Genomic DNA, 57,671 nt, shown 5'->3' with positions numbered 1-57,671 from the left:
ATTCCCCGACGCGCCTCACTAAGGCAACCAGCCTATGCGTGGTTGCGCCCCATAGGATCGTTTCCTGATACAAATGTGGTTTGGCCGCGCCACATGTATAACGGAGCGACGGATCTAATTTAATTCGTCACCGACCGTGTGCTCGTCGCCCGCTGCGCACATCCCCCTGGACTCTCCAAGATGATCTGCGGGAAACAGCAGAGTACTTTACCGCCCCTCGACTTTACACCGACGCGGCGAGATCCGTTATGACCCGGCACTCACCTGCCCAAACAGAATTGCCGCTTCAGACGGCCCGAGCCCGACGATGCCCACGAAAGCTGCGGAAGGCATCGGAATAACCTGACGTGTCGGCCTTCAGAGATGCAAGCAATAGCGACTATTGTTCACATACTGCGAACGAGGAGGATGCAGCTGCATCACGCATTCCTCCTGATCCCAAAACAGATCTTTGACGAGGCACATTTCGTCCCAATTTGGAGAACGCCGTGGCGTCGACACTGAGACATGCTCCCATCCCGGACGGACGAAGCCGATGATCTTGAGTTGACAGCCACAAGGCCCCTGCACGTAGAAGAGACCGGAAGGACCAGATCCCGGTGCGGTGGCGAATCGGCCATCGCGTACGCGCCCCGCCTCGAGTCTTTCCGCAATTTGTTTCCTCACGCGTTCTCCTTGTTTCGACAGACAGAGTTGACTCCGGCACCACACGTGTCGTCCGACACTTCCATCGTGCGGCTGCTACTCGGCATGGCCAGTCCCAGATACTCCTGATCACCCGCACCAACTTACCTGGATGAAGAACATCGGTTCTGTCCGGAATCGTCCACCGAAGATTTCTGTTGTGGTTGGTCTTTCGACCGTAATTATCATTTGTATTTTCACGTCATGCGTGACTTGCTGCGAACTTGCCTGACTCACACGATCCGCGCAGACAATCTACGCCCGGTTTGGCTACGCAAGCTGCCAGCAGGAGCTTCCGCTCGCCTCTTCGCCTTAGCAAGTCCGTAACGTTATGGCGTTGAGCTAACGGTGTTGGTGCAAGATGCCACAATTCGACTGAAACGCTTCATAGCCAAAATGGCGGCGGAAGCCAATTCGCGTGGCATGATCCGGCGATCCGCTAGTTTGTCACCCAAAGACACGTGGCCGGCTTCAGCAGATGATGCAAGGCGACGCCGATGCTTCGACAGTTCGTCGAGCGAGAGGCTTGCAATTTCGCTCTTGCGACGATCTGACGGTGGGCTTCATCTCATTCCTTCTCATGTCCAGGGTTAGCCAGCTTGTCGCCTGAGACACCGTCAATGCGTCATCTATGTGGCCGACCAACCTTACTCACAATTGATTCACGGCCAGAGGCTCGGACGCGCGGACCGCACTTTTGAACAGCCTCGCTCATCGGCGTTACCGTATGAGGGCGTTTCGCAGTTCAACCCGAGAGCCGTCCCACGAAGAGGCTTCCGCGCCGCGATCGCGACGCATTGACCTTCGATGCGACCGATCGCTCCGGCGGCGATCAGAACTGCCCGTCAACCCCATTTCTCTGCTGCCCCTCCGCGAGGCGGGCCAACTTATCATATTCCTCAGCGACCTTGAGGAGCCTGCATCTGGATGTGTCGTCCTCGAGCGACTCCGCTTTTACTCGCGTCGCTTCCGCACGCCCTCGCCAATGTTTGGCGTCGGAGAATGGCTTCTTCTGCTTCATGCAAAAGACGATGCAATATTTAGATCAAGAAAATGCGACACATGACCTACGTAAGATCCCGTAGGCTGGCTTTCGCAAAAGCACCTCATTCGCCTTCATCTACCGTCCGCTCTGTCGATGTCTGAGATGCGACCAAACCACTCGCAATAAGCCCAAGCGAGTCGAGTAATCTTCACTACGGTCTTCTCGGTTGAGAACGCCCACTTGAAAATATCGCGCCAGCGCAAAATGATAATGGAGATTGGATTCGCGTCAGGTCCCCGCGCCAAATGGGCGACTCTCAACATAAGGGCTTGAATCGGACGTAGCGTCAGATTGTAAGGTCTTCATGCCGCTGGCGAGCGCGCCTAGCCGTGCAACAGCTTCCGGGCGACAAAATGGGAATGTGTGATTTGGAGCTCAGATTTGAGAACGCCCGCGGTGGCCCCAAACGCCTCAGTTGAGGCGGCCTCGGCGACTCGTTGCAAGATCTCGGGATGAAACCGGCAGAACCGGTTTCTAACATCGAACAGCATCGCCGCGTGGCGATTGCCGATTTGAGATATTGCTCACGGCGGAGGTCGCCGTCCCGAGATCAGCGCCTTGCTGCTCAGAGTGGAATGGAAGTTGGAGAACGGCTTTTAGCAAGTGGCCGGATGAGCCGGCGCTTCGTGAAGCCGCGGTCAAGACTGCGACTGAGAGCCCTTTGCCGGATGCGCTCGACGATCGTCTCTCAGCGTTCATGTGCCGATGCTCGCCGTGATCCGTCCGACGTCGGTTCCAGAAGCGCACCGAGGCGGCGCGATCGAAGGCATCGTCGCCAGAGATGCGTCAACTGGTCGCTCACGCCGGAACCCCTTCGGGTGCCTGGGCAGCCTACGGGCCGGTCTCGATCGTGGTTTTCGTTTCTCGGACAGGCGACACGGCCTTCGGAGTATCAATGCTTCTGCAGCAATGGCTACCAAGTAGTCGTTCAAGTGATGACCACGTAGCGCGCGAGCTCTGACCTCAAGGGAACTCTCGATCTATGCTCTGCCCGAAATGTCATACAGAAAGCTGGTGCGAGGTCGCAATGCACGATCCCTGGACTGGCCGATCAGTGATCACCTGCAATGCTTGTGGTGAGCATGCCGAGTACGATTGCCTCCAGCGCAAAACGGCGCACGAGATCATCGCTGCTACGTTGGCCTGTAACGTGAGCGGAGAGGAGCAGCCCGACCCGCGGGCGGCGGCTGATAGGATTTTGGATGCGCTAGAGAATGCCGGCCTAACAATCGCTCGCGCCTCAAGATGAGTGGCAGGAACGCCGATCGGCACCCCCTACGAAGGCCTTGGCGGCCCATCAGAGAGGATGGCCAACTACGCTGCTCGTTCCATGAGATGTCTGATTGCCTCCAGAATCCTCTTCCCCCTCGGCCGATCGGGAGTTGCAGACCCAATAGCAACTCTTTGGTACCAATCGCGATTGTAGCAAACACGCCAATCTGGACCCAAGCCGCGATACTCAACGGGACCAGGGCTGAGCACCGCTTGGCGGCCTTTCCGAACGTATGACGGCAAGGCAGATCTTCCCACAGGTATCGAACCCGCAATGATCGTTGACCTGACGTGGCCTGGACCTGGTGGCGCCTTTCGAGCTCGATAGCTCAAAGTTGTCGAGAACGGCGAAGTCACTGTTGGTGCCCCAGAATTCGGCTCATTGACGAGAATAGCGCGCTCCCGTTTAATCTTGGTTCCTATTCCGCCCGGCCGCCGCGGCTCCACAAAGTCCCGGGAACAGCCCCATTAAGATCGTGAGAGCGGATAGCTCGGCTGGATAGGCGAAGCCAATTCGCACACACGCGAGAGAGGGCCTTCTGGGCATGGACGATTGATTCCGGCGGCGAGGCAGCTCCTATCCCATGGACGTTCCAAGAACTTCAGGGACTCGCTGGTCACTCGTCGTCTAGCGATGAGCAGCCTCACAGCTCGGCGTCGCTATGCGCGCACAACTCAGCGACCTGAGCTGCGCGATTCCGCAGACCACGAACAGCGAAAGCCAGCTGCTTTGGTAAAGCGCCTGCCGCCCTCCTCGCTTCGCGGCTGGCGAACAAATATTGACATATTCACGCGATTAGCCCGCAGGGGGATTGAACCGTACGTAGCGTCAGATTGTAGAGTGCGCAGCTAGGTAGCATCTTCGGCCGCTTCAGAATTCCCGTGGGCTAAAGCGGAGCGCGATCGCGTACGATGAGAGGTCTTCTGCCAAAGCGGCCGAGGGTCGCGCTGAGTGCGAAGGACGCTATTTCTGTTCTGTCCACGAAACTCGTCGAGCCGTATGAAGACACCATCGCTCACATGTAAGAAGGACCAATCCACCATTGGAGGCTTCGAAAGACGTTTGCGGGCACCGAGTGCCCAACGAGCCGCCGGGAGATTGATGCGCTATCCCGGAGCGGTAATGTGAGAAGACCCGATAAATCCAACAGGGTCTTGCTCGTCGATCACTGTGAGGGCCAATGCCGGGCCATTGTTGGCTTCAAGAATGGCGATCCTGGATCCGCGTATATGTGCGGCGAACCCGTTGTGAGGGGACCGCGCCAAAAGCTGTCATCATGGTGCGCTTATCACCATGCCCGAATGCACGTCATGCCATGGTCGGACGGACGCGGCGTCCTTGAAAGAAAGCAGACTAGATGACCAAGAGGAGCGCGCGCAGCTACTGGCCTTCGGCAGCGCCTATTGCGGCAGCAAGAGAGATGCCGGTACTCCGCGAGCTGGATCTGCTCCACATGCAGGCCCGACAATTGCCCCAAAGCCGAGCGCCGCTCCAGGCAATGAGACCTGACGAACGAGTGTTGAGAGCTCATGTGAGCGCCTCGGAAAGGAAATGATGTGCAAGTCTAGACCCGCGAGCGACCGAAGATTTGATCTCGGCCTTGATTGAGCGCAACGCGGCGTTCGAACTCAATAAGCGGGCGATCCACTTCGAGGGTGTGCCTCTAAGCTTACGCTGCTTTTGTCGCATTCGAGCAGGCGGCGCGTGGTTAAATGGCCCAGCTCGACGCCCTTCGCGCGCAGCTCATCCCAACTATTTCTCGGAGGGGCTGCAAATCAAGTGCGATAATTGAGATAGAACGCGATTGATCCGTCACTCCGGGTTGGTTTCCCCGAAAGCGGGCTCAAGAACCGGGACCTTGCCGCCGTATCGATAACAGAAGGGGCGCTCGGGATCAGCTAACCGTTTCAATGACACCGGCTGCGCTCAAGCCGGCTTGTTCACGCACATCCGGTCTTCGCCTGTCCATAGTACCGCCGTCGTCCGCGCGCTAGACGCACCATTATTGTCCACTCCGAGACGCACTCGCGCGCAATGAACCGCCAGATTGTTTCCGCAACTGAATTCGTCGTAAGGGGGCAGAGCACACGGCTAGTCGCGATAATCTCCCTTGAGGTTTGGTAAAGCAGGTGCACCTGCCTCATTCATGCATTTGCTATGAACTCAAACAGCACAGAGCCAATATGCGCGCCTTCACTTTTGCTTGCCCGATTGCCAACATGATTGTTCAGAAATGGATCGATAATGATAAGGACTGCGCGACAGAGAGCGAATTTCTAGGCTTTGTTGGCCCGGCTTGCTCGCAGTTGCACTGGATGAACAGCAAGACTGGTAAGCTCTCAGGTAAGGACAAGAAATGAGGGAAACTCCCTGGCTTGACGCGCGAGCTGAGCACCGAGAGACTGTGGGAGCTTCACGGCCAAACGGTCTGCTTACCCCTTAGCTGCGCCCCAATTCATTGGTCGCACCTAAACGATAGAGAGGCGCCTGACGAAGGCCAAACGAGATCTGCCGGACTACAAACTTTCGTATAGTCCTTCAAAACCCTTTCGCCGTGGAAGGTTTACCTCAGTACAGTTGAGCAATCGGCGCAATGCCTGTAGAGGGTCCACACTTCGGCAGATCGAGAGCGTGACGCTTCCGCATTGGAAGAGCCAAACGCGATTGACGCGTCGATCGGGGAACGACATTAACCTGCGCAGAGAAATGACTTGTTAAACCACGAGAGCAAACGGCGGGTCGCTCTGATCACCGGCGTGACCGGCCAGGACGGCGCCTATCTCGCCGAATACCTGCTGTCGCTCGGCTATGTCGTGCACGGCATCAAGCGGCGTTCGTCCTCGTTCAACACCGCGCGGGTCGATCATCTCTACCAGGACCCTCATGTCGGCAACGTGCCGTTCCTGATGCACTACGGCGACATGACGGACTCGAGCAATCTGATCCGCCTGGTGCAGCAGATCCGGCCGACCGAGATCTACAATCTCGCCGCCCAGAGCCACGTCGCCGTCAGCTTCGAGAGCCCGGAATACACGGCCAATGCCGACGGCATCGGCGTACTCCGCCTGCTGGAAGCGATCCGCATCCTCGGCATGGAGAAGGAGACGCGGTTTTACCAGGCGTCGACTTCGGAGCTCTACGGCCTCGTTCAGGAGATCCCGCAGAAGGAGACCACGCCGTTCTATCCGCGCTCGCCCTACGGCGTGGCAAAACTCTACGGCTACTGGATCACGGTGAACTACCGCGAAGCCTATGGCATGTTCGCGAGCAACGGCATCCTGTTCAATCACGAGAGCCCGATTCGCGGTGAGACGTTTGTGACCCGCAAGATCACGCGCGCTGTCGCCCGTATCGAGGTCGGGCTAGAGCAGACGCTCTATCTCGGCAATCTCGAAGCCAAGCGGGACTGGGGCCACGCGCGCGACTACGTCGAGGGCATGCACAAGATCCTGCAAGCGGACAAGCCCGACGATTTCGTGCTCGCCACCGGCGAGATACACTCGGTGCGCGAGATGGTCGAGCTATCGTTCGCCCAGCTCGGCCGCCGCATCGCATGGCGCGGGGCAGGCGTCGAGGAGACCGGCGTGGACGAGACGAGCGGCAAGACGGTGGTGAAGATCGATCCGACCTATTTCCGCCCCACCGAGGTCGATCTGCTCGTCGGCGACGCCAGCAAGGCACGCGAGGTGCTCGGCTGGAAGCCGAAGCGGAGCTTTGCGGAGCTCGTCGCGGAAATGATGGCGAGCGACCTGGCGGACGCCAAACGGGATGGGGCCGGTGGCAAACGCACGGTTTGAGCTGAAGGGCAAAAGCGTCTACGTCGCGGGTCATCGCGGCATGGTCGGCAGTGCGCTTGTGCGCCGGCTCGCACGGGAGGACGTGAATCTCGTGACGGTGGACCGGCGCGAGGTCGATCTCTGCAATCAAGCCGCCGTGTTCGACTGGTTTGCGCGCGTGCGGCCACAGGTGATTTTCCTAGCCGCTGCCAAGGTCGGCGGCATCGTCGCCAACGCCACGCTGCGCGCCGAATTCATCTATGACAACATCGCGATTGCGGCGAACGTGATCCATGCCGCGCATCTGAGTGGCGCCGAGAAGCTGATGTTTCTCGGCTCCTCCTGCATCTATCCGAAGCTGGCTCCGCAGCCCTTGCGCGAGGACTCGGTGATGTCCGGTCCGCTGGAGCCCACCAACGAGCCCTATGCGATCGCCAAGATTGCCGGCATCAAGATGATCGAGGCCTATCGCGCGCAGTATGGATCCGACTTCATCAGCGTGATGCCGACCAATCTCTATGGCCCTGGCGACAATTATCATCCCGAGTATAGCCACGTGGTCGCCGCCCTGATCCGCCGCTTCCACGAGGCCAAGGTTTCTGGCGCGAAGAATGTCGTCGTCTGGGGCACCGGCACGCCGCGGCGCGAGTTCCTTTATGTCGACGACATGGCGGATGCCTGCGTGCACCTGATGAAGACCTATTCGAGTGCCGAGCTGATCAACATCGGCACCGGTGAGGACATCACTATCACCGAATTCGCGCGTGTCGTTGCCGAAATCGTCGGCTACCAGGGCGAAATCAGTTTCGATACCTCGCGTCCCGACGGCACACCGCGCAAGCTGCTCGATGTCGGCCGTCTCGACAAACTCGGCTGGCGCGCGAAAACATGGCTTGCAGATGGAATGCGGCAGACCTACGAGACCTTCTTGTCGCTATCGGCTACATCGGGACAAACGGAGTAATCATGCGCTGCTAGCCGCTGACGGGGCTCATTGTCCGTCCAGAAAGTTGCTTTAGGATACTCCCGGAGAATTCGACAGGGCTCCACGCTTTGCTTGGAGCTCGCGCGCCTGCTGGTGACGCAGGCCCGATGGAGGGCAGGCACGGCTAGCTTGGCCGATACTAGCGAGTGAATTGGTCAGGCGCGCCTTCCGGCCCGCTCGGTGTTGAACTTGAGGTAAACTGATTAGCATGTGCGGAATTGTTGGCATCTTGGGGCGCGGTCCGGTCGCGGATCGACTCATCGATTCACTAAAACGACTGGAGTATCGCGGCTACGACTCAGCAGGCATCGGAACGCTCAAAGGAAATCATATCGAACTTCGACGCGCCGAGGGGAAGCTGCGGAACCTTGAGACGCGCGTTCGCTGCCATCCACTCTCAGGCCATGTCGGGATCGGGCACACGCGCTGGGCTACTCACGGCAAGCCGACCGAGCACAATGCTCATCCGCATGCAACGGACAATGTTGCGGTCGTCCATAACGGCATAATCGAGAATTTCCGCGAGCTGCGCGCGGAGCTGAAACAGCATGGCGCTTGTTTCGCCTCTGAAACAGACACGGAGGTGGTGGCACATCTCATCGACTCTTATCTTAAGAATGGCTGCTCGCCGCAGGAGGCAGTAAAAGCGTCGCTGCCACGGCTGGTGGGCGCGTTTGCGCTTGCAATCCTGTTCAAGGGTCGACACGACCTCATGATCGGTGCGCGCAAGGGCTCACCACTCGCGATCGGGCATGGCGAAGGCGAAATGTATCTCGGATCGGATGCTATCGCGCTCGCGCCCCTTACCGACTTGATCACCTACCTTGAGGATGGCGATTGGGCTGTGCTCAACCGCAACTTCAGCGTGGTCTACGACGCACAAGGCACAGTCGTCCGCCGGGATGTGGTGAGCTCTGGCGCGTCGTCGGCTCTCGTTGATAAAGCGAACTACCGCCACTTCATGGCGAAGGAAATCCACGAACAGCCAGAGGTGATCGGGCATACGCTTGCCCATTACGTCGATATTGCCACCGAGAGCGTGGTACTGCCGCAGGAGCTTCCGTTCGATTTCAATGAGATCGGACATATCTCGGTTACGGCTTGCGGTACGGCCGGCTACGCCGGCCACATCGCCAAATACTGGTTCGAGCGGCTGGCTCGTATTCCGGTCGAGCTCGATGTCGCCTCCGAATTTCGCTATCGTGAGGCGCCGATGCGCAAGGGAGATCTTGCTATCTTCATCTCGCAGTCCGGCGAGACGGCCGATACGCTGGCTGCGCTCCGCTATGCCAAATCGCAAGGTCTGCATACCCTCTCGATCGTGAACGTACTGAGTTCGACCATTGCGCGCGAAAGCGGGACAGTATTGCAGATACTCGCGGGGCCCGAAATTGGCGTTGCCTCGACCAAGGCGTTCACATGCCAGCTGGTCGTCCTGGCGGCGCTTGCGGTCGCTGCGGGTGAGGCGCGCGGTGAATTGTCGGAGAGCGCCAGCATCGATCTTGTACGCGAGCTGATCGAACTTCCTCGGCTAATTAGCGCGGCGCTTGCCAGCGAGCCACAGATCGAGAAGCTCGCACGCGACATCAGCAAATCGCGTGACGTGCTATATCTTGGTCGCGGCACGTCGTTTCCATTGGCCCTGGAAGGGGCACTCAAGCTTAAGGAGATTTCCTATATTCACGCCGAGGGCTATGCGGCCGGAGAGCTCAAGCACGGCCCGATCGCCTTGGTCGACGAGAGTGTTCCCGTAATCGTCATCGCTCCTTCCGACCGGGTGTTCGAAAAGACCCTCTCGAACATGCAGGAGGTCGCCGCACGCGGTGGCAAGATTATCTTGATAACGGACGTCAGGGGAGCCGCAGAGGTGTCCATGGATTCGCTCGCGACCATTGTGCTGCCGGAGATGGGTGCGACATTTACCTCGATAGTCTATGCGATTCCGGTGCAGCTCCTGGCCTACCACACGGCCATCCTCATGGGCACGGACGTCGACCAACCCCGAAACCTCGCGAAATCGGTAACCGTCGAATAAGGCAAGGTGATGCGACCTGGTCCCATTTCGTCCTTCCCCCTTTTACTGCATATCGGTGCGCTCGATGAGAACTTCGGCTAGGCCACAGACAACAAGCCTGTCACCGAAACCGCCCCGAGGCTTCAGTAGCTTGAGAGTCACTCCTGCTGCACGAGCGGAATAACGAGCGAAAATTGTGAGAGTTTGGCGGCAATTGCCGAAAATATGCCGGAAACGTCAGGCGCTTACGGCTTGGTCGATAGTGCCCTGATGGCCGATTCGCGGCCATGAAACTGCACGCGGCTGCCGTGAGATTTTCTCCGGAAGCGGCCATTTCAAAATCGAGAGGAAACTCGCCATGTCCCCAGCGCCCATTGCGCACGCCTCAAATGCCAAATCGCGCATTGGCGCCATATTACGTGCCACGAGCGGCAACTTCCTCGAGCAGTTCGACTTCTTCTTGTTCGGGTTCTACGCCAGTGCGATCGGAAACGCGTTCTTTCCATCGGGAAGCGAAACCGCTTCACTGCTTAACACCTTCGGTGTGTTCTGGTTGGGTGCCTTGATGCGACCTGTTGGTGCGATCGTGCTTGGAGCCTATATTGACCAGATTGGCCGTCGGCAAGGCCTGATCATCACGCTTTCGATCATGGCCATTGGCACCATCATCATCGCCTTTTGTCCGGGCTATGCGACGATCGGCATTGCCGCACCTGCGATCGTGCTGTTCGGACGGCTGTTGCAGGGCTTTTCTGCCGGCGTTGAGGTTGGTGGTGTTTCCGTTTACCTCTCCGAGATTGCCACTCCGGGCAACCGCGGCTTTTACACATCTTTCCAGTCCTCGAGCCAGCAGGTTGCGATCTTTGTCGCGGCTCTTATCGGATATTTTTTGAGCGAAGCACTTCCGGCCGAAATGGTTGCCGCTTGGGGCTGGCGGATCCCCTTCTTCCTTGGCTGCTTGATCGTACCGCTTATCTTCTTCCTGCGCCGGACGCTGGAGGAAACTCCGGAGTTTCTGGTCATGAAGAACCACCCAACGGCCCGCGAGGTCTTTGCCTCCACACTTGCGAACTGGCGCATCGTCATTCTCGGCATGATGATCGCGATGCTGACGACCACGACATTCTATTTCGTGACGGTGTACACGCCTACGTTCGGCAGGCACGTATTGCAGTTGTCCTCGCAGAACACGCTCTTGGTGACGCTTTTGGTCGCGGTGACGAACTTCATCTGGAACCCAATTGGCGGCGCGATTTCCGACAGAATCGGCCGGAAACCGGTCCTGCTGACCATTGCCGGCCTTGCCTTGGTGACTGCATATCCAGCGTTGTCTTGGCTTGTAACGGACCCAAGCTTTGGCAAGATGCTGATCGTTGAGATGATGTTCTCGTTTTACTTTGGCACCTATAGCGGCGCCATGTTGGGCGCTCTGGTCGAAATCGTGCCGAAGCACATTCGCACAACTTGCTTTTCTTTGGCGTTCGCACTCGCCGCGGCTCTGTTTGGCACGTTTACGCCGCTTGCATCGACCTGGCTGATCGACCGGACAGATGACAAGGCGTCGCCCGGTTTCTGGTTGATGTTTGCGGCTTTGCTCGGCATTATCGCCGCGCTCACGATCTATCCAGGAAACACCAAGAGAGTTGCGAAAGCCGTTGCGACCCGAGCGGCCTAACCCGGCGGTAAGCGCGCAATTTACCACGCGTTAGCACGCGCGCCCCCGGGACGTTGGGGGCCCAAGGCTGAACTGAAGTTGGTGCGCGACTATCCCTGCGGTGATTTTCACGATGGTGCGCGGCCGTTCTGCCGATCACCGTTCTTCCTATGTGACTCTGGGGCAGTATAGGGACGAGCTGGCGGTGATGTTTGACCGGGAAAGGCTGAGCTTATCAGCCAACCTCGATTCCGTCCTGTGGTCGGACGGTGCGCTGCCCGCACTTGCAGTCGCGTGAAATACGGCGGATTTCGCGCGAGGACTGGGATCCCTCGCGCGAGCTCCACGCTCTGATATTCTGTGCGGCCGCCACAAAACTCGAACGCGCACATCGTCGGGCTGCGTGAATTCCCCAGCGGACTGGTCGTCTCGGAGGTAGCGACAATCGTTAGCGTAGCGGGCCGTCTTGTATCCTGGTCCGATACCGACCTCTCGGCGCTCGGATACGCAGGTTGAAGGCTCACCTTCTTGTCGCATCTGGCGGGGAGTGGTCGAGAAGTTTGGTCGTGCCTGTACAACGAGCGATGGGCCAATGCGTAACCAGACCCAGGCTGTTGCTCGCTGCGCTCGATCAGCCGTGACTTCACGCACCGCGAGCTTGCGCAGATGAGGCGAGCTGTACGAGCTCCGTTTCGAGCATAGGGTTGCGCTTGAACATAGCGTCGATCAATGCTTGCGCCGGCTGCTCGGCCGCCTCCACCCACGTCGCTTTCTCCGCTCGCGCGGAGGGCGCGAAAACACGTTTGACGACCGTCGGCGAACCCCTCAGACCGCAATTGGTCATGTCATCCACGCCGGCGCTTTGGGCGCTCCATTTTACGATTGCGGTACGGGCGGCACGCAAAGCATCTGTCATTGCGCCGCGACGAATTTGATTTGTTGCCTCTAACATGCTGACGAGACACGGCAGCTTGGAACGCAACACCTGGACGCCTCCTTCGCAGCGTCGTTCGGCCTCGATGGTGCGTAGCTTGAAGTCTAACGCTTTGATTGTGGAAACATAAGTAAGCTGCTGGACTCCGAGCCGCCTTGCAATGCCAGGTCCCACCTGCGCCGTATCGCCGTCGATCGTCTGCTTGCCAGTGAATATGACGTCCGGTGGGCCATACTCCCTCTCGATGTTGCGAATCGCGCAGGCCAACGCGTAACTCGTCGCCAGCGTATCGGAGCCCGCGAAGCTACGGTCGGTGAGCAGGACAGCGCGATCGGCACCAAATGTTAGTGCCTTTCGGAGAGATTCTTCGGCCGACGGTGGCCCCATTGTCAGGACGGTGATTTCGCCGCCGAATTTATCTCTTAGCTCGAGCGCAGCTTCCAGTGCAAAGAGATCATATGGGTTGATGATTGTAGGCACACCCTGGCGCATAATCGTATTCGTAACGGGGTGCACGCGGATTTGCGCGGAGTCGGGGACCTGTTTGATGCAGACGATGCTGTGCATGTACTTCTCCTAAATGCCGAGCCGACTGCCGATGCAGCAAATGTCATACCATCCCGGGCATTCCGGCAACTAGAAAGCAATCCGATGAATGACGCCTGACGTCGAGCTGGTTGTCGCAACTGCGACAGTTTGCGCACGGGCGTCATCTCAAGCTGATCTGAGTCACGGGCAGCAACGGAACCGCAGTGATCACGCGCCGGTTCGACGCCAATCCATTTTCAGGACGAGCACGCCGCGAACAGAAGATGACGAGGCTGGCCGATGCGAAGACGCCCTACGCTTCGCCGGCGAGGGAATCCCAACCGAAGGCATGAGGCTAGTATCCTCGTCATGCATCCGAGCTGGCGACCGCCCCTTTCCACGCTTTCCTATCTCAGTCGGCCGAGCGAGAGAGAGGAGCGAGCCCGACGCTTTGTTCAGAAGCGTTTGATCTCGATGCCGTGTCTTCGCAAGGCATAGCCAATCTGGCGCGGGGTCAGTCCAAGCAGGCGCGCCGCCTTCGCCTGTACCCATCCGGATCTTTCCATGGCTGCGATCACGCGCTCGCGATCGGTGACTTTCGCGGCCCCCACGACGGGGCGCCCAGGCGGCCCTAGCGGTGTCAGCTCGCTGCTCACCGGCTGAACGGGTGTCGCGGCTTCCGTTGCCGGCGTGCTCAGCCTCGCGCGAGGTGCGATTGTCGGGCTCGGCTGTCGCGCCATTTCCGCCGGTCCACACTTCCATAGCAAGGCCGACAGGCATTGCCCGTGGCAGCACGCAAAGTCATCTCTTACGATCGACGATCCTAGCGCTAGCGTCGCGGTCCGCTGCACGCAGTTTTCGAGCTCACGGACGTTGCCGGGAAATCCGCAATTCATGAGGACCTCAATCGCACTTGAATCGAATACCAGGGCACGGCCGTTCTCATTGTTGAAGTTCTTCAAAAAACGAGCGGCGAGAAGCGGAATATCAGTGCGTCTTTCGCGCAGCGACGGCAATAGCAGAGGAACCACGCTGATGCGGTAATAGAGATCGGCACGAAACTCGTTCCTGGCCACCGCCTCTTCAAGATTCTTGTTCGTGGCCGCAATCACGCGGACGTCGACTTTGATCGTCTGATTGCCGCCCACCCGCTCGAATTCCTGCTCCTGAAGCACGCGCAGGAGCTTCGCCTGGAACGAGCCCGAGATCTCTCCAATCTCATCCAGAAACAACGTTCCCTTGTCGGCGATCTCGAAGCGCCCCTTGCGCGCGTTGAATGCGCCCGTAAACGCCCCCTTCTCGTGTCCGAACAATTCGGATTCCAGCACCGTCTCTGTGAGGGCTGCGCAATTCAGCTTGATAAAGGGGCGTTTGGCGCGCGCTGAACACTCGTGAATAGCCTTCGCGACCAGCTCTTTGCCGGTACCCGATTCGCCACGCAACAAAACCGTGCTATTCGATTTTGAGATCACCTCGATCTTGTCAAGTAGCGCGCGCAGCGCCGGGCTGTCGCCGATAATTCCCTCGACTTGGACCTTCTTACGGTCCCGCCCTTGAGGCTTGAGCTCGGAGAGTTGCTTCTGCAGCCGGAACTCCTCGTCCATAAGGCGCCCGCGATCGCGCACAAACGAGCAATGCAGCTTGGTCGTCTGGCCCAGCAGGCTGGCGACCATCGTCAGAAGGCCGAGGTCGTCCTCGAGCTGCGCACGCGTCCCATTGTCCGCGATGCGGTCGATGCTCAGCGTACCCACAACTTTGCCGTCAACGTCTATGGGAACGCCGATGAACGCAACACGCGTATGACCGCCGGCATTTAGTATATCGACCTCCGAAGAACTGAAGGCCGAATGCAGCGCTACATTCTCCACGACGAGCGGCTGCCCCGACGCGACGATTTGATCGATTGCTCCTTGCGGCAAGCGCACCCGGCAGCGCGCATCGCGGTCTTCGCTCCTGCCGTCCTCTACGATGATCTCCGGCCCGCCGTCATGCTCGAACAGACATACGATGCCGCGCCGCATCCGCACGAGCGATCCCAGTTGCTCGATGACGCTCGCCAGCTTAGCCTCCAGCCGACATAGGCCAGTGAGCGTGTGCGCTATTTCAACAATCGTGCTTAGCGATTTCTCTTGCGACCGCACAATACAAGCGGAAGCGTCCGCGTCGGAGGTTGAGTTTGGCTTGTCGCGCAGGGAAATGCTGTCTAGCATGACGACTTCTCCGTTCCTTTCTCGATCCTCCCCATCGGACTTGTTGGATTCGTGTTGCATGCCGATCTGACATCTAGTTCTCAGGGCGGGACGAGAGATTACCCCTCTTCATGGCACGTCGGCAGCACTTAGAGTGACTAGGTTTGCCGCTTTTTTTCCAACTCGCTGCGCGGATTCACCCCAACCAACATGACTTCCAGCGATGAAGCTCAGAACAGCCGGGGCTCCTTAGGGGCGGATTGCACTATAAGTGTTGCCCGCCATTGATCGGCACTTCGGCGCCGGTGACATAACTTGCCGCATCGGAACATAGGAAGAAAATGACCTTGGCGACCTCTTCGGGTGTACCCACTCGGCGGAGTGGGATCTTTGGCACAAGATGCGCTTCCGTGTCAGGCGACAAAATGTCCGTCTTGATTTCGCCGGGCGCGATCGCATTGACGCGAATGCCGTGCGCGGCGTAATCGTGCGCCATTTCGCGCGTGAGACAAGCGAGCGCAGCTTTCGAAGTCGCATATGCCGAGCCTGCAAATGGATGCACCCGCGAGCCGGCGATCGAGGTCACGTTGACGATCGAGCCTGACGCCCTTTTTAATTCGTCGAACAGGCCTTGAGCGAGTAGGATCGGTGCCACCAGATTGAGGTGGAACACGCTCATCCAGGTGTCGACTGAGGTCGCCAGCGATGTCAGTCTGGTACCGTTTGCCGCTTTTGGTGAGTTTCCGGCATTGTTTACCAGTCCGTGCAACGGTGCGCCAGCAAGGCGCTCCTTGATCTCGGCAATCACGCGCGGCAGCATCCGGTGATCGCCCAGGTCGACCTCGATATAGCTGTCGCCCTCTGAGTCTGATGGCCGGCGCGCCGCGTCCAATGGTTGGCGCGCGCAAGAAATGATGCGCCAACCGGCTTTCGAAAACAATTTTCCGGTGGCGCGACCGATACCGCGCGATGCCCCGGTCAATACCAGCGTCTTTCGCTCACGCAGCGGGCGGCCCGCTCGATCGGCGTGAATTGGACCGCTAGGGTCCGTTTCCGACGATTGAGGTACGACCGCTTTGTCATCTGGTAGATCTAGATTCACACGCGGCTCCCTTCCGCTCCCATCGGCTGTGCACCTGGTGCAGGATCCGGGCCAAAGCGACGCAGGGCATAAGGGGCGCACTTTTGCGACAAATGGCAGGTTCTGAACATCTGGCCTGTTTGCTTTTCGACAAGAGCAACGCCGCGTCAAGCGCCCGGGCGCGTTGACCGCGTCGCACTCCAGGGGTGGTCTGTGGCTCATTCGAGTTGGCGGAGATAGTTTAGCTGCCTTGTGCGGAGATCAGGATCGATGGCCAGTTCGTTCAATTTCCTCGGTTGGACGCGCCTCCGCAGATGCGGCTCTGGTTCGACATCGATGGGCTGGGGCTCGTGCCGTTGATCAGCTGCGGTCGAAAGTATTTCGCAACCAGCGCATGAACAAGGCCATCGTCCAGAAGACGAGCTGACCGCGAAAGGATTAACGCAGAAACGGCGATACGTCTACCTGACGCGCGTCCTTGCTGCTGGACATTCTGACGTGACCGTCTGCTACGTCAGATTTCCTCAGCGGCCCGGACCACCATCGCCATCCGATTCACCGCCCGGCCAGCGATGGCGGTTAGGGCCCGGTGATGACAGGACGATCATCTTTTCCGCGCCAGTCGACTTACACGTGGCTGGCCGACGCACTGCGGGACAAGGCCCCGAGGCTCGCCGGCATTGGCCGACGCTTCGCCAGACGTTCGCCGTACCAGCCGCATTGCATCCCGGATAGTGCGCGGGTCAGCGCGCTCGCCTGCGGACAGAACTCGCCATCCCTCGCTTCTGCGACACGTTGCGAAATTCGAGCGCGTGGAAGCCAGCAGTATAGCAGTATCAGGCTGACGATTTAGCGGACCATTGGTCAGGCTCATGCAGATTCGCGGCAGTTCATGAAGCCGCGAAATGCTCGTATGGATTATCGACCAGGGTCAAATGCTCCGGATTGCTCAGATCGAATTCAATAATACGTGGCACGAGCAGACGGGCATAGCGCGTAAAGGCGCTGGTGGGGGGAAAGCGGATCACGGTGGCGCATCGCGCAAGAAGATACATGTCGATGAGAGCGGACGCTCCACCTTCAATTCCCATTTCCGCACTATGCAACGGCCCTGCCCGATCGGCCTGGAACCGTTTTGGCACGGCGAAGATATCGGGAAACAGACCCGATATGTGATCGAGCACCTGTGCACTATCCGTGCACAGGAAGATCTTAACAGGCTTTGGGTATGGCAAAGCCATGGCTTTACGGATTGCCATGCAGACCTGACGAAGAGCGAGCTCCGAATCGGCCCAGTACGGAGCATGCCCCATGATATCTTCGCCATTGCCGTGCCGAACATGAACGCCGATGATACTATGGCCGCTAAAGTGTTGCTCATACAAGTCCTCGATCCGCGCTCGAATCTCAGACCTGAGCTTGATGTTTCGGAAGATCAGTCGTTCGGCTTCCTCACCACAACGCCACATCAAGCAAGCGTCACAGACAATGGTGTTGGCCTCGTTATCGTCTCTTGCCTGGAACAGCTCAGTCAGTTCGTCACGTTCTCGGAAGATCTGCTCGTCCGGACGATTGATACAGTCGATCGATGACCTATTCCACCAGGGCGGGAAGAACGGGCCGGGAAACGAGAGCTGGTTGACCCTGTCATCGCAAATCACCGGCACGCCAGCGATCTCCTCAACCGGCTCGAAGAACACCGGAAAGGCATTGCTGAACGGTTGGTCGACATAACAGGAACCGCGCCAGTCAATAACGAGCGTTCGCCCGGTCCGCTGCGCGTACGACCAGGCTGATGCCAACGACCAGAGGCAATCACCAAAGCCGGTGCGCCTCCGAGAAACAACAAAGCGTTCCTTCGTCACGTTATCAAACCCTTCTCGTTGCGCGAGTGTGGCGCACCAACTCATCTGCGATGCCGATCCACGCCGGGCGCTGGTCACCTGGACGCAAGTCACCCAACCCGCAAACTCGTTCTGCACGGCACTGCGATTGGCAGGTCATGGTGTCACATTACGCACCTTTTACGACGGCCCAGTCTGAGACGGATGCAGCCGAATACGACGCTGATCCCACAGCCCGCGCAGTTCGTTCAGGAGAGCTTCGCGCCTGGTCCTGTCAGAGGTGACCCTGGCGAGAAGATCGGCCAGAACAGCTTCCTTCTCGATTTGCATCAGCATGTCGAATAGGTCATGCGAGACGCGTACGCTGTCATGGCTGGAGTGACCCATGCGGATCTCGCAGATTGTCTCCTGGCGGTCTCGGCCCGCATGAGCGCGAACCCGGTAAAGAGATACATGGGGCGGCAGTGATACAGCGAGCGCGGTCCAATTTTCGAGCGTTGTTGCCCGCTTTTTGATCAGGAATGACCCGACCACAAGGCCATCCAGCTCGGTCGACAAAAACGCCGTAATCGCATCGGCAACGGAATCTACGATCGGTTCGGCATTATTGTTGAACGACGTATTAAGCAGAATCGGGACGCCCGTTCGAGCTTTGAACGCATTGATAAGTTCCCAATAGGCGGCATTGCTCGTGCGGGACACCGTTTGCAGCCGAGCCGTACCATCGATATGCGTGATCGCGCCCAGCAATGCACGCATGGATTCGCGCACGCGCACGACGAAATTCATGAAGGGATATTCTGCGCGACCATCCGGCAACTCAAAGAACGCGCCCGCATCCTCCTCGAGAACCGATGGCGCGAACGGTCGATAACTCTCGCGCTTCTTGACCATCGCATTGATCCGGTCCTTGTTTGCCGCGGGCCTCGGGTCCGCAAGAATGCTGCGGTTGCCGAGCGCACGAGGGCCGAACTCGGACCGGCCCTGTACCCACCCGATCACAGCGCCATCAGCGATCCACTCGGCTGCTCTGGCTGCGACGTCAGCAGTCCGTTCAATCTCGAGGTGTCCGGCCCATCCCTTCAGTTCCTGTTCAATGCTGTCGTCGCTGCCGACATCGGGCCCCCAATAAACCGCCTGTAGTCGTTCGCGGGGCGGAGCCTGCCCGGCCTCGTTCGATACCATCAGCGCCGCACCCAATGCGCATCCGGCATCATGCGAGGCCGGCTGCACAAAAATCTCTTCGAACAGGCCTGAGTACAGCAGTTTTCCGTTTAGCGTGCAGTTGTGGGCCACCCCGCCAGCCAGGCACAACCGTTTCATTCCGGTCTGCTCACGATAATGCCGAAGGATGTGAAAGACGATCCGCTCCAGCGCCTCCTGCAATGAAGCGCTCACATCTCGGTGCTGTTGCGTGAACGGCATTCCCTTTCGCCGGACCTCGATATTGCGCAGCAATGCCGGGCCGATACGGTCAAGGTGAACGCGGTAGGCACCGTTGGGGGAGAGCTCATAAAATTGGGAGAAAAGCTCGCGATAGCGAGCGGGATCTCCATAAGGAGCCAATCCCATGACCTTATATTCGTCGAACAGGCCGTAGCCGAGGTATCGGATCGTTTCCAGATAGAACAGTCCGAGAGAGTTGGTCTCTGGAAACGTCATGAGCTCGGTCATTTCGGTGCCCGACCCCACCGCCAACAGACCCGAGAGGAAGTCGCCACAGCCGTCGATCGCGAGAACCAGACTCTCTTCAAAGCCGGACATTGCCAAAGCGCTTACGGCATGGGCCTGATGATGGCCTACGAATGACACCCGCGAAGGGTCAACTTGGGTACTGAACTCTGCCGCGAGAAGGTGCCGCAACAGGAGATTCGCATCTAGCGGAATTGAGATCTCAGGCTGTGAGATGAACAACCGTTCGAGCATCGAATTGCAGTAGGCTTCAGTCGCGTAGAACGCAATACGATCGACGTCGCGAAGCTCCACGCCTGCGGCTGCTAGACAGTATTCTATCGCACTACTCGGAAGCTTGTTTGAATGTTTGATTCGGTTGAGACGCTCCTCTTCGACGGCAGCGATCACGCGACCATCCTTGACGAGCACCGCGGCGCCGTCGTGCAGAAACGTGTTCGGTAGTTGCAGGGGGTTTTCATAGACCCTGTCAAGCCCGCCACTCAATCCTAGACACAGCATGTTGTTCTCCGTTCATTCTGAGAGGTCTGTTGACCTATTTCGTATCGCTCGCTTGGCGAGTAGGCCGCACGTCGCCGCGGGGCCGCAGTCATCGCCAACGAAACGAGGCTCATATAAGCGTCGGCCGCGAATCGAACATTCGTTACGTCCGGTGTCTGATCTCGCACACGCGACGCTTCGCTTTAGGTCTTATTCCTCTTACCGCATCAGGCGTTGCCGAAGCAGCGCGGCCGAGACGATGAAGGGCAACGCCGCGCAGATGCAAAGTGCGCCCACATGCAAACCGACGCTGTCGACCGGCCGACCGAGCATTGCTGGACGAATGAGATCGACCGAATGTGTCAGGGGCAACAAGGCCGCTATGCGTTGAAATGAACCCGGTAACTGGCTGATTGGGAAGATCGCGCCACTCAGATACATCATGGGGGTGAGGATAAGTGATTGGTAGAAGATGAAATAGTCGTGGCTCGGTGCAAGAGCTGAAACGATCATTGCGAGGCTCGCGAAAGCAACGCCAGTGAGGGCGATGGCTGGTAACGCATAGGGAATGGACGACCACTCTGCATACCCCAGCGCGACCGCAACAATCGTGATCGCCGTCCCGGCGAGCAAGGCCTTGCTCGCTGCCCATGCCACTTCACCTAGAACAATGTCGCCGAGCGTAAGAGGCGTACAGAGCACCGCCTCCCACGTGCAACCTGTCTGCATGCGAGCGTAAGCCCCATAGATGGTTTCAAAGGTTGAGGAGACCATTGCGCTTGTGGCGACCATCCCAGCTGCCAGAAACGAGATGTATGAAGTCCCCTCAACGCCACCTACGATCATTCCAAGGCCAAAACCAAGACCGAACAGAGAGCTCATCGGCTCGGCCAGATTCCCAAGAATCGATGCCAGAGCGACTTTCCGCCAGACCAGAAAGTTGCGGCGCCATACCGCGATCCAGTTCCATGGATTAGCAGGAAGCGCGGGCGCAAAACGTTGCCACATCGTTCAGTCCTTCATCTCTCGCCCGGTTAGCCGCAAGAAGACATCCTCCAGATTTGGAGGACGCTGCAGAAGGCGGAGATCCGTACGGCTGGCAAGTCGGCGACGCACCTGCTCGGGATCAGTGACATAGCAGAACAGTGTCTCCCCGCTCACCTCGGCGTGCTGCACTGTGGTTCTGACCAGCGGCAGCAGCTCATGGGGATTACCACCGTAGATTTCGATCACCTGGCAGCCGATCTGCTGCTCGATCAGGACATGAGGCTGCCCTTCCGCGATTTTGCGGCCGTGCTCAAGCACGCACAGGCGATCGCACAATCGCTCCGCCTCTTCCATGAAATGAGTGGTGAGAAGAATTGTTTTGCCGCGCGCTAATAGCCAGCGCAAGCGTTCCCAGATGAGATGACGGCCGTGCGGATCGAGCCCAGTCGTCGGCTCGTCAAGCACCAAGAGCTGCGGGTCGTTAATGAGGGCCCGTGCCAGCGTCAGGCGCCGCTTCATGCCGCCGGACAGTTCCGCGACGCGGGCGTCCGCCTTGTTCTCCAGGCGGGCGAATTCGAGCAGTGACGGCGTGACCGCTTTGACCTCGGTCGCGCTCATGGCGAAGTAGCGACCGAAAACGAGCAAGTTTTCGCGCACCGTGAGCTGAAGATCAAGGTTGTCGAACTGGGGGACAACCCCGATGCCCCGACGCGCCAACGGCGCACGTGCCGGCACCGGCTCGCCAAGCACGTGGATCTTACCTGCGTCGGGCGATGCAACACCCAGGATCAATCGCGCAAGCGTACTTTTACCCGCGCCGTTTGGTCCCAGCAGACCGAAGCACTCTCCGGGCGAGACCGTAAACGAAAGAGCGTCCACGACGGTCCGGTCCTTGTAGGACTTGCTCACCTCGAAAAGGTCGATTGCCGGGGTTGACATTTGCTTACGCGATCGCGACGGACGTTGTTCGCACCGCGTCCTGGGTCACGTGCTTCTTTGTCCAAAGCAGGCCGTCACACCATACGTGATCGACGCGTCCCCACTGGCACGCGGCGGCAGCATCCGGGAAAAATCCGCGTCCGTGCAGATTGGCGCTGGTATTGCAAAGCAGCGGGATGGTTGTGAGCTTCTCGTACTCGATGAGAAGCTCGACCACTTTATGCTGAGATGTTCTGGAAACCGTCTGTAGGCGAGCAGATCCATCGAGATGCACGACCGCGGGAATTTTGTCCCGCCATTCCGGTCGCGTCTGGTGATCGAACAGCATGTACGGATCGGGTACTCCAGGGCTAAAAATCTCCGCCGCACGATCCTCCAGGCATATCGGCGCTACCGGCCTGAAATGCTCTCGAAGCTTGACGTCGTTGAGATGGTCTTTCATTCCCTCCCAGCTCGCAGCCGCGAGAATGCTTCTGCCACCCAACGCACGTGGTCCGAGCTCGGCACGCCCGGCAAGGAAGATCACGGGCTTGTCACTCGCGAGGATTGCCGCAAGTTCGCCCATAGTGCAGGGCGCGCCGTCCCATCCGGGCGGGACTTCGTTGGGACGAACGGCCGGTCCACTGTAGACCGTCCATTCCAGAGCTCTAAAGCCTTGCTGTGCCGCCAGTGCACAGCAAGCAGCACCGATCGCTGAGCCACTGTCGTTCGGAAAGGGCGGCACCCACACGTCGTCGAACAGGCCGGTCGCACGAAATGCACTATTCCACTTGATATTCAGGCCACAGCCGCCGGCTATGCAGAGGTTACGCACTCCCGCAAGATCCGAATGTCGCTGCACAACATCAGCAATTGTGCGAACCAGCAGGCGCTCTAGAAAGACGTGAAATGACGCAAGGATGTCTTCGGCTTGCTTGGCCTTCAATCGCAGTGCGCACGCATCGAAGAAGTCGTGCAGAGCTTCAAGTGGTGATAGTGAGCTGTTGATCTGTGCAAGCTTATGAGAAGCGCCCTCAGCATCCGTGGCAAAGTGCGCCTGATAAAGCTCCTGAAACGTCTTAATAATCTCCTCGTCGGGAGCTCCGAGAGCGATATAGGCCATCAGCTTGCCGGCTATGCCGAGATCCCAGCTGGTCCGGTCTGCCCGCCTGTAAGGTCCAAAGTGATGTCCTGCCGTCGCATAGGCGTGGCCTATCATCGGAAACAGGCACTCGATGAACCGAATCCCGTGCGGCTCGACATAGTAGAGGCGCGGAAACATGCAGCCGTCCCACACCAAGCAGAAAGCAGATTGTGCGGATTTGGCAAACGAGCTGGTGCAGTATGCGGATGCTACGTGCCCGGTGACATGGGGATAGCTTTGATACGGATATAGTTTCCCATCAAGCATAAGGCCGATGCGATCGCGGGACGCGAGGGGGCTATGGCCTTGGCGTTCGACATACGGCGCGCCCTTGAGCTTGACGGTCGTCGTCCCACTAAGGACTTCAAACTGGGATTCGAGCTCTCCATCCCAGCCATCAATGACGAACTGATCGACATCGCTCGGATCGAGCCCGTGCTCCGCCAAGGCGCTAACAACGGAATCCAGGTTGTCGATGGTTTGATAACGCGGATTATTGTTCAGCTTCTCCTGCTCGACGCAGAATACCACTCGCCCGTCCTCAATCAGAGCGACTGCCCCGTCATGCGTCAACTTGATACCGCAGATACGCATAGTGGCTCCTCTCAGCCTCGGCCGTTGGGTGGGATCAAAGATGGCTCCGGATTCCGAAAGCGGACCAAAAGGCAGTCTTCGTCAGCCGACTGCCCCTGGCACTGCACGCGTTCGACCTCAATGAGGGCTTCAGTCAAAATCGTGATGACCGTCTCGGCGCCTGCGACATGCCCCCATCGCTTGCAGGTCGCATCACGTGCAGATCCGAAGACCAGATGCCCACCCGGAGCAAGCATCTTGACCATGTTGTCGACTGCAGTACGCATTTGTGTCATGTCTTCGAGATAATAGAGAACTTCGGCGACCACGATCAGATCGAACAGCTCTGCGGCCGAGAACTGCAGAATGTCAGTCGCCGCCCAGCTGATATGCGACCACCTCTTGGTCCGCTGGACCGCTCGACCGATCGCTCGCGGCATAACATCGATGACCGTGAGCCGTTTGCAGTGAGGAGCAAGCTTCTCTGTAAACGCACCGGCCGCGCACCCGATTTCGAGGCCATTTGAGACGGCGCTGTTCGACAGCGACAGCCGGAGCAATTGGGTGTGACGCTCACGTTCGAACGGATTGTCGTCGAGCCGCCACGGATCCTCATTAGACAGCTCCCGTTCCAACGATTGATATGTCTGGTGCACGTTCACGACCTAATCTCCTACAAAGCTGCTCACTCAGTCTCGGCCGCAATGCCATCCGGCGCGATCAGCTGCGATGGAGCGCGCGAAAGACCTGCCCTGCGAATTGCGCCAGGCATTTCCGATCCGGGGTTAAGGCTTGGTCCAGTTGTCGCGTCTTCGGTCGAGCCCTTCGATTCATCAACGTCTGGTGATTTCGCTATTTTGCGCGAGAGCCAATCGCTGTTGCTCAAGGTACAGAGCGCATAGGCTTTCATCGGGAGCAGGAGGAAGATGTTGATCGGGGTGTGCAGCGAGAAGCCGATAAATCGAAGCTCGCCGGCGCGCAGGGCTGCCACGCTGCATCGAATCAGGGTCATCGCGACGATGGTCAGACCGGTCCACCAGGGCACGGTGCCCGTGAGCGCGAGCTGAGCGAGCGCGGCAATCGATGAGATGGCGAGCAGCAGCGGGCCGAGGTTCTGTCCAACCACGTCCAGCGTGAGGTACCGGTCGAGGCCGGGCAGCAGGTGCAAACCGAGCAGGGTGTCGCGGTAGGTGCTGCGCGCCCAGCGGAGCTGTTGGCGCAGATACGGCAAGAGCGTGTCCGGGACCACCGTGGCGGCGATGGCGTCCGGAACGTACTCCGTTCGGAACCCTGCCTTGAGCATGAGGATGGTCAGATGACGGTCCTCACCGAAGTCGCTGGGTTTTCCCCGGAAGAACTGCGTCTCGTATTGCTCGAGCAGCAACAGCAGCGCGGAGCGCCGGTACATGGCGCACGGCCCACAGCAGCACATGACGGCACCAAACCGCGTCTGCGCCGCGCGCTCCTCGTTGCAAGCCAACCAGTACTCCATGTCGATCAATCGGGTCAGCCAGCTGTCGTTTCGGTTGCTGGCCTTCAATTGGCCCATGGCCGCGCCGACGGCTGGATTCTGCATCTTGCGCACGAGCTTGCTGACCACGTCGCTGTCGATTTCCGTGTCGGAGTCGACGTTGAGCACGAGATCGCCGAATGAGCGGCGAATCGCTGCGATCTGCGCCTTGCGTTTTCCAACATTGCTTGGCAGCAGAATGACGGTGAATCTCGGGTCATACGCGTAGCTCGCGTGGACCGCGGCCACTGCGCCGACATTTGCCGAGCCGTCGTCGACCACGTAGACCTGCAATCGCCCTGGGTAGTCCTGACTTGCGATAGACTTCAGGCAGGCCGCCAGCGTGCGCGGGTCCTCGTTGAAGCAGGGCACGATGACATCGACGCTGGGCAGAGCATCGGCGTCGACCGGGTCGTACGGCGGCAGTGGAGCGTCGCTTCGCAGCGCATAAAGCGCCTGCGCGCTCTTGTGGACGCTGGAGAGCAACGCGTAGGAGGCAACAGCAGCGGTGCTGATGGTGGCAAGCAGGCTCATGGGAATCGATCTATTCAGTGAGGTTGAGGAAGCGACCGGATTGCAAATCCACGGTCATGCAGTGCTGGAATGAGTTGGGCGAGCGCCGTCACGGTCTGGTCGCGCCGACCAGCATGAGGGCAGCGTCCCAACTCGTCGGGAGGGCATCCGTCGTGCAGGAGCACGATTGCGCCCGGCCGGACCGAGGCCAGCACCGCGGCAACAATCGCCTCGACGCCGGGACGCGACCAGTCTTGCGGGTCGACTGACCAGTGCAGGGCTGCCAGTTCGGCCTTCGCCGACACGGCGAAGGCCTCCTTGCTCCAGATCCCGTACGGCGCACGCATGTGCCGCACAGAGGCCCCGGGGCAGGCCATTCCAATGACCTTATTCGTCGTGAGGATCTCGTATTCCACCTCATCCGCTATGCATTTGGCCAAGTCCGGGTGCGTCATTGTGTGGTTTGCGACCTCGTGCCCTTCTGCAATGATGCGCTGGATCAGCTGCGGCTGGGCCGCCGCGTATGCACCGATCACGCAGAAGGTGGCGGGCGTCCGATGCTGCGCCAGAACATCCAGGATAGCCGGCGTGCAAAGCGGGTTGGGACCATCATCAAAGCTCAGATAGACGCAAGGCTCTCCGCCGGCATCGGCGTAGTCGCTCCGCGTTTCAGTCGCGTCGTTTGTGGACCTCACAGTTCTGGCCCGTTCCGTTCGATCGTGTCACCCGCCGGCCATTCGCTCATGGGTCTCGCAATCGGCAGAACGAGGCCGACCACGTCCTCCACACGCGTCGGAGGCACAGTGAGGTAGATGTCCGGACGAGCGGACCGGACGCGGAGCCCTGGCAGAACAGTCGCCAATCCCTGTCGCCCGAGCAGCCTGGTAATATGTTTCTGCAGGGCAGCTCGGACCGTGCCAAAGCCGAACGGCACGCCAAGATCTCGCAATACGGGATACATCGCTCGGATCGAGTGGGTTATTCCAAGCCCCTCCAGATCCGGGCGAACCCCGTACAATCCGAGTTCAGCCACGAGCAGATCGGTCTGACCAATTTTTATGAAGCGGCGCAGTGCCGCGATGTGAATCGCAACGCCACGATCATCGTAGCCGATTGCCCGAATTTCAGGCCTTGCGCCGGCCCAGCTTCGATGACCTTCAAAGGGCTTTGCATTGAATTCCCCCGTCGGACCATAGGTCTTCCGGAAGAAGTCGGATAATTCAATATGGTCAGCAAGTTCAAGGTCATTCTCCCAGCACAACCTCCAACGGACTGGAGGGCGCGCCGAAACACCTCGTGTGGATTCGGGCGCGATCATGTTCATAGGGCGTCATTCCTGTTCGCTATCTGGCTCCTGACGCAGGCCAGAAGTTCGCTACCTTCGAAAGGCTTGCTCATGAACTGGAGTCCAGGGCCTCGCCTCACATCGTGTTCGGAGTGGCCTGTGAGCAGAACGGTAGGAATCGCGCCTCCGGATGCAACCAGATGATCGAAGAGCTCGAGGCCACTCATCGCGCTCAAGTGCATGTCCGCGATCAAGCACGACGTGATCGAACGGCGGTCTGATTTCGAGAACCCCTCTGCGCTCTCGAATGGTTCAGGCACGTAACCCGCGGAAAACACCATATCCGTCAGATCTTCACGCACTGACTGGTCTGCATTCACAATCGCGACCACACCGCGCGTGTGCGCAACTTTCATCAGATTCGCCAAGGACGCCTTCGCTTGCATGTTCCGCACGATTTCACCGTCGCAAGGACGCAATCCAATCGGATGCGACCAAGGCACATTTGGCACCCGCAACCGGAGGGGTGCGACCGGACGGCAATCTACGGCCTGGTTGAGGGTTCGCTCAATTCTACGGCGGTACACGGTGGATATAGAATGGGTTGGCGAAGCCATACGATGGTTTGCTCGTCGTATACGCCCACGCAACTTTGCGGATTCCGATCGCTCTAGCTCACGGCGATATGGCTTGCGCAACACGCGCGAAACTGCGACCGCTCGATCGAGACGTCTTGATTGATACCTAGCGCTGGGCTGAGACGCGCAACGGTTTGTAACCATTCTGATGGATCTGACATCTCGCTAAACTAGCGTTTGCTATCCTCATTCGGTACAAATGGTAAAATCGATTATATCGATAGAACACATTCACAGCGTGGATCGCTCCGGATTATGCGTTTCAAGGGCCTTGATCTGAATCTCCTCGTCGCGTTCGACGCCCTGGTGACGCAAGGCAACCTCACTACGGCGGCAAGAAGCATCAACCTCAGTCAACCTGCCATGAGTGCCGCCGTCGCGCGGCTTCGCACTTACTTTCGCGATGAGCTATTCACCATGAAAGGACGGAAGCTTGTCCCAACGCCGCGGGCTGAAGCGCTCGCAGCCCCGATTCGCGAGGCTCTCGCTCACATTCAGCACTCCATTATTTCTCCAGACGGATTCGATCCGTCTCAATCGAATCGGCGATTTAGGATCATCCTGTCCGACTTCATGACTGTCGTGTTTCTTCGAGGGGTCGTGGACCGCGTCGCGCGGGAAGCACCAACAATCAGTTTCGAGTTGCTGCCGCCCGCAGAGGAACCTGATGAGCTTCTCCGGCGCGGTGAAGTCGATTTTCTCATGTATCCGCAGATGTTCATGTCGAGCGCGCATCCGAAGGCGGCTCTGTTCGAGGACACTTTCGTCTGCGTGGGCTGTCCCATGAACAAGCAGCTCGCTTCGCGTCTCACGTTCGAGAAATACATCTCGATCGGGCACGTGGAAGCCCAGTTCGGGCGCTCCCTGAGGCCCTCCTTCCACGAATGGCTCTTGCTCGAGCATGGTTTCAAGATACGCACCGAGGTCGCGGTGCAGGGTTTTGGCATGATTCCGCCTATGTTATTGGGCACCAACCGTATAGCGAGCATGCCCTCAAGATTGGTCAGCCATTTCGCACAGACGATGCCGCTGCGGGTTCTCGAACCTCCCCTGCGACTTCTCACATTCACAGAGGCCGTCCAATGGCCCGCCATTCATAATACTGATCCTGCAAGCATGTGGTTGCGCAACATATTCTTGCAGCAGGCATCCACGATGGTCTCTCCGTCCGAGATCAGCCAATGTCACGGCCCGTCCTAGAACTGTTCGGGCCGGTTGCGGCCTGCTCCCGCTAACCGGACTTACGGCAGGCCCGAAACCCCCGGTCCTCTGATTGACGTTTGGCATAGTGAAAAAACGCGCGCTTAAGCGTAGTTTGGTCGGGTCGCAGCCGATTGACTCGCGGTGCCGTGACGATGCTGCGCATCACACAGCTCGCTTGGCGGCTAAGGACTTTCCGCTGATTCGGACGGGACCGCATCACAGGTGCATGCACCAGCTTCAGAGTACGCAAAAATTATGTGGCCTGTCCGGCGAACAATGTTCGGCCTCAGCACCAAACTCGCTTGAATCGCACGCCGCGTCAGGTTCGAGGCCAGCACCTGCGATCGAAGTTGCAGGCTTCACCTGGTAGCGAACCCGCATCGCTGTTTGCCTGAACTGGTGGATCTCATTGCCTTCAACAGCGATGGAGTTAGTCCCGAAGCGCGCCACTAGATACAAATGGCTGATGACCGGCAGAGGCGCTTCCTGCTCGTACGGGTCGAATCAACAGGAAAGCTGAACGCAAACGCCGCCCACGATCGCGCACCCCAAAGCCAACCGCCAGCTCGCGCAAACCCGGATGGGCGGGGAAGACTGCGTGTCTTTGCACAATGTCACAATGGAAATTCGGAACAATTCCTCTCTCGACGGCGCTTATCTTCCTCTCGATGCGCGCGATGCCGCGTGATCGAGTGCAACTGCAAGCTTGCAGACCGCAGGATCAACCCGGATCAAGTGACATCAGCTGGCGGCACTTTTCCGGCGGCGCGCGTGTTGCGGTGAGGAGTGTTCATGATGAGAGGACCGCAACTATGCCAAGGTGCGGCCGCGTAAGCGGTCGCCGCTCCCACTCGCCAAGCCTGCTCCTCCTCCAGCTTTCGATCATTTCGGCCGACATCCCCAGCCAAATCGGATGATCGGTGCCGGGTCCTTCTTTCCGATGTCGCGACAATCGCGTTTTTCGAAAGATCGCGGCATGACTCACACCGCGCCACCGCCGTCCATCTCGAGCTGCTGCCTCGCACCGCTGACCCCGAAGGGCTCCTTTGCTGCGGCAAGATAATTTGCCTATCTTACCCGAAGCATCTATGTCCAGCGCGCATGCCAAAGCGATACTGTTAGAGGCTGGAATTGAGGTGTGAGCGGTCGCACGAGCAAGCCAATACCGCGACAGATCGCGCTTGAGCCTTGTGTTCGATGGGATATTTGCTGCGACTCCGCCAGACAGTGGCCCCCCAGATTTTGGAGTAGCTTCGACTTGAGCATGGCCTTAAGACGTGCATCAAACTCTCAACCACACTGTAGCATCGTCTCTTGCTATTGCGGACCCGTATAGCGAGGCGGCCAGCGGTTCGCCAAGTGATTGTACAGAGGCAAAGCCGCTACGGATCTTTGCACTTCGAGTGCATTGCATCTCCCGACGCTGTCCGATGTACGCGCTCCGCGACACTGATCCGGCGCACGCCTAAACATGCAAGTTATTGCTGCACGAGTTATGTCAGGTGTTTGCGCGAGCGCGTGGCGCCTGGGGCGCCCCTAGACGCGTTTGAGTGCCGCCACATGCAACGGATATGGCACGATCGTTCGAGACCCGGTCCTTAATTGCGAGCAACGTTTTGCCAGACGCTTGAGGTGCACCTGCGTTGAGATGATGCCTTCAGGAATGGCTTGAGCTCGCCTTCCGTCATACTCCCGACGTTCACGGCGGCGGACCTGCGCCGTTGAAGAGCAGCCGTCATTCTTCCGGCACTCAAAACCTGGGCAGCGATCACGCGAGCAACGCCTTTGAGCCCACAGTGCCACAACAGGACTAGCGGACGATCGAAAAAGCTGTTAGGCGCCAAGCCCGCCACCGCGCCACGACTGATCCGCGATGATCAACCCAATCAACCGCACCGCGCGCCGAGGTGATAGACGTCACGGCAAGGATTGCGACTGAAAGAGAGCCATCCGATGAGATCAGTGCTGTGTCTGGGTTCGCCGTTTCGGGAGGCAGTGTCTCAGCGGGCTGTCACGCACATGCTTTCGCTTTCCTGATGATCAGGCCGCAGAATAGCCACCGCTGCTGCAGGATCAGGAGACATTGCACACTTTGGGTTAGCGCACTGTCGGGCAGAGGAAGCAAACGCCATGTTGCACAACGGCATCACGTGGACGCACCTGTCACATTCTTTCACGCACGTCGCCGCTCCGTCTCCTTTTTGCCCCACCACAGCCAAACGGCTTCGTCACGTGCGGCGCGAGTGCAATCACCAAAGGAGGTTTCTGTTGGAAACGCCGAGCGGAGTCTACGATCCGGATGATCTCGCGAGCTTGGGAAGGCTGTTCGATCAAGCGATCGCGTCTTTACCGTCATGCATGCGAACCAGCGAGAATCGCGTGGCGATCGCCAGACTGGTGATGCAACGCGCGGCGAGGGACGAATTGGCGTCGCTCGCGCACTTGATGCTTGCACTTGTCTCGGCCGCTTGAGCACCGGCATGCACTCTAACCTTCTGGGGCCTGCAGCAAGAGACGCATCATCTAGATCATTGAAATAACTTGATTCTCACGTGACGTCAGGTTGTAGGCTTGCAAATTGAGGATCATGACAAACGCCATACCACGACGGCGCCGATGGCGCATTGGAGAACTTGCAGAGGCGACCGGTGTAACCGTACGCACTCTGCATCATTACGAACATACCGGGTTATTGACGGTGTCGGAACGTACCTGTGGCGGTCACCGCATGTACGATCGGGAAAGCCTACAACGCGTCTCCCAGATTCGCGCTCTACGTGAGCTCGGCTTCTCGCTTCCTGAGATCCGCAAGGCGATCGAGGGGCGGACATCTCTCACGGACCTGTTGCGAAACCATCTGGAGCGGATTGAGCTTCAAGTCGCGCGCGCGACATTATTACGGGATCGATTGCGCACTATGACGACGCAAGGTGAGACAGAAGTCAGTGTCGACGAGCTGCCGGCGACGCTAGATGCCATGTCGCGGATTGAGGAGCGTACCCCCTCTGCCATCTGCACGTGCGCCTCTAACGCTAGCCGCGAAGATCGGTGGCGAAAGATCCGGGACGAGCTGCGAAGCTGCATGGACCAGCGTGAGCCTCCGTGCTGCGAGCGGGCAAATGCAATCGCGCGTCAGGCCCGTTCGCTGCTGACTGAGATCGCAGGAGTTGATTCGACTGTCTCGATGATACTTAAGGTGCTAACGCGATTGACCGAACCACACAATCTCGCCGGCTGGGATGCGAGCCTCATGCGATACCTCGATCTCGCCCTCGCCGCGCTGGAGGACCAGCTGGGAAAGAGTTGAGCGCACCCGTTGCGACGCCCTATTACTGAAATGTCTCTAAACCGGATGAGGTGATGGTGATCCTGTCTGACCGCGGATGGTTTGTCCCTAGCAGTCGCCTCGGACTCTGCGTTGTCGGTTGGGTCTTTCGCTCTGTCGATCTTTGGCAATCAACCCCAACGAGCACGCTTCGAAGTACTTGATTCGTACGTAGCGTCACATTGTACCTTCTAAAGCATCGACGCAGCGACGGGGCGACAGACAGAGCGCCGGTTAAACCGAGGGAGACTCCAATGATCGGCATTAGTTTCGGAAGTTCTCGGTGAGAGTTCTCGACGAGAACAAGTCGATGGATGGTCGTACGCGCCTTCCAAGCGCCTCCTCGGCACACGCCTGTCGAGCACGGGAGACTGGCGAATCTACCGGGTATCAGCAGAATGTTCGATATTGGTCCTGTCAGCCCCTAGACGACCGCTTCTCCTGACCAATGTCGGAACGTCTGCTCGTCCGTGCCCGCCCGAAGCTTATGGCCTAACCTGACAACAACCTGAGCCTATTCGTACGCAACCTGAGTTCGATCCAAACATCATTGCGCCAGATTGTTGGCCGCCGCGTCATACCAGAATGGCGAAGCAGACCAAGTCGTCTCGCGAGACAACGGGAGTCATATATGACGATCCTTCGCATTCACAGGCTTGCAGCTGCCGCGCTCCTTTCCGTGGCCCTGAGCTCGAGCGCCAGGGCAAAAGATGTTTACATTGCCATAGCGGGTCCGATGACGGGAAGCACTGCGGCGCTCGGCGCGCAGATACGCGATGGAGCGGCCGCAGCTGTGGATTCGATAAATGCTTCGGGTCTGCTGCCTGACACAAGGCTCATATTGAGAATCGCCGACGACGCATGCGATCCCAAGCAGGCTGTCGCTGTTGCCAATCGCCTGACAACTGACGGAATCATGCTCGTCGTTGGTCACTTCTGTTCATCTTCGTCGATTCCGGCTTCAGACATATACGCCGAAGCCGAGGTAATTCAGATTTCACCTGGGTCCACCAATCCCCGTCTGACAGAGCGTGGCCTAACGACCCTGTTTCGGATTTGCGGCCGCGATGACCAGCAAGGCAGAGTTGCCGCCGAATACATCGCGCGGCATCACCAAGGTGCAAAGCTCGCAGTCCTCGACGACAAGAGCACAGCAGGCAGGGGTATCGCCGATATCGTTGAATCGCGCCTTCGTGCAGCCGGCGAGCATCCTGTTCGACAAAGCTACGTTGCAGGCGAGAAGGATTATACCGCTCTCGTTTCGCGACTGAAGCGAGAGGGAATCCAGCTCGTCTATATCGGCGGCTATTACAACGAGATCGGCCTGATCGTGCGTCAAGCCGCGGAGGCGGGCGCACGTCTGACCGTGATCGCCAACGATCCGCTGATGACAACCGACTTTTGGGCCATTGCCGGCGAGGCCGCTAACGGCACGCTCTTTACCTTTATGCCGGACCCGACGAAGAATGCTGCAGGCGCAGCTGCTGTCGCCAAGCTCAAGGGTTCGAGCCTAACCGCCGCAGGTTACACGCTCTACGCTTATGCCGCGGTTCAAGCATGGGCCGACTCCGTCAAACGGGCCGGCACCTTCGATGCTATGCGGGTCGCTGCGGCCCTCCGCTCCGAGTCAATCGACACGGCTATTGGCACTGTTAGATTCGACTCCAAGGGAGACAATGCCGCTCCTGGCTTCATCGTTTACCGCTGGCGCGACAATACCGTCGAAGCGGTCGAGCAGAACTGACCGCCCGTGCCAACACCGTACGAAGCGTTCGAATGATGAACCATCCTCGATATATCGATTACGCGCTCCTCACGTGCCTCGCAATCGCCGCAGTCGCAGCATTTCTCACCCTCGCAGCAATGCTATCACAGCTATCGTGCGCGCTCGCAGGGCCGCCCGAAGAGTACGTTCCCATTCGTCTGGTGCCACTGCAGTGAGCATCACATCCACATTCGTAAGGCCGACGAAGACCGGTGTCTTCTTCCAGCCAGTGAAATTGATGCCCGCCTCGCTCTCGGGAGTGAGCTGTCAGGACCTCTTTAGAACGAACGTACGTCGTGAAACGATGTCAGTCACGCGCAGTCCGTCTGCGGATTGCGCGAGTTCGAGCCAATCGTTAGCTGCACTGTTCGGTCGAGGGACGTGGCCTTCCATCCCTTTCCTGGAAGCAGGTATTGGCTCGGAAAACGCCGTGCGACGCCTGATCCGTGCTGATCGCTTTCGGACCTTGAGACGGAGTCTGATCCGGTACGGCCCTTAGAGCCAAGTCCGCCTCCCAACACTCACATTCACGCGGGCCTCGCGCTTCTCGGGTCCGAACAAAGCGCCCGCACCCACGTAGGCTCGCCGAACGCCCTCAACTACTCTCGTGGACAAAAAGGGGAGACACCGCTTTGGATGCAAAGTTGCAGACTATGCTTTCCGCGCTCTCACCGGTGGCTCGGGAATTGAATGCTCTACCGTCCGGGCGGCCCACCACCGACAACAATTGCGTGAAACTAAACACGAACGAGAACCCCTTTCCTTTGCCAGGCGTCGTGATGCGAAGCGCAATTGCAGCTCTCGAGCTGCAATACCGCTATCCAGAAGACGACAATGTCAGCTTGAGGCAAGCGGCCGCAGCTGCCTATGGCATTGCAACTGATCGCGTGATGGCTGGCAATGGATCGTCTGAACTGCTCAGCCTCATTTACAGAGCCTTTCTTGCCCCGGGCGACGAGCTCGCAATGATGTCGCCGGGTTTTTCCTTCAATCGCAAGCTTGCCATGTTGCAAGGGGCCCGCTTCATTGAAATTCCCTGGTCTGAACCGGACTGCTTGCCGATGGACGAGCTGCTTTTCGGTTCGGCTAAACATGCCAAGTTCATTCTGCTGGCCAATCCGAACAATCCGACCGGGACCTTTGTTCCGCTCGCCGAGATCGAACGCCTCGTTACACGATCTGACCGATTGATCGTACTGGACGAAGCTTACGTCGATTTCGCACCTGAGGACGGCCTACGCCTCGTTGAGCAACATTCGAATCTTGTGGTCCTGCGCACATTTTCCAAGAGTTATTCCGCCGCTGGCATCCGCGTCGGATTCGGTTTCGGCCATCCCGAGCTGATCGGGAGGCTTCGCAACATCCAGAATGTCTTCAATATGAATGTGGTCGCTCACGCCGTGGGGATGAGCGTCCTTGCGCATCGCGACGCCTATGAGGAGAACCATCGCCACGTCAGGCTTGAGCGCCAGCGCGTAACCGCCGCCCTCACTGAATTTGGGTTCTCTGTAACGCCTTCCCACGCGAACTTCCTCCTCGCCCGTGTGCCGGTAGGCCAGGGTGGCCGATGGTGGCAGGCGGCGTTGCAAGACCAGAGAGTCCTTGTTGCCTTCTTTCCGGATGCCGGCCTGGAAGAGTGCATTCGGGTTAGCATCGGTACAAAGCGCCAGATGGATGCGTTTCTTGCAGCCGTCGGCAGCATTCTTAGGAAAGTGGGATGTCGTGGCTAGTGGTCCGTTCCATTCGTGTCAAAGATCTCGGTCGCAATCGATCCGGACCCACACATGATGCAGCTTCGCGACGCAGCCCTGAGTCCGTTTTTCTCCAGTCGCCGCATTACGACCCTTGTGAACGGCTTCGCAATAATACAGCGCATTGCCATCGAGCGCCTCTTGCACTCCCGAACCCGGCGGACTCCGGTCCTGTCTATATAGGAGATAACTGAGTGAGAAACGTTGTTCCCTCAAACCTGACCTGCGGCATCTTTGATCATCTTGACGAGGACGGCCGCGATATCACCCGGCAATACGCTGACCGCCTTTCCCTAGCGGAGGCCTACGACCGGCTCGGTTTCTATGCCTATCATCTGGCGGAGCATCATTGCACTCCGCATGGACTGGGTCCGTCGCCGAATTTGTTTCTGTCAAGCGTCATACAGCGCACACGGCGACTTCGCGTCGGTCCTTTGGTCATGCTGCTCAACCTCTATCACCCGCTGCGTGCATTCGAGGAGATCTGCATGTTGGATCACCTGAGCGGCGGCAGGGTTGAGGTCGGCCTTGGTCGCGGCTCTCTGCCGATCGAACTGAGCTATTTTGGCGTTGGAGCCGATGTCGCCTCGAGCCGTTACGAGGAAGCTTCTCAAATCTTCGTTGGGGCAATGAATGGCGGCCCGCTCACATACGAAGGGCAGCATTTTACGCTGAGCGACGTCCCTTTGACGCTTTCACCTCACCAGCATCCTTGTCCCCCGACGTGGATTGCAACAAATCGGCCAGATTCAGCCCGCTGGGCTGCGGCAATTGGCGCCAATCTCGCATGCATGGGCCCCTCTTCTGCCGTTCGCAAGATAACCGATGTCTATCGCGCTAATGGAGAGGCGAAGGGTGTTGCCAGCGGCGCAGCACCATTTCTCGCATTGCTCCGCATGGTCGTAATTTCCAGTTCTGAAGAAGTCGCCCGCTCCCTCGCGGCGCCAGCCTACGAAACATGGCTCAACAGCTTTAAGTTCCTGTACGACCTCAATGACATCCCGCCTCCGTCCAACCTGCCCCGGACATTGGATGCCGCAATTGAGAGTGAACTGTGCGTTGTCGGCACGCGCGCTTCGGTGCGCCAAACTCTTCTCGATCATGTGGAAGAAGCAGGCGCCAACTATCTCCTTTGTCAGGTCGCCTTCGGATCTCTGTCACTGGATGCCTGCCTCAACACAGCAACTGCGATTCACTCCGAGCTCATAGCGGCCCAGCACTGATGGTAACCCCAACTACGATTCCATAGGTTCGCTCTTGACCTAGCAACAAATGGCAACACCAAGACCGATGGTCCCGCAGCTGGATGCATCGTTCAGGCCACTCTTACGGTTCAAGTGTCTTTGACGCGCATGAGATCCTTTCAAATACATCACCAGACAGGACGCTTAACGGCAGTAACTGGTTTGACTCTCTTGTTGCGTACGTTGGCATTGCCCCAACAGCGGCTCGCTTGGACAGCTGAGTTAGCTCACGCTGATCCCGCTTTCGCGCGCCAGTTCGCCGATCGCGTTCGACACAAATCCAGGGTGTGGCTTATCGCCCCAGCGAGCCGCTCGTGACGAGGTCCCGGCAGCGCTCCGACCAGACGGAGGAGATCGCGCGTAAACTTGAGATCGTGCTCGCGGAGTTGGCTTCGCTGCGCATTCTGCTGGCTGCGCACGGCATTAGCACCCCTCCATTTCTGCATAAGGACGACCTCACTGTTCAGCGGTTCGCAGCGATGAACCACATAAGCCCCGAAGCTGTGCTCTCTCGGATTCGCCGCGGCAAGTTGCGCGCGGAGAAGCGCGGTGGCCGCTGGTGGGTGAAATGCACGGTTTGCACAGCATAGCCGTGCAGTGATGAGAAGAGTAAGAGAGACGGATGAATCAGTCCGAGATACGGATCCGGCACAAGGAAACGGCATGTGCGTTTAAGCAGCCGATGGGGTGGCAACAATCGATCGAGCTCAAGGTAGCGCGCGACCGACACACCATCGCGCTAGATCGGGAGGCTCGATCTCGATGCACTCATGCAATCACAAGCGCGCGGGCGCGCCGAGCGGCGGGAGATCGAATAACCACCTTTGCGTGACCGGGTTCAGTCAGTCAATTTCGCCCGGTTAACAGAGCGATCCCAGTGAACAAGCGGAGAAGCATAGAGCCTGGCGGGAGAAGTCCAACTCCGATGCGCGCTGGCCGCATTGTGGCAATCAGAACTACCCTCGATGTCGGTCTTGGTAGTGAGCCCGCGCATGCGCCCCAATGCGGCCCCGGGGAGCAGGGGAAAAATAAATGCCTTTGCTCGCAAATCGCACGGTTTGCGAGCTCCCTTGAGCAGGCGGCGTCACACGCCCGCGAGGCGTAGCAGGAAAATTGTATCCCAGTCACTGCGTTTCAGCAGGCGGCTGGCGCGACGGTGCCAAGCGGAGGCACATCTGATTTCGCTGGGATGGTCGCGAGAATATGGGCGGAGAAGGAGATGGTCCATGATGTCGCCAAGACTGATGTCAGTCCTCGGGTCATTGGTAGCAGCCGAGCGCATGTTTTGGAAACTGCGAGAATTGATCGATGGCGACAGCTTGATCTTACCTGATGTTCGAGAGACGCTTCATGTAATGCTTGACGCGAAGCTTGTTTTCGCAAAGCATAAGATTATGAGCGACGCGCGCGCCGCGATCGACGCGACTCCTGATTCGTCGCAGGCGGTTCGCGACCGAGCATACAGGTCGCTCGATTCTGCAACGAAAATGTTCTTGACCAGCGAACCGCGCCGCACTCACGATCCTCTTGGCCGAGATCTCAGAGGATAAATGCAGCATCCCTTGTACTGCGATGCGACCGCCTGCGGCTGCCGCGACGCAAATAGTCCAGGCGTCGTAACAGCACGCCGACTGCGCAGTGAGATCTCTAGTCTCGTCCACGTTTACAGTTCCGACGGAAGGTCTTCTCCGTTGCGGCCCGGGGCGGTGGGGAAATGCCGCCGGTAGAGTCGAAGATCCATGACAACCACACGTAGCATCACTAACGAACGGCGCTTCCTGCAACGATCACGGCGTGGGCTGTTCCGCGCATCGACAGGATGTGCCGGGCTCGCCCACACTGCTGCTGCAGGCCACCTCGAGTGAGAATGCATTCTGGGTGGAGTGGGACTTGAATCGGACGTAGCGTCACGTTGTAGGAACGAGGGAGAAGCCACCTAGCGGCGGCCAACTAGTCAACCACCGATGGCGGGGGTGTGACGCACCACATCAAAGCATCCTCTGGTTTACACATCGAGATGACAACAGCACTCCTTTTTCTCACTAGCATCTTCTTCGGCGGCTTTGGATTAGGCTACGCTGCGCGCAGCCGGCGTTCTCGCAAAACGACGTGAACGCGCCCGGCTCTATGGTGCTCTCTTTGCATTCCGGAACTTCTGCTCCGCCGCCGCTCCGAGTTCCCGCACGCCGTGGATCCTAACGCTGCATTCGGCCTTGCTCAAATAAAGAAACTGCCGATCGGCTAGGCGAGTGCGAACGCCCTCCATCGCCAGCTTAGTGCAGATTCGCACGATAGAGTAAAGGCACCCGGCGGCGTGGAAACAGTCTCAAGAACACGGTGGAGCGTGAGATTGATCGCCGATTTGACCCGCGACGCTGCGCAGAAGATCGCGCGTCGGCCATTCCCCGATCATCGGATCGGCGGCGGAGAATTCGCAACCGGTCCCGGCGTCACAACGCACATCTGTGTGTTCTTAGCATATGCGGAAGCTACTGCCCAACCGGATTCCAATCAGCGCCGGCGCGAACCGCGGAGAAGATATGTTTGGCGCGCGCTTGAACTGAATCCGGCGACGAGCACGATTGCGGCAGCGCCGACAAGGAGTCCCCTTCACTCTCCTTCGGCATGTACAGCGCTTCGATGCTCGCCCTCCGCACTGGACGACAAGAGGCCCCCCAGAACCCTTGCATGACTTCGACTTTCATCTTGCGCGCAACGCTGCGTTGGCCGTGACGGATGCTTTTTTGGCCGGGCTCGCATCGCTGAACTCGCCTACCTAACCTGAGAGGTTTCGAAGGTGAGGCTTCCTTCGTAGAACTCGATCCGCGATAGACAGTACAGCGGATGCATCATGAAGCGTGACGACCGCCTCGTCGAAGTCCTTGAGAATAGCGCGTGTTTTGATGATGAGGCATGGGAGGTTTGGGCACAGTGCCTTTCACCCACTGAGCGGCTGGCGTATATTCGCAAGCATCGCTCTTACTTCCGGTTTGCAGATTACGAAGAAGTGATAGCTGTTGTACGCGGTCGGCGCTTCACCGGTTGCTCATCGCAACTCCTGCGATGGCGTCACAAGATACGAGCGACGACGTTGCAAAGCGCTTTGCTCTTCTGCGTTGCAGTCTGGCTGGGCATCATCTGGCTTGCGCTGTCCTTTATCCGCTGACATCAGCAGCCCACTTTTCGTCCGCATGAAGGCTAGCTGTACCCGCATGCGGCCAAGCATTGGGGCGCAGTGGAGATGACCTGAAACGTCCGACACTTTGCGCAGCGTTCGGTTCGAACATTGCTTTACGCGCAACTGGTTCGAAGCTGGTACAGCAATTCACGCGGACGTTGTTAAGATACAGGAGGGCAGGCACTCCAGGCATGAGGACAGAAATGAACAAGTTGTTGCTCGCGTGAGCATTGTAGCGCTCGACGCGGTGGCGCCCGCATTCGGCGCTGATGTGCCTGCGCAGGCTTCCAGCGTCTGTACACCAAGCCTCCGCAGCCCGTCACGACTGCGATCTACGGATAGAGCAGCTACTATATCGGAATGGACGCTGGCTTCGACTCAAGCTCGAACTGCCGGGATGACCTTGGCGGCACGCCGGACGGCTGCCATGATGCGGCAGCTGGAGGCGTGCCGATATCAACCAGATCAAGATTGATGCATTCGGTCAGATGACGGGACAGATGGCTATGCCTTGGACAACGTACTACTTTGCGTAGGCGGGGCCGCAGTCACGAGCAACACCTATCAGATCAGATCGACCCTAATAGGCGCGCAGGTTACGAAGAGTGATGTTCTTTGGGCGGCGTGTTGGGGAGGCATCGAGTACGGCATCGCACCTAACTGGTCGCTTGGCTTCGAGAGTACGAGCACCGGTTCATTCAGCCCCGCGCGGAGAACTTCAGCGAGTCGTTTGGTGGGCCGATCGCACCCGCAATGATTTCGATGTCGTTGTGACTGCACGGCTTCGACTATAAGAGCTGCGGTCTGATTTTCCTCAAGTATTGAGGCGCGCGCGTGTTCAAACGGCGGATCGAAAGCCCCGGCCCTAGGCCCCGTTTTTTTTATTCTGTTAGTCTGGTGTACAGGAGCCTTTGGTCTTATGCATTCCGGAAGGCCGCCCTTGCTGCATCAAGCAAAGCCGTTCTTCTGGGTTGCCATGTCGTAGCAATCCCGGTCCCAAAAGGCGAAAAGAGATGTCGACGTCAAGCTCAAAGGGTTTAAAGTGGAGCGGCGTCGCCCAGGTATTGTTCATGACCACACGTGCACCCGAGTGATGTGCGATAGCGGCCAGCGCGGGCGCATGCTAGAGTCCAAAGGTCATGGACCCACGAGACCAGATACATAGCTCGCGCTTTTTGGCGATCTACGCGAGCAAATCCGATCGTTGTGTCGGATGCTTAATCTGTAGCCGGTTAGAACCTGATCCGCGAAGATCCTCACAGGTCCATAAACGCTGTCGCGAATCAAAGCATGATCGCCTGCCTTGATGGAAAGCGCGGGACCGACTGCTGAGCGACATCATTCCCGACAGCGCTTCTGAAGTCAGTCATCAAATTTTACGCATTTTCTGGTGAGCCAGCGCTGGTCCCTGACTGGAGCAAGGGCTGGGCAGATTCGCAGGCTGCGGATTTAGCCCACAATCACCGATTGTGTGAGCAGGCGCAGACTTTTTGTCCGGCAACAGAAGGTCCACTTCCGCAAATCGCGGCGGAGGATTAACTTCCGGCCGATCTTGATGGCGGACTGACAAGCTCCGTTATTGGGAGCTTCGCGGGATGGCTCTTCGTTTCCAGATTCCTATGAACGCTCTCAATCGGCTGCAATCTCAAACTTTTCAGTTGGACGGCGGTCATGGCTTTCCGCAGTTTAGCGGCGATTACGGCAGTGACGCCGGAGTTATGCAGCTTCTCTGGCGCAACGGACATATGCAAGGACGCTAGGCCGTGTGCTCCCTAGTTAGGAAAACCGAGCACCTGACTTAATCGAGAGCTGGTCTTCTGACAGAGTGTCCGGCGTGATCCCGATCGGTGATCCCCCTCAAGACCGCTTAAACGGACTTGAATCGCACCTAGCGTCAGGTTGTATCAACTATCAGTTCGATTCGCCGCAGAGTCATTGCCTGCCTGCACCATGATTCCTACACAGCACATTTGCGCTCTGTGAGGCGCGCCGGAGATGGATATTTCGCGATGATGGCATTCGTGCTTTTCGCTCTGACCTTTGTCGCCGGCTCTTGCGTCGGCTACGCCGTCCACAGCTGGCGTCGTCGAAAGCGCCGAGAGCGTGCGCGGCTTTATATGGCGCTTGCCAACTCCGTTGCTCTTGCGAGACTGCCATTCAAAGTCCCCGGATTGGCGAGCATTCATATACCCAAACCGATAACTTCAGCCGTGATGCCGCCTAGTGACGCTCGCTCGAGCAACCCGCGTGCTGGCAACCAGCATCGGATGTTGCAGACTCAAGGTCTCGAGAATAGCGCGTGAAAGCTGGATGATTAAGGACCCGCGGTCCCCTCCCACCTGCGGGATTGGTGACCTCACGGCCTCGGGAGGCGCGCCTCCAGAATTGCTGGGGGCTCCCCAGAACCCTTTCTTCACGACGCTGTCACTGGAAAGGAACTCTGAGGAAAACGGAGTGCCATGTCGACAGCGGGACGCCTTTCCGACGCGAACTCCAGATAAATGAAACAAGCAGGTGAGTCGGATGATGCCGCGAAGCAGGACGCCCGCGATCCAAGACCGTATAGTGGGCAGAACCAGTCGTATCCGTCCAATTGCCGCTATGCTTACAGAGCTGATGCGGGGTGCGCGGCTTGTTGGCCGATCGTTACGTTGGGGAATCGTCGAGCCGCTTTCGGAAGCTCTAACATTCGGGCTCGTCGGCCTGATACTGTCATTTTTCGTGGCGATCCCGGCTTTTCGTGAAACCGCGAGTCAGGATCGGGGCGACGACTTTGATCGCATAGTCTTTCGGCCAGAATGCCGGACGAATCCGACCAGCGCTTGCACGACGTATAACACGATTGCAGTGAAAGAGCTTCCGGAGGTCTTAATCAAGGCGACGCTTGCAACTCAGGATCATCGCTTCTACAGCCATTTCGGTATCGGCCTTGCCGCTATCGCCCGTTCGCTCCATGCCAGGCCAGAGACAGACGGCGTACACCCGCCGATTAGCCAGCAGGTTGCGAGAATGCTATTCCCGTCAAATGGACGAACTTTCGAGGACAGGATTCACGAGGGACTTATCGCTATTTGGCTCGAATTTCGACTCACGAAGGATCAAATCCTACAGATCTATTTAAACCGGGTGCGGATTGGAGCCGGCATATTCGGCGTCAGAGATGCGGCACGGCTCTATTTCCAAAAACGGGTTCAGGATATCGACCTTAGCGAAGCGGCCATGCTGGCTGGCCTCGTAAATTTTCCGCTCGATCAAGTTTCGCACATTGCTGTTGGGACTGCGCGACAGCGTGCAAGCCTGGTTCTCGAAAAGCTCGTGGAGACTGGATCCATGACTGATGACCAGGTGTTTGGCGCAAAGCACCATCCGGCACGCCTGATATTCACCCCCGAGGAGGGCCCACTGAAGAGTGCAAAGTGACGTTATTTAGCTGGTCGCCTTTCAAAGCGGTGCGTCATGTCGTTGCAGCTTTAACGAACGTCTCTACGAAGCTTCGCTGCATCACTAGCGCGGTGAGGAGGCGATGAATCGCGTTTGCATCTCTCAACACACCCGAGCTCCCGCACGAAGCGTTTGCTGTGCTGTGTACTAGGACAACCTGACGCGCTTTTTTGACCAGGGATTAGATCCCACCCGGGGCGATGGCGCCAACAATATCCGCCAGTTATGCCCGTGGGCAGACGCGGCTGATCTTTGCCGCACGATTAGCGCTGTACGGCCGTCACACGGTGTCCGCCGCGATCGGAGCCGCAGAGCATGGGGCTTTTTGCGCAAAAGCAATTCGTCGCGGCGGGATCGTTTGACACGACGTTCCCAACAGGGTTCTTGCCGAAGGCCCAATCGTTGATGCCTGCGACCATTAGGGGCTGCCTTCGCGGGCAGCTTCACCGCCTACGAGCCCGCGGCTGGGTCTAATCGCAGGCATTGAAGTGCAGAGGGCCGCGATGAAGTGGAGCAATCTCATCCAGGAGCGCCACTTCGGTCGCGCAAGAGGATATTTGGTAGCGGGATCGGAATGTAACGGAGTAGTCCTAGGACCTGACGCTGGACGTCGGTTGGATCGCAGCAGCGCCCGCTCATAGTTCAAATAAGCTCACGGCGGCGCGCCTTTACAACACACTGGATTCGGCTGGTCACTTCCAGCTTTCGCATCGCATTCTTAAGGTGAAAATTGACCGTATTCTCACTAACGTTCAATATCACCCCGATTTCCCACGAAGATTTTCCCTCCTCTACCCACCGCAAGCACTCTTTTTCTCGTGCGGACAGCACCACGTCTTGCACATCGACCATGTGTTCCTCCTGAGCCGAGACGACTTGGGAAGGAGATCAGCAAATGCCGTACCACCCGACGCGATCGCACATCTTCCTACCAACACAAGCTTTCAGAAAGAACCGATCAGCCTGGGAACGTGGCGATTGCGGTAAGCGTTGAAGACGCGACATACGTCCTAAATGCTACAGCAATGGTTACAACATGGGCGGCTTTGATCTTGGCGTCAGCAAGTCCGGGACCCAAGAGTTCTGCCGTCATAGCCGCTCACGTAGTGGCCAGCAAGACGCCGACAAGCAAAAATCGTTCAATTGCACGAATCTAGATTACGAGGTGTCAACGGCTTCAGAAAACGAGGGATGAGCACAGCCCGACCGTTATGGGAGCATGCAAGCCTCTGCAGACCATCAACTACAGCCCTGGATCGACATCACAGTAAGGAGGTACCGCAAGTGTTAATTGCACAGGGCTCCGCGCGTCTGATCGTCTGGTGTGCCCCCGTAACCTATTCCGCCCAACGTACGCAATTGGGCCTTGGCCACGCCCGGATCGAGCACCGGTGCCGTGGTTTCGTCCATCAACAGACGATCTGCCCTCTCCAGATGGCGACGCATGTGGTCCGCTACGGGTTGGAGATGGAAGCAGGCGCGGCCGGACCAGTGGCCCAGTGTCGCCCGATCAAGCCGGATCCCCTGCCTAGCATAGATCTCGGCCTGACGGTAAAACGGCGTATGGTCGCCAAACTTGGAGACGATCACGTGCGCAATGGCCGCTTCGGTCGGCAGCCCACTGGGCAGACGTGCTCCGGCGCGTGGGCCTGCACGACGGGGCCCGAGCAGCGGCGACAGATGTATTTCGGGCGTCGCGTGACCAGCACGCGCCATTGCGCCGGGATGACGTCGAGGCGTTTGCTGACGTCATCGCCGATCTTCGTCATGGCGCCGCAACCGCACTGACACAGCGTGCTCGCAGGCTCGACGATCCGTTCCACCGGAGGCAAATGGGCAGGCAAGCAGCCGCGATTGCGATGAGAACCTTCCGGCACGCTCCGCGATCGGCCCTTGCCTGCGTTTGCGCCAAAGCGCTTTCAGTCGTTCATTTTCGTCGCGCAGCGCCGCGATGCCCATGCGCCATTTCGAGCATATCGCCGCCGCGCGTGCCACGTTCAAAATAGCTTCTGAGTCATTCTGCCGCAGTCATCCCGCCGCCTGCGGGCGCCGTCCTTCCTCCGGACGGACCAACCTCCAAGCCAGTTCCTCGAACAAGGCCGCGAACATCGCCGGCGACACCCGCATCACGCCGTCCGCGATCGTTGGCCAAACGAACTTGCAACTTTCGAGGCGCTTGTGAACTAACACTAGGCCCGTTCGATCCCAGACCACCATCTTGATCCGGACCGCTCGTTTCGATCGGAACACGCAGGCCGCGCCGCTGAGCGGGTCGAGGCGAAGCATCTCCTGCACCTTCGCCGCAAGTCCATCATGGCCACAGCGGAAGTCGATCGGCCGCGTCGCGATATAAATCTTCAGATCGGCCACCGGCGGCGATCATCGTGACGCTCGCACTGCGCGGATCACCGGGCACAGCTGCTCGCCATCTATGGCGGGATCCGTCCGCAGCACGACATCGCCGATCGCGATCTCAAGCTTGATCGCCGGAAGGTGATCCTCCTCCAACGCGCTTTCCACGACCAGCGGCGCGAATGTCGACTGCGACGCCTCGCCTAGCGCCAACATGCCTCGCGGTCGAAAGCGTCGTCGCCAATCGTAACTCTGCCAGCGCGTCGCTCCGTGCTTGCGCGCCACCTCGACGCCTGGGCGCCGGGTAGCAGACATTCGGCGATGATCCGGGCTCCCTCAGCCTCCGAAAGCACCCGGCGTCCCGATGGTCCTTCAAGGACCTCCAGCCGGCTCACCGATGAGCCGGTAAAATGGATGTCCTTTTTGCTGTCCCATCCGATCCCAAACCTCCGTCCAACCGGAAGCTTCTTCGCACGTTCATTCGAATTCTGAAGCAACGGATCGGCTTCGCGCTTACGTCTGTTGCCCCCCAGCTCTGTCATCCTAGGCGACCGTTCCGAATCTCCGACACATTCGAACGTGAGACAATGTTGCGGCCTCCACTTCAACGCACAAGATCACGTGGATTCTGCCAAAGCTGGTGGTGTTTCATAAGCAATGGTTGACATCGTTCTTTAGCTCCTCACCAGTGACCCAAACGAGCCAATTTTCTTCCGCAATATCCTCTTTCACGAGCCGCAATATCGACCCGCCGGGTTCATGATGGCGGTAGTGGGGAAGCCCTTTGGCCACCCGCCACGGTGCCACAAGCGCACACAAGAAATCGGGAGCCCACATAGCAAACGACACGCTGTGCGTGATTCGGGCGATCATGTTTGGAAGCGCCCGTCCTCTCAGATCTCTGCGCACCCAAAGGTCCCCGTTGTACGCCACCTTTCCGGTCATCTTCTTTGCATTAGGTGCGAGGCAAGTACAATGATCCCGAGGATCTGCGTGTGCGACCGGATCAGTGTAGAACGCCCTCAGCGATTGAAGATGCTCTGCAAAATTACTGGGTGAAAGGTCATACACTCGAGTGGCATTTGTAAACACCACGCTCTCTTTCCTATCGAGCCCTACGAGCCAATATCCCTCACCTGCATTGATTATGGATCGGTCTGGCCGAAAATTTGGAAATGTTTGCCCCTTTGTTGGAGTGGACTGCGTAATCGAGACATACTCATGGAAATCGAATCCCATCAACAGCTTGATGCCTCTGTTGGCAGCGGCGGCATTGTACAACTGAATGGAACGTGACAGGCGTAACGGAACAGACGCGCACATCAATGCCTCACCCTCGTCTAGCGTCACAGGTTACCTCGCGGAGCCCGATGCAACGCTGAGCAGTCGATGACAGATCTCTTGCGTCGGGTTTGTCGCAGGGACGATGGCTGGGACGAATATCTCGGTTATGCGATCGCCTTGGGTTACGGGCCTTACTCTGCGATCCTCGCCGTTCCTGCCAGCTGTCGAGAGATTGAGCTGTCCCCTCCCGAATGCAGCGCGTCGTAGCTTCGCAATTCCAGGCTTGCGGCTGGCAGACCCTAGCGCGGGGCTGCCTCCGCGTCGCCTCAACAGCAAAACTGTTTTTAGGATCCGACCAAATGAGTTCGACGCGGCCCGGCGCCAGCTCAAGGAAGCCAAAGATTTGAATGTCATCAGTCCACGCCGCCTCGATCATCATTCAGGCAGATCATCCAACCAGCAAGCGGCGTCGGTATATGGCCTAGAAAAAATCCTTCCAATCTTGTCGGGACTTTTGTTCTGATGGTATCGCATATAAATGCGGTCATCATCGCCGACATCGAGGATCTCGATCTTTCCCGTATAGTGGGACATGATGTATTTGAATGTCTTTTCAATCCCCGCGAGCCGCTGATTGACGCCGCGCGCAATCTCTGATCCGCGACGAAGCGGAACCTGAAAATGGGATGCGCCCTTCACCGGCCTTCCTTGGAAGAGATAGTACGGACGGACGCCCATTTGGTGACACTTGGCAAACGTCGCTGCCAAAATCTCAGGATTGTCATTTACCCCTGCGAGAAGCACAGATTGATTGAGGAACTGCACTTCCTGTGCGCGCAAGCTGCGGATATTCCTCTCAGCATCGACCGAGATCTCACCGATGTGATCGAAATGAGTGACTAGAACAGCAGTCTTACCCGCGTCACGAATTCGTCGAAAGAAGGCAGGTAGAGCGGTGTCGTCGAATCTCTTTGGCTCGAAGGCGAAGAACTTTGTGCCGATTCGAATCGAAGTCAAATGTGGAATGGGGAGCAGATGCGTAAGAATTTCATCGAGCTTTTCCGTACCAAGAACGAACGGGTCGCCCCCTGATAGGAGAACGTTCGTCATCTCGGGATGTCCGCTAATATATTGCCCGACTTTCGCCACGTCTGGCACGATTTCATCGGATTCTCTGCCAACGAGTCGTTTGCGGAAGCAAAAACGGCAATATGACGCGCAACGGTTAGTCACGAGTAACAACCCGGTCTGCGCGTACTTATGCTGAAGTCCAGGAAGGACTGTGTTGTCGTGCTCGCCGCTGGTATCCAACGCCCCGGGACTGTCGAGCTCTTTAGCTGACGGCTCCACAATGTATTTCAATTGGTCGTAGTAGCCACTGTTGGCGATCTGTTGGCGATACGATGTTGTGACATGATGACGCGTGATGCTACTGGCTTGCAGCTCGGCCTCCGTCATCGTGCGAGCGCCTTCTATAAACTTGATGACCGCACTGCGGAGCGGCGGATCTGATTTGTTCGGCGAGGAGGGGCTTAGGTCACCGCCAGAGGTTTGCGGTGCACTCGCTACAGCGTCCGTGCCGTCTATTTGGATCAATGGAGGCGCTTTCATTTGAACTGCCTTGGCCGGAGAGCGCGGGACCTCCGCGCAAAGACGTAACTTCCCAGCAATCGGCATGCCAGCAACAGGAGCGTCTCATCGGCTCAAGATTGAGGTCACGCGCTAATCAATCGAGCGCTTGTGTCATTGAGTTTGTCGGAGGGCCCGCAACATGTCTCCAATCCGACACAAAAAGGCGAATGAGCGCACGAATAACGATCATTTGAAATGGTGCGCTCTCTAGCCGATGATGGCGATAATGATGGCCTTCAACCTGGCGATCCTCAAGCAATGCTGCGCGCTGAGAGGGCAAGCGGCTGGTCCGCCGGCGACGCGGAGATTGGACGAGCACATTGTGATCGAGAAGCTCAGAGTTACGATCAAGATGCTCGCTTACCAGCGTTACGATCAGCCGCATAGCCGAGTTGCATCTCGTGGATCGACAGGAACGCCGCGTACGGCATCAGATTGCTGCAGACGACAGGATCACTGCGATATAATTCGAGCGACGTGAGCCGGCCTGTGCGACGGCTGTCGGGCATACAAACCGCTTTTCGCGAGCGATTTAACTGAAGCATGGATGTATCTGCGACAGCGGGCTCTTTTAGTTGTCACTTCGAAGCTGCGCTCGCAAGCTGCTCACTTGCAGATGAATATTCCGGCCGGAACGCTTCGCATCATCATTGCCTTACCGGAAACGCGCCTGCTCGCTCGATTGCTGCTCGTAGGGGGCGCGCACTCCCACGTCTTGGTAGGTGCGCACATCTGCGCGCCTAAGTAAGGTGCCGGTACGAAATCGAGTACGTCACCCTAGCTGGTACTTGAACGATGCGCACACTAGAAGCCCGAGGCATTCACGACCGCTACAATCGTCAGTCTTGCGGCCTCATCTCAACATGTGGATTGCTCGCAATGCGAGTCTGGGCAGGTCGTGAAACAGTCTCTGATGCAGGTCAAATTGGGAGCTCGCGACAATGCCGCTTTCATTAGATGACGAATGGGATAGTGCAGCATTGCATGAAATCTTTCTCCTAACGAGCAAATATGGTTTCCGTCAGCTTATGTCCCGCACGCACGTCAAATCACTCCGCGCTTCATGGCGCGGCCCCGGCAGACCAGGGACATGATGGAGATTTCACGGAGCGCTCTAGGGAACGATACGGTTACGCGGTGCTGCTCTCTCCCGAAGCCATTCGGCGTGGCGACCTGCCATCCCCACTTCGGCGAGCTGCTGCAGGGAGCGTTCTCCCTCGAGGACGGCAGGCACCGGCGGACGGTGCGTGCGCTGGTTTCAGTTCACATGCCGCACGCCGATGGATCGGAAGCCCGTGTGACACTGGAGCCGAGCCGGACAGGGAAATTCGTGCCTCAGGTCGGCGAAACCGGCATCAAAGTGATGCCAAATCATTTCCATAAGTGTGAGCTCGCCGTTCGGCTTGCCCTCGATGCTTTGGGAATGACGAACATGGCAGCTACACTCGATGTTAGGACATTCATCCCGGAAGGCGCCGGTATGGGCTCGTCCACGAGCGGCGTAGTGGCTTCCATTCGAGCTGCCGCTAAAGCAGTCGAAGCCTACCTGGGATCCCGAGTGATTCCTGCTCCTCATCTCCAAGCGAAACTTGCGGTGGCGGCCGAACATGCTTCCGACTCTCTGATGTTCGACTGCACAAGCAGCACCATTCTATTCGCCCAACGAGCGGGCAAGAGTATCCGTGTCTTCAACGGCCCACTCCCGCAAATGCAGATTCTGGGGTTTGACACAGGCTCCTGCGAAGGCGGCATTGGAACCGACCGACTACCGCGAGCGCGCTACTCGCGTGATCAGATCGCCGCCTTCGGGTGCGCACTGGCGGTCCTGGAGCGTGCAATCGCAGAGCAGAGCGTCGCACTTGTGGGCCGAGTTGCGACTTTCTCCGCATTACAGAGCGAGCGCGCCATCCAGAATCCGCTCAAGAAGCCGAAGTTCAACGAGCTCCTCAGCATCAAGGAAGACGCCGGATCGGCCGGTGTTGTCGTTGCCCATAGCGGCACGGTTGCAGGCCTCATCTTTGACCCCCACCTCCCCGATATTGGCAGCCGAGTGGCTAGGGCTAGAGCCGCGATTGGTCGGCTTGGCTTTGATCGCCTCTGCACGTTTTCGACTCCATACTGAGGACGACTCGATGGCGGACACGCTCTCCGACATACTCGGCGCTCATGCCCCCCTAAAGATTGTTTCATTGCGACCAGAAAACTTGGGCGCAATCGATTTCAGGCTCATGAAGGTATTTCCCGCCTTCAACATCATCGAAGCAGGCCTTCGGAACGGCGACATCGGCCCCAACACGACGATTGTTGAAACATCGAGCGGGACCATGGCTCTCGGTCTCGCGATCGTGTGTATGCAGTTCGCGCTCAAGTTACACATCTTCGGTGACCGCGCGATCGAGCCCCCGCTTAAGCGCACCATGGAGGAATTGGGGGCCAAAGTGCACCTGGTGGAGGCGACAGCGTCCAATGCGAACATTCAGCTGCTCCGGAAGAACGCGCTTCTGGATTTTGTGGAACGGACCGGAGCAACCTGGTCACGACAGTATGACAACCTCGGAAATCGCCTTTCGTATGCGCGTCCGGCTGAGGAAGCCATCAGGCAGTTTGGCAAGATCGACATCCTGGTCGCAACGGTGGGCTCTGGAGGCTCGTCCTGCGGCCTGGCTCATTATTGCCGCGCATTCTTTCCCGAAATGAAACTCGTGGGGATCGACACCTTCGGCAGCGTGTTGTTCGGCCGACCGGCCGGCGAGCGCGATTTGCGCGGACTTGGCAACAGCATTCTTCCCGGGAACTTGCTTCACGAGGCGTTCGATGAAATCCACTGGCTCGGCGCCAACGAGGCATACCAGGCTGCGCACCGACTCCATCGCGAGACTTCGCTAAAGCGCGGCCCCACGAGCGGGGCGGCCTATCTTGTTGCCAAGTGGTACGCGGAGCGCTCTTCAAAAACCAACGTGCTCGCGGTCTTTCCCGACGACAGCAACCGCTACGAGCACAGCGTCTACGATCCCGGTTGGATGCACGCGAACGGCTATCAAGCCGAGCTCGCCGCGACTGAGCCGATCCTTGTCCGCCACCCGCTTCAGGCTGTTAACGGCTGGTGCCGTTTCGACTGGAGTCGCCGCTCGTTGGCCGACGTGATGGGCTAGCTTTCCCCGAACTGAAGCATACAAAAATGGCCAAATCAGCTGCGATCTTCATCGAATCCAATACTACAGGCTCGGGCGCCGAGTTTATTCTGCGTGCACAAGAACTGGGGTTCGCTCCGGTGTTTGTCACCGCTTCCCCTGAGCGGTATGGCTTTCTGCCAGCCATCCCAGACCTCGACCTCCGTACATGCGAAACGTCTTCAGAAGCCGCTGTTACAGCCGTAATCGACAGCATTGCAACGGCCATACCAATTGCGCTGCTAATGACCTCCAGCGATGTCTACCTTTACACGGCCGCGCTGCAAGCCAGACGACTCGGGCTCACCGGTTCGAATCCCGACGCGATCTCACTTTGCCGGGATAAGGCTCGCCAGGCTGCCGCCCTCCGCGCAGCGGGCATCGGAGTGCCCGAGAGCGCCACAGTAGGCGCCGACTGCGATATTCGCAGCGCGATTACACAGGTGGGCTTACCTGCAGTCGCCAAGCCGATCAGCGGTACCGGGAGCATCGGGGTCAGCCTCGTGGAGACCGAAACAGACGCAATTGCGGCTTTGCGCGAGCTCCTTAGAGGCACGAATGACGTGCGTGGCCGTTCTGTGCAGCCCCGCGCCCTTCTTATGTCCTACATCGCAGGCGAGGAGTATTCCGTCGAGATCCTCGACAGCCAGATCATGGGGGTGACGCGAAAACATCTTGGTGCCCTGCCGCATTTCGTCGAGATCGGGCACGATATACCAGCACCAGTATCGTCTCAGGCCCGAGCGCAAATCGAACGTGAAGCCCTTCGCGCGATAGAGGCCCTTGGTCATGTGCGCGGACCAGCTCATGTCGAACTCCGACTACACCACGGTTTCATCACGATTATTGAAGTAAATCCAAGGCTCGCGGGCGGCTCGATTCCAAGCCTGTTCCGCCACACGACTGGTTTCGATCCGGTTCTCGCGGTGCTCCGCAGCCTCCTCGGAATGCCTTGGACGCCCCCGGCGGAAGGCAATCATGGCTCCATTCGATTCATCGTGCCGGAGCGCGAAGGCTCATTTATGCTTCCGCAGAACTGCGAGCGCGTCGTCGACCTCTTCGGGCTGGCGGAGCTCGTTCTGTATCATACTTTGCCGATGCAATTCAGACGCCGCAACGATTTCCGGGATCGGATCGGTCACGTCATCGCAGTTGATGGCGATCCTGCTGCTGCTACCCGGCGTGCCGAGGCCGCCGTCGCTTTCATTTGCAACGCATAAGGAGACAATCTTGCAACATACTGGCCGCATCAAATCGACCCTTCATCCTGAAGCCAGCGCCATCGTCTTCGACAGCGATCTCCAGCGTGCAGCGAGCGACGAGCTGCCCTTTTACGCCGACATCGATCGAGCCCAAGCCATCATGCTTGAACGAGTCGGACTGATCGACCGTGATCTCACCAGAAGGGTGGTGGTTGAGCTGGATAAACTGCAGGCCGACGGATTCCAGAGCCTTGCGGTTTGCCCTTCGCCCCGCGGCTCCTATCTCGCCTATGAAGATTATCTTCGATCGGTGATCGGCAAGGAGGCTAGTAACCTACATCTTGGTCGGAGCCGGAACGATATCAATGCGACGCTCCTGAAGCTTAAGCTGAGAGCACCGTATCAGGCGCTGGTTGCCGAACTGGTCAAACTTCTGCGAGTGCTGTGCGGGCGGGCTCGCGGTCACCTTGAGACGGTGTTTCCACTGCACACTCACCGTCAGCCAGCATTGCCGTCCACATTCGCGCACCACCTCACAGCGTTCGGCAGCGCGCTCGCGCGAGATCTGGACGCTCTTCTGGCCGTGCACCCGCTCCTCAATGTTTCCTGCCTCGGCGCTGGCGCAGGCGGCGGCACCACCCTGCCCATCCTGCCGGAGTTGACGGCTAGGCTGCTCGGCTTCGTGATGCCGCCACTTAACTCTATCGACAGCGTGGCATCTCGCGATATTGTTCTTCGCCTACTGGCCAATTGTGCGATTCTCGGATCATCCCTAAGCCGCATGGCCGAGACGCTGCTCCTGTGGGTCGGCGAATCCGGGCTGGCTAATCTTCCGGACGAACTGGTTGGCTCAAGTTCCGCGATGCCTCACAAGCGCAATCCATTCCTTCTCGAGCAGGTCCAAGGCAAGGCTGGCGCGACAATTGGCTGCTTCGTCGCCGCAGTTACTGGCATGCATAGTACGCCTTTTACGAACTGCGTCGCTGTTGGAACGGAGGCTACTCGCCATGTCTGGCCCGGGATCGACCATTCCATTGGCGCGGTTCGTCTCATCCGGCTATGTTTCGCGGGCTTGACTGTCTGTGAAGAGGCAGCCTCCGCTATGCTCGAAAGATCGTTCGTTAATGCCATGGAAACGGCGACCCGCCTCGCTGTCGACGGTGGTCTCGATTTTCGTTCTGCTCATAATGAAGTTGGGCAGCTGGTTACGACAGCCCTCGAGAGTGGCGCATCGAGTCTCGCGGCGATCATGCAAGATCGTCGGGTGCTCGACTCCGAGCTATCGCTGGCGCCGGAGGTTATTGCGGTAACAGCCCGAGCTGGAGGAGGCCCTGCTCCGGATGCCGTTTCGGCAGCGCTGGATGAGCTGGAAACGGGCGTAGAACGAGCAGCCGCGCTATTGGGGGATCTCGGCGCTGGTTGGAGCCGGGCTCGAGAAGAACTTCGATCTGCAATCGCGAGGCTCGAGACGTGAACGATTCAATGTATCAACACGGGAAAACGAGCTCAATGATGAGACACGCGCCGGAGTTCACGGCAGCAACTTGCAAGATGCTCGCCTAGCAATCCGACACGCGGGCGGAAAGCGGATGATGTCACCTGTCTCCGAAACCGAAGCAAAGCGCGATGAAACCTCGTGACCTTGTGCTCCAGGGAGTGCGCGCTCGGGCCTTGGCGCCGTGAGACGCCGGGCGCTGGGAACAGCGGCTGCTCGTTGCCCCTTAGCGACCGCGCTTCAATAACCCGACTAGGAGAGAGTTTCTATGGCAAGCACGACTCACGTCCTCTTGGAATTCTCAATCTCGAGGGGGAGCTACACCTCCACCTCCGAGGCCCGGCTCGATGCTCCATCCGTCGACGTTCGACTTCCCGATCATCTCGGAAACGGTCACCGGAGCTTGGGCGGATGTCGCCATGCGCGGTGAACCATCGCTCGAGTCCGCCACTGTCGCAGCAGCCGAACGTTTGGTTGAAAAAGGCGCTGTTGCAATAAGCTCAAACTGCGCCTCCTTTATCCGTCATCAGAACGTCGTGGCTGTGTCGGTGAATGTGCCGGTAGCGACCTCGAGCCTGCTCCTGTTGCCGGCATTGCTTAGCCAGCTGCCGCAGACTGCTAAAATTGCTGTCCTTTCGGCCGACTCGAGGAGTTCCAGCGAACGCGTGCACCGCATTGTAGATGTCAGTTAATCGTCGAGATTAATCATTGGCGGCATAGAAGGAGGTCAATTGTACCGCAACGAAATGAAACGTCCGCCAGCATATACCGAAACCGCTGAAATCGAGGCGGACGTCGCGGGGTGCGTTTCACGCCTCTTTTCTGCCAACCCGAACATCGCTGCATTTTTGTTGGAGTGCACGGCTTTCCCCCCATCTCGCCCGCGATCCGTCGCATGACGAGCCGGCCTGTCTACGACATCGCGGGCCTCTGCCGGATGATGATGGAGTCTGTCGCTCAGAATGTAGCGCATATCTGAACGAGAGCGGCGTACGCATCATGATTGGCGACGATGGGGGCGTGCTAGCGAATGCAGTGGCTTTAACGCTTGGCAAGGTCATTGCGATCGCGGTTTGACCGCATTGTGTAGCCGTCGCTGGCGAGGATGTCGTTCAGATGAACTCTCTCGGAGCTTGCGACGACGGAGCCATGTTGAAAGCTGGATTCAGTTCCTCGCGCCGGTTGTCGTTTCCGCTGCTATCTGGGAGGCAGCTCGCGCTGAGCTTGCCTCTGCCGCAGGCGGAGTATGAGATGTTCGCCACCGCGAGCGTTAAGCGTGGCACAACTGTGACAGCATGCCCCCCCCAACCAATGCCTCATGACGAAGGACTAGTTATGCGGCCGTCAACCCTTCCGCTCTTCGGTGTCAAGGTCGTTGATTTCGGCCAGTACATCGCCGGCCCGGCAGTGGCGATGATCCTCGCCGATCTTGGCGCTACTGTCGTGCATATCGACCCGCCATCCGGTCCCCTCTGGGATAGCCCTGCCAATGCGACTCTTAATCGAAACAAGCTGATGGTTTCAGTCGACTTAAAAACTGAGGAAGGCTTGTCGCAAGCGCAAACGTTGATCGCCGACGCGGATATCGTCATCGAGAATTTCCGCCCGGGAGTGTTGAGCCGCCTTGGGATCGACTTCAGCGTCTTGCGCAAGATTCGCCCAGCCCTGATTACTGTTCCATTCCCGGCTTTGCTTCCAACGATCAACTCCGTCGCGAGTGGCGTGACTTTGAGGCCGTCATCGGGGCGTCCTCCGGCTTATTCATCGAGATGGGGTTGAATCGTGTGTTGAGGGGTATCGACCCGTCTTTCTCGCCGCTACCTCTGGCATCGGCCTATGGTACGATGCTGGCCGTTTCGGCTACGGTGCTGGCGCTTCAGGCGCGGGAACGCAGCGGAATCGGCGTCGAGATCGAGGTGCCTCTTGCATGCGCGGTCATGGAGGGGCTCGCATATAATTCGATTAGCATTGACCAGCTTCCGCTTCGCTACAAGTCGCACCGCGAGCGAGAGATCGCCCGGCGGCGCGAAGCGGGTTTGCCGATGAACCTCACTTACGAGGAGACGCAGGAGCTCCTCGATCCATTTGCCCGCAACTATAAATGCAAAGACGGGCGCATGTTCTTCGTCCTTTGCTCGGCACACAAGCATCATACCAGGCGCTGTTTGCAGGTGCTGGGCCTGTACGATGAGCTATTGGCGGAAGGGCTTACCGAGGAGTCGGACACTTATCTCTCGGTGGGCAACTGGCCATCTGATGTTTCCCTCAGTTCGTCTCCTCGGCCGAAATGTTGGGCAGACAAGATCGCCGCGCGAATGAAGGCCGTCTTTGTAACCCGCACCGCAACGGAATGGGAGCGCATCTTTGGGGAGGGGCGAATCCCCGCCGCACCGCAACGTTGGCTGCAGGAGTGGATCAGAGACGATCACGCAGAACGCGCGGGTCTGATGATCAAGATCGATGATCCGGTGTATGGACGGATGATTCAGCCTGGACCTGTAGCCTGGCTGGAGCAAAGCGGGGAATTGATGCTGAGCCCCGCGCCACGAAAATGGGTCGCCTTCGATCAGGCCGTCGAAGCATTCTCGGCGCTACCTGCTAGGCAGTTCTTGACACGCAAGGCTGACAGGTCGGCGGGGTGGCTCGAGGGCGTGCGCGTTCTCGATCTAAGCAATGTCATCGCCGGGCCGCACTCAGGATGCTATCTCGCTCGTTTCGGGGCTGAGGTGATCAAGATCGACCCAGCCAGCCCGCTTTTCGACAGCTTGATAACAGTGATCTACGGCATGACTCACATGCGCGGCAAGCGATCGGTTCTGCTGGACATCGAGTCATCCTCTGGCCGAAAGGCCTTCGAGAGGCTCGTGAAGTCTGTTGATTTG

At 58.3% G+C, this 57,671-nt stretch carries 36 protein-coding genes and 3 pseudogenes; 20 read left to right on the top strand and 19 right to left on the bottom strand.

Annotated elements, in window-relative coordinates; translation table 11 throughout:
- Positions 1-357 precede the first annotated feature (357 nt).
- Entirely contained in the window at positions 358-570 is a 213-nt protein-coding gene (locus AC0L3B_RS32655) for a DUF7694 domain-containing protein (protein WP_473381712.1), read from the bottom strand.
- Between the two features lie 4,615 nt (positions 571-5,185).
- On the opposite strand from AC0L3B_RS32655, the gene AC0L3B_RS32650 reads away from it, so the two are divergent.
- The 5 genes from AC0L3B_RS32650 to tcuC all read left to right on the top strand — a co-directional run bounded on the left by AC0L3B_RS32650 (position 5,186) and on the right by tcuC (position 11,452).
- Positions 5,186-5,362, top strand: coding sequence for a hypothetical protein (locus AC0L3B_RS32650; protein WP_204513578.1), 177 nt, complete (start codon positions 5,186-5,188; stop codon positions 5,360-5,362).
- A 351-nt stretch (positions 5,363-5,713) separates the two neighbouring features.
- The gene (gene gmd, locus AC0L3B_RS32645) at positions 5,714-6,799 is read left to right on the top strand and encodes a GDP-mannose 4,6-dehydratase (RefSeq protein WP_473381707.1); all 1,086 of its coding nucleotides are present in this window, start codon (positions 5,714-5,716) and stop codon (positions 6,797-6,799) included.
- Positions 6,780-7,742, top strand: coding sequence for a GDP-L-fucose synthase (gene fcl, locus AC0L3B_RS32640; protein WP_473381706.1), 963 nt, complete (start codon positions 6,780-6,782; stop codon positions 7,740-7,742). The genes gmd and fcl overlap by 20 nt, the downstream gene beginning before the upstream one ends.
- A 229-nt stretch (positions 7,743-7,971) precedes the next feature.
- Positions 7,972-9,798 carry a glutamine--fructose-6-phosphate transaminase (isomerizing) gene (gene glmS, locus AC0L3B_RS32635; protein WP_204513576.1) on the top strand — a complete coding sequence of 609 codons (1,827 nt, stop codon included), beginning with the start codon at positions 7,972-7,974 and terminating at the stop codon, positions 9,796-9,798.
- A 337-nt stretch (positions 9,799-10,135) separates the two neighbouring features.
- Positions 10,136-11,452 (top strand): tricarballylate/proton symporter TcuC, encoded by a 1,317-nt coding sequence (gene tcuC / locus AC0L3B_RS32630; RefSeq protein ID WP_473297721.1) that lies wholly within the window; start codon positions 10,136-10,138, stop codon positions 11,450-11,452.
- Between the two features lie 622 nt (positions 11,453-12,074).
- Here tcuC and AC0L3B_RS32625 read toward each other — a convergent pair.
- The 13 genes from AC0L3B_RS32625 to AC0L3B_RS32565 form a co-directional block, all read right to left on the bottom strand.
- Complete coding sequence (locus tag AC0L3B_RS32625; protein WP_473381705.1) at positions 12,075-12,932, bottom strand: electron transfer flavoprotein subunit beta/FixA family protein; 858 nt, start codon at positions 12,930-12,932, stop codon at positions 12,075-12,077.
- Positions 12,933-13,348: 416 nt separating this feature from the next.
- Positions 13,349-15,103 (bottom strand): nif-specific transcriptional activator NifA, encoded by a 1,755-nt coding sequence (gene nifA / locus AC0L3B_RS32620; protein WP_473381704.1) that lies wholly within the window; start codon positions 15,101-15,103, stop codon positions 13,349-13,351.
- Between the two features lie 244 nt (positions 15,104-15,347).
- Positions 15,348-16,184 carry an SDR family NAD(P)-dependent oxidoreductase gene (locus AC0L3B_RS32615; RefSeq protein WP_445818637.1) on the bottom strand — a complete coding sequence of 279 codons (837 nt, stop codon included), beginning with the start codon at positions 16,182-16,184 and terminating at the stop codon, positions 15,348-15,350.
- Between the two features lie 869 nt (positions 16,185-17,053).
- Positions 17,054-18,073 carry a nodulation protein NodZ gene (locus AC0L3B_RS32610; RefSeq protein ID WP_473381703.1) on the bottom strand — a complete coding sequence of 340 codons (1,020 nt, stop codon included), beginning with the start codon at positions 18,071-18,073 and terminating at the stop codon, positions 17,054-17,056.
- 114 nt (positions 18,074-18,187) lie between these two features.
- Positions 18,188-20,200 (bottom strand): carbamoyltransferase family protein, encoded by a 2,013-nt coding sequence (locus AC0L3B_RS32605; protein ID WP_473381702.1) that lies wholly within the window; start codon positions 20,198-20,200, stop codon positions 18,188-18,190.
- A 198-nt stretch (positions 20,201-20,398) separates the two neighbouring features.
- On the bottom strand, positions 20,399-21,187 hold the full coding sequence (locus tag AC0L3B_RS32600) for an ABC transporter permease (RefSeq protein WP_473381701.1): 789 nt from the start codon (positions 21,185-21,187) through the stop codon (positions 20,399-20,401).
- Positions 21,188-21,190: 3 nt separating this feature from the next.
- Positions 21,191-22,105 (bottom strand): nodulation factor ABC transporter ATP-binding protein NodI, encoded by a 915-nt coding sequence (gene nodI / locus AC0L3B_RS32595; RefSeq protein WP_085394320.1) that lies wholly within the window; start codon positions 22,103-22,105, stop codon positions 21,191-21,193.
- A 4-nt stretch (positions 22,106-22,109) separates the two neighbouring features.
- The gene (nodU, locus tag AC0L3B_RS32590) at positions 22,110-23,822 is read right to left on the bottom strand and encodes a nodulation protein NodU (protein ID WP_473381700.1); all 1,713 of its coding nucleotides are present in this window, start codon (positions 23,820-23,822) and stop codon (positions 22,110-22,112) included.
- An 11-nt stretch (positions 23,823-23,833) separates the two neighbouring features.
- Positions 23,834-24,463, bottom strand: a complete 630-nt coding sequence (gene nodS / locus AC0L3B_RS32585; protein ID WP_085359109.1) for a nodulation methyltransferase NodS — start codon at positions 24,461-24,463, stop codon at positions 23,834-23,836.
- A gap of 23 nt (positions 24,464-24,486) precedes the next feature.
- Positions 24,487-25,845, bottom strand: coding sequence for a chitooligosaccharide synthase NodC (nodC, locus tag AC0L3B_RS32580; RefSeq protein WP_473381699.1), 1,359 nt, complete (start codon positions 25,843-25,845; stop codon positions 24,487-24,489).
- A gap of 14 nt (positions 25,846-25,859) precedes the next feature.
- Positions 25,860-26,519, bottom strand: a complete 660-nt coding sequence (gene nodB / locus AC0L3B_RS32575) for a chitooligosaccharide deacetylase NodB (protein WP_473381698.1) — start codon at positions 26,517-26,519, stop codon at positions 25,860-25,862.
- A complete protein-coding gene (locus tag AC0L3B_RS32570) occupies positions 26,516-27,148 on the bottom strand; it encodes a NodA family N-acyltransferase (protein WP_473297740.1) in 633 nt (210 codons plus the stop codon). Before AC0L3B_RS32570 ends, nodB begins: the two co-directional genes overlap by 4 nt.
- Positions 27,145-27,537: a response regulator transcription factor gene (locus tag AC0L3B_RS32565; protein ID WP_473381697.1), complete on the bottom strand. Its 393-nt coding sequence runs from the start codon at positions 27,535-27,537 to the stop codon at positions 27,145-27,147. The genes AC0L3B_RS32570 and AC0L3B_RS32565 overlap by 4 nt, the downstream gene beginning before the upstream one ends.
- Before the next feature lie 465 nt (positions 27,538-28,002).
- On the opposite strand from AC0L3B_RS32565, the gene AC0L3B_RS32560 reads away from it, so the two are divergent.
- From AC0L3B_RS32560 to AC0L3B_RS32520, 9 genes are all read left to right on the top strand, one after another.
- Positions 28,003-28,947 (top strand): LysR family transcriptional regulator, encoded by a 945-nt coding sequence (locus AC0L3B_RS32560; protein ID WP_473381696.1) that lies wholly within the window; start codon positions 28,003-28,005, stop codon positions 28,945-28,947.
- Between the two features lie 2,271 nt (positions 28,948-31,218).
- On the top strand, positions 31,219-31,422 hold the full coding sequence (locus AC0L3B_RS32555) for a hypothetical protein (RefSeq protein WP_204513560.1): 204 nt from the start codon (positions 31,219-31,221) through the stop codon (positions 31,420-31,422).
- A gap of 115 nt (positions 31,423-31,537) precedes the next feature.
- Positions 31,538-32,257: a MerR family transcriptional regulator gene (locus AC0L3B_RS32550; RefSeq protein WP_259219154.1), complete on the top strand. Its 720-nt coding sequence runs from the start codon at positions 31,538-31,540 to the stop codon at positions 32,255-32,257.
- Positions 32,258-32,906: 649 nt separating this feature from the next.
- Positions 32,907-34,019 (top strand): branched-chain amino acid ABC transporter substrate-binding protein, encoded by a 1,113-nt coding sequence (locus AC0L3B_RS32545; protein WP_473381695.1) that lies wholly within the window; start codon positions 32,907-32,909, stop codon positions 34,017-34,019.
- Positions 34,020-34,693: 674 nt separating this feature from the next.
- Positions 34,694-35,770, top strand: a complete 1,077-nt coding sequence (hisC, locus tag AC0L3B_RS32540) for a histidinol-phosphate transaminase (protein WP_473381711.1) — start codon at positions 34,694-34,696, stop codon at positions 35,768-35,770.
- Positions 35,771-35,985: 215 nt separating this feature from the next.
- Positions 35,986-37,014, top strand: a complete 1,029-nt coding sequence (locus tag AC0L3B_RS32535; RefSeq protein WP_473381694.1) for an LLM class flavin-dependent oxidoreductase — start codon at positions 35,986-35,988, stop codon at positions 37,012-37,014.
- 1,247 nt (positions 37,015-38,261) lie between these two features.
- A complete protein-coding gene (locus tag AC0L3B_RS32530; protein ID WP_473381693.1) occupies positions 38,262-38,585 on the top strand; it encodes a hypothetical protein in 324 nt (107 codons plus the stop codon).
- Positions 38,586-39,886: 1,301 nt separating this feature from the next.
- A complete protein-coding gene (locus AC0L3B_RS32525; RefSeq protein WP_473381692.1) occupies positions 39,887-40,201 on the top strand; it encodes a hypothetical protein in 315 nt (104 codons plus the stop codon).
- Between the two features lie 2,613 nt (positions 40,202-42,814).
- On the top strand, positions 42,815-43,633 hold the full coding sequence (locus AC0L3B_RS32520) for a transglycosylase domain-containing protein (RefSeq protein ID WP_473381691.1): 819 nt from the start codon (positions 42,815-42,817) through the stop codon (positions 43,631-43,633).
- A gap of 663 nt (positions 43,634-44,296) precedes the next feature.
- On the opposite strand, the pseudogene AC0L3B_RS32515 reads toward AC0L3B_RS32520, so the two are convergent.
- The 5 genes and pseudogenes from AC0L3B_RS32515 to AC0L3B_RS32495 all read right to left on the bottom strand — a co-directional run.
- Positions 44,297-44,488, bottom strand: a pseudogene (locus AC0L3B_RS32515) (response regulator transcription factor); the annotation flags it as partial.
- A gap of 540 nt (positions 44,489-45,028) precedes the next feature.
- Positions 45,029-45,528: pseudogene (locus tag AC0L3B_RS32510) on the bottom strand (IS66 family transposase); the annotation flags it as partial.
- Between the two features lie 154 nt (positions 45,529-45,682).
- A complete protein-coding gene (tnpB, locus tag AC0L3B_RS32505) occupies positions 45,683-46,024 on the bottom strand; it encodes an IS66 family insertion sequence element accessory protein TnpB (protein WP_473381690.1) in 342 nt (113 codons plus the stop codon).
- A gap of 9 nt (positions 46,025-46,033) precedes the next feature.
- Positions 46,034-46,222 (bottom strand): hypothetical protein, encoded by a 189-nt coding sequence (locus tag AC0L3B_RS32500; RefSeq protein WP_473381689.1) that lies wholly within the window; start codon positions 46,220-46,222, stop codon positions 46,034-46,036.
- Between the two features lie 1,503 nt (positions 46,223-47,725).
- The gene (locus tag AC0L3B_RS32495) at positions 47,726-48,775 is read right to left on the bottom strand and encodes a KamA family radical SAM protein (RefSeq protein WP_473381710.1); all 1,050 of its coding nucleotides are present in this window, start codon (positions 48,773-48,775) and stop codon (positions 47,726-47,728) included.
- 1,414 nt (positions 48,776-50,189) lie between these two features.
- Between AC0L3B_RS32495 and AC0L3B_RS32490 the strand changes: the two genes are divergently transcribed.
- The 6 genes and pseudogenes from AC0L3B_RS32490 to AC0L3B_RS32465 all read left to right on the top strand — a co-directional run.
- Positions 50,190-51,044, top strand: coding sequence for a GHMP family kinase ATP-binding protein (locus tag AC0L3B_RS32490; RefSeq protein ID WP_473381688.1), 855 nt, complete (start codon positions 50,190-50,192; stop codon positions 51,042-51,044).
- A 10-nt stretch (positions 51,045-51,054) separates the two neighbouring features.
- Positions 51,055-52,074 (top strand): pyridoxal-phosphate dependent enzyme, encoded by a 1,020-nt coding sequence (locus AC0L3B_RS32485; protein ID WP_473381687.1) that lies wholly within the window; start codon positions 51,055-51,057, stop codon positions 52,072-52,074.
- Positions 52,075-52,100: 26 nt separating this feature from the next.
- Positions 52,101-53,312, top strand: coding sequence for an ATP-grasp domain-containing protein (locus AC0L3B_RS32480; RefSeq protein WP_473381686.1), 1,212 nt, complete (start codon positions 52,101-52,103; stop codon positions 53,310-53,312).
- A 10-nt stretch (positions 53,313-53,322) separates the two neighbouring features.
- Positions 53,323-54,768, top strand: coding sequence for a lyase family protein (locus AC0L3B_RS32475; RefSeq protein WP_473381685.1), 1,446 nt, complete (start codon positions 53,323-53,325; stop codon positions 54,766-54,768).
- A gap of 368 nt (positions 54,769-55,136) precedes the next feature.
- Positions 55,137-55,481: an aspartate/glutamate racemase family protein gene (locus AC0L3B_RS32470; protein WP_473381684.1), complete on the top strand. Its 345-nt coding sequence runs from the start codon at positions 55,137-55,139 to the stop codon at positions 55,479-55,481.
- 643 nt (positions 55,482-56,124) lie between these two features.
- Positions 56,125-57,671, top strand: a pseudogene (locus AC0L3B_RS32465) (CoA transferase); the annotation flags it as partial.

The organism is Bradyrhizobium sp. Kon56, from assembly GCF_055807635.1.
Note: the sequence above shows the minus strand (reverse complement) of the source record. Positions and strands in the feature narration are given on the sequence as shown.

Bases quoted from the DNA above. Each gene is read 5' to 3' on its own strand.
- AC0L3B_RS32550 (WP_259219154.1), top strand. From the start codon at position 31,538: ATGACAAACGCCATACCACGACGGCGCCGATGGCGCATTGGAGAACTT.
- AC0L3B_RS32490 (WP_473381688.1), top strand. From the start codon at position 50,190: ATGCCGCACGCCGATGGATCGGAAGCCCGTGTGACACTGGAGCCGAGC.
- AC0L3B_RS32480 (WP_473381686.1), top strand. From the start codon at position 52,101: ATGGCCAAATCAGCTGCGATCTTCATCGAATCCAATACTACAGGCTCG.
- AC0L3B_RS32570 (WP_473297740.1), bottom strand. From the start codon at position 27,148: ATGAACATGATCGCGCCCGAATCCACACGAGGTGTTTCGGCGCGCCCT.
- glmS (WP_204513576.1), top strand. From the start codon at position 7,972: ATGTGCGGAATTGTTGGCATCTTGGGGCGCGGTCCGGTCGCGGATCGA.
- nodI (WP_085394320.1), bottom strand. From the start codon at position 22,105: ATGTCAACCCCGGCAATCGACCTTTTCGAGGTGAGCAAGTCCTACAAG.
- AC0L3B_RS32525 (WP_473381692.1), top strand. From the start codon at position 39,887: ATGAAGCGTGACGACCGCCTCGTCGAAGTCCTTGAGAATAGCGCGTGT.
- tcuC (WP_473297721.1), top strand. From the start codon at position 10,136: ATGTCCCCAGCGCCCATTGCGCACGCCTCAAATGCCAAATCGCGCATT.
- AC0L3B_RS32650 (WP_204513578.1), top strand. From the start codon at position 5,186: ATGCGCGCCTTCACTTTTGCTTGCCCGATTGCCAACATGATTGTTCAG.
- nodC (WP_473381699.1), bottom strand. From the start codon at position 25,845: ATGAGCCTGCTTGCCACCATCAGCACCGCTGCTGTTGCCTCCTACGCG.
- AC0L3B_RS32600 (WP_473381701.1), bottom strand. From the start codon at position 21,187: ATGTGGCAACGTTTTGCGCCCGCGCTTCCTGCTAATCCATGGAACTGG.
- nodU (WP_473381700.1), bottom strand. From the start codon at position 23,822: ATGCGTATCTGCGGTATCAAGTTGACGCATGACGGGGCAGTCGCTCTG.
- AC0L3B_RS32500 (WP_473381689.1), bottom strand. From the start codon at position 46,222: ATGTTGGCGCTAGGCGAGGCGTCGCAGTCGACATTCGCGCCGCTGGTC.
- AC0L3B_RS32560 (WP_473381696.1), top strand. From the start codon at position 28,003: ATGCGTTTCAAGGGCCTTGATCTGAATCTCCTCGTCGCGTTCGACGCC.
- AC0L3B_RS32625 (WP_473381705.1), bottom strand. From the start codon at position 12,932: ATGCACAGCATCGTCTGCATCAAACAGGTCCCCGACTCCGCGCAAATC.
- AC0L3B_RS32530 (WP_473381693.1), top strand. From the start codon at position 38,262: ATGATGTCGCCAAGACTGATGTCAGTCCTCGGGTCATTGGTAGCAGCC.
- AC0L3B_RS32605 (WP_473381702.1), bottom strand. From the start codon at position 20,200: ATGCTGTGTCTAGGATTGAGTGGCGGGCTTGACAGGGTCTATGAAAAC.
- AC0L3B_RS32485 (WP_473381687.1), top strand. From the start codon at position 51,055: ATGGCGGACACGCTCTCCGACATACTCGGCGCTCATGCCCCCCTAAAG.
- AC0L3B_RS32545 (WP_473381695.1), top strand. From the start codon at position 32,907: ATGACGATCCTTCGCATTCACAGGCTTGCAGCTGCCGCGCTCCTTTCC.
- hisC (WP_473381711.1), top strand. From the start codon at position 34,694: ATGCTTTCCGCGCTCTCACCGGTGGCTCGGGAATTGAATGCTCTACCG.
- AC0L3B_RS32470 (WP_473381684.1), top strand. From the start codon at position 55,137: ATGCTCCATCCGTCGACGTTCGACTTCCCGATCATCTCGGAAACGGTC.
- nifA (WP_473381704.1), bottom strand. From the start codon at position 15,103: ATGCTAGACAGCATTTCCCTGCGCGACAAGCCAAACTCAACCTCCGAC.
- AC0L3B_RS32610 (WP_473381703.1), bottom strand. From the start codon at position 18,073: ATGAGTTGGTGCGCCACACTCGCGCAACGAGAAGGGTTTGATAACGTG.
- AC0L3B_RS32520 (WP_473381691.1), top strand. From the start codon at position 42,815: ATGCTTACAGAGCTGATGCGGGGTGCGCGGCTTGTTGGCCGATCGTTA.